51 protein-coding genes (1 of these 51 cut by a window edge) are annotated in these 57,671 nt (G+C 36.6%); 16 read left to right on the top strand and 35 right to left on the bottom strand.

The window, feature by feature from the left end; genetic code table 11:
• From IW15_RS01545 to IW15_RS01520, 6 genes are all read right to left on the bottom strand, one after another.
• On the bottom strand, positions 1 to 900 hold the 5' portion of the coding sequence (locus tag IW15_RS01545) for a DUF6080 domain-containing protein (protein WP_228384294.1). Its footprint begins 378 nt before the window's first position; the window shows 900 of its 1,278 coding nt (coding positions 1-900); it begins with the start codon at positions 898 to 900; the stop codon falls past the left edge of the window.
• Between the two features lie 73 nt (positions 901 to 973).
• The gene (locus IW15_RS01540) at positions 974 to 2,305 is read right to left on the bottom strand and encodes a T9SS type A sorting domain-containing protein (RefSeq protein WP_034708754.1); all 1,332 of its coding nucleotides are present in this window, start codon (positions 2,303 to 2,305) and stop codon (positions 974 to 976) included.
• Between the two features lie 87 nt (positions 2,306 to 2,392).
• Entirely contained in the window at positions 2,393 to 3,934 is a 1,542-nt protein-coding gene (locus IW15_RS01535; protein WP_034708753.1) for a protein adenylyltransferase SelO, read from the bottom strand.
• Between the two features lie 75 nt (positions 3,935 to 4,009).
• Positions 4,010 to 6,388, bottom strand: a complete 2,379-nt coding sequence (locus tag IW15_RS01530; RefSeq protein ID WP_034708751.1) for a transglycosylase domain-containing protein — start codon at positions 6,386 to 6,388, stop codon at positions 4,010 to 4,012.
• 6 nt (positions 6,389 to 6,394) lie between these two features.
• The gene (locus tag IW15_RS01525; protein WP_034709799.1) at positions 6,395 to 6,859 is read right to left on the bottom strand and encodes a gliding motility lipoprotein GldH; all 465 of its coding nucleotides are present in this window, start codon (positions 6,857 to 6,859) and stop codon (positions 6,395 to 6,397) included.
• Positions 6,852 to 8,237 carry a PSP1 domain-containing protein gene (locus IW15_RS01520; RefSeq protein WP_034708750.1) on the bottom strand — a complete coding sequence of 462 codons (1,386 nt, stop codon included), beginning with the start codon at positions 8,235 to 8,237 and terminating at the stop codon, positions 6,852 to 6,854. Before IW15_RS01520 ends, IW15_RS01525 begins: the two co-directional genes overlap by 8 nt.
• Positions 8,238 to 8,514: 277 nt before the next feature.
• Here IW15_RS01520 and IW15_RS01515 point away from each other — a divergent pair, with 277 nt between their 5' ends.
• The 5 genes from IW15_RS01515 to IW15_RS01495 all read left to right on the top strand — a co-directional run bounded on the left by IW15_RS01515 (position 8,515) and on the right by IW15_RS01495 (position 14,483).
• Positions 8,515 to 9,753: an OmpP1/FadL family transporter gene (locus tag IW15_RS01515; protein ID WP_034708749.1), complete on the top strand. Its 1,239-nt coding sequence runs from the start codon at positions 8,515 to 8,517 to the stop codon at positions 9,751 to 9,753.
• Between the two features lie 10 nt (positions 9,754 to 9,763).
• A complete protein-coding gene (locus tag IW15_RS01510) occupies positions 9,764 to 11,323 on the top strand; it encodes an SGNH/GDSL hydrolase family protein (protein WP_034708748.1) in 1,560 nt (519 codons plus the stop codon).
• A gap of 84 nt (positions 11,324 to 11,407) precedes the next feature.
• On the top strand, positions 11,408 to 12,346 hold the full coding sequence (locus IW15_RS01505) for a ribose-phosphate pyrophosphokinase (RefSeq protein ID WP_034708746.1): 939 nt from the start codon (positions 11,408 to 11,410) through the stop codon (positions 12,344 to 12,346).
• Positions 12,347 to 12,401: 55 nt separating this feature from the next.
• A complete protein-coding gene (locus IW15_RS01500) occupies positions 12,402 to 13,043 on the top strand; it encodes a 50S ribosomal protein L25/general stress protein Ctc (RefSeq protein WP_034708744.1) in 642 nt (213 codons plus the stop codon).
• A 219-nt stretch (positions 13,044 to 13,262) separates the two neighbouring features.
• The gene (locus tag IW15_RS01495; protein WP_034708741.1) at positions 13,263 to 14,483 is read left to right on the top strand and encodes an aminotransferase class V-fold PLP-dependent enzyme; all 1,221 of its coding nucleotides are present in this window, start codon (positions 13,263 to 13,265) and stop codon (positions 14,481 to 14,483) included.
• A gap of 36 nt (positions 14,484 to 14,519) precedes the next feature.
• On the opposite strand, the gene IW15_RS01490 is transcribed toward IW15_RS01495, so the two are convergent.
• Positions 14,520 to 14,645, bottom strand: a complete 126-nt coding sequence (locus tag IW15_RS01490; protein ID WP_034708739.1) for a hypothetical protein — start codon at positions 14,643 to 14,645, stop codon at positions 14,520 to 14,522.
• Positions 14,646 to 14,866: 221 nt separating this feature from the next.
• Here IW15_RS01490 and IW15_RS01485 point away from each other — a divergent pair, with 221 nt between their 5' ends.
• A complete protein-coding gene (locus IW15_RS01485; RefSeq protein ID WP_034708737.1) occupies positions 14,867 to 15,499 on the top strand; it encodes a nitroreductase family protein in 633 nt (210 codons plus the stop codon).
• 63 nt (positions 15,500 to 15,562) lie between these two features.
• Here the strand turns inward: IW15_RS01485 and hemE are convergent, their stop codons facing one another.
• The 6 genes from hemE to hemA form a co-directional block, all read right to left on the bottom strand.
• A complete protein-coding gene (hemE, locus tag IW15_RS01480; protein ID WP_034708735.1) occupies positions 15,563 to 16,594 on the bottom strand; it encodes a uroporphyrinogen decarboxylase in 1,032 nt (343 codons plus the stop codon).
• A gap of 66 nt (positions 16,595 to 16,660) precedes the next feature.
• Positions 16,661 to 17,332 (bottom strand): uroporphyrinogen-III synthase, encoded by a 672-nt coding sequence (locus IW15_RS01475; RefSeq protein WP_034708732.1) that lies wholly within the window; start codon positions 17,330 to 17,332, stop codon positions 16,661 to 16,663.
• Positions 17,332 to 17,988, bottom strand: a complete 657-nt coding sequence (locus IW15_RS01470; protein ID WP_034708730.1) for a peptidoglycan recognition protein family protein — start codon at positions 17,986 to 17,988, stop codon at positions 17,332 to 17,334. The genes IW15_RS01475 and IW15_RS01470 overlap by 1 nt, the downstream gene beginning before the upstream one ends.
• 9 nt (positions 17,989 to 17,997) lie before the next feature.
• Positions 17,998 to 18,579: a DUF1287 domain-containing protein gene (locus tag IW15_RS01465; protein ID WP_034708728.1), complete on the bottom strand. Its 582-nt coding sequence runs from the start codon at positions 18,577 to 18,579 to the stop codon at positions 17,998 to 18,000.
• A gap of 46 nt (positions 18,580 to 18,625) precedes the next feature.
• Entirely contained in the window at positions 18,626 to 19,534 is a 909-nt protein-coding gene (hemC, locus tag IW15_RS01460; protein ID WP_034708726.1) for a hydroxymethylbilane synthase, read from the bottom strand.
• Complete coding sequence (gene hemA / locus IW15_RS01455) at positions 19,521 to 20,795, bottom strand: glutamyl-tRNA reductase (RefSeq protein ID WP_034708723.1); 1,275 nt, start codon at positions 20,793 to 20,795, stop codon at positions 19,521 to 19,523. The genes hemC and hemA overlap by 14 nt, the downstream gene beginning before the upstream one ends.
• Positions 20,796 to 21,036: 241 nt before the next feature.
• Between hemA and IW15_RS01450 the strand changes: the two genes are divergently transcribed.
• The 6 genes from IW15_RS01450 to IW15_RS01425 all read left to right on the top strand — a co-directional run bounded on the left by IW15_RS01450 (position 21,037) and on the right by IW15_RS01425 (position 27,403).
• Positions 21,037 to 22,062 (top strand): rod shape-determining protein, encoded by a 1,026-nt coding sequence (locus IW15_RS01450; RefSeq protein WP_034708722.1) that lies wholly within the window; start codon positions 21,037 to 21,039, stop codon positions 22,060 to 22,062.
• 28 nt (positions 22,063 to 22,090) lie between these two features.
• On the top strand, positions 22,091 to 22,945 hold the full coding sequence (gene mreC / locus IW15_RS01445; protein ID WP_034708720.1) for a rod shape-determining protein MreC: 855 nt from the start codon (positions 22,091 to 22,093) through the stop codon (positions 22,943 to 22,945).
• Positions 22,938 to 23,444: a hypothetical protein gene (locus IW15_RS01440; RefSeq protein WP_034708717.1), complete on the top strand. Its 507-nt coding sequence runs from the start codon at positions 22,938 to 22,940 to the stop codon at positions 23,442 to 23,444. Before mreC ends, IW15_RS01440 begins: the two co-directional genes overlap by 8 nt.
• A gap of 7 nt (positions 23,445 to 23,451) precedes the next feature.
• Positions 23,452 to 25,479, top strand: a complete 2,028-nt coding sequence (locus tag IW15_RS01435; RefSeq protein ID WP_034708714.1) for a peptidoglycan D,D-transpeptidase FtsI family protein — start codon at positions 23,452 to 23,454, stop codon at positions 25,477 to 25,479.
• On the top strand, positions 25,476 to 26,705 hold the full coding sequence (rodA, locus tag IW15_RS01430) for a rod shape-determining protein RodA (protein ID WP_034708712.1): 1,230 nt from the start codon (positions 25,476 to 25,478) through the stop codon (positions 26,703 to 26,705). The genes IW15_RS01435 and rodA overlap by 4 nt, the downstream gene beginning before the upstream one ends.
• A 113-nt stretch (positions 26,706 to 26,818) precedes the next feature.
• Complete coding sequence (locus IW15_RS01425) at positions 26,819 to 27,403, top strand: pentapeptide repeat-containing protein (protein WP_228384293.1); 585 nt, start codon at positions 26,819 to 26,821, stop codon at positions 27,401 to 27,403.
• A 78-nt stretch (positions 27,404 to 27,481) separates the two neighbouring features.
• Here the strand turns inward: IW15_RS01425 and IW15_RS01420 are convergent, their stop codons facing one another.
• Positions 27,482 to 28,192, bottom strand: coding sequence for a C40 family peptidase (locus IW15_RS01420; protein ID WP_034709797.1), 711 nt, complete (start codon positions 28,190 to 28,192; stop codon positions 27,482 to 27,484).
• Between the two features lie 340 nt (positions 28,193 to 28,532).
• On the bottom strand, positions 28,533 to 30,728 hold the full coding sequence (locus IW15_RS01415; protein ID WP_034708710.1) for a glutamine synthetase III family protein: 2,196 nt from the start codon (positions 30,726 to 30,728) through the stop codon (positions 28,533 to 28,535).
• A 214-nt stretch (positions 30,729 to 30,942) separates the two neighbouring features.
• Between IW15_RS01415 and IW15_RS01410 the strand changes: the two genes are divergently transcribed.
• Positions 30,943 to 32,631, top strand: coding sequence for a DUF6909 family protein (locus tag IW15_RS01410; protein ID WP_034708708.1), 1,689 nt, complete (start codon positions 30,943 to 30,945; stop codon positions 32,629 to 32,631).
• 70 nt (positions 32,632 to 32,701) lie between these two features.
• On the opposite strand, the gene IW15_RS01405 is transcribed toward IW15_RS01410, so the two are convergent.
• Positions 32,702 to 34,081, bottom strand: coding sequence for an aspartate kinase (locus IW15_RS01405; protein WP_034708706.1), 1,380 nt, complete (start codon positions 34,079 to 34,081; stop codon positions 32,702 to 32,704).
• Between the two features lie 126 nt (positions 34,082 to 34,207).
• Between IW15_RS01405 and IW15_RS01400 the strand changes: the two genes are divergently transcribed.
• Positions 34,208 to 36,052 (top strand): M1 family metallopeptidase, encoded by a 1,845-nt coding sequence (locus tag IW15_RS01400; RefSeq protein ID WP_034708704.1) that lies wholly within the window; start codon positions 34,208 to 34,210, stop codon positions 36,050 to 36,052.
• Positions 36,053 to 36,109: 57 nt separating this feature from the next.
• Here IW15_RS01400 and IW15_RS01395 read toward each other — a convergent pair whose 3' ends face one another.
• From IW15_RS01395 to IW15_RS01385, 3 genes are all read right to left on the bottom strand, one after another.
• Positions 36,110 to 36,748, bottom strand: a complete 639-nt coding sequence (locus IW15_RS01395) for a hypothetical protein (protein WP_034708701.1) — start codon at positions 36,746 to 36,748, stop codon at positions 36,110 to 36,112.
• A gap of 113 nt (positions 36,749 to 36,861) precedes the next feature.
• Entirely contained in the window at positions 36,862 to 37,329 is a 468-nt protein-coding gene (locus tag IW15_RS01390; RefSeq protein ID WP_034708699.1) for a hypothetical protein, read from the bottom strand.
• Position 37,330: 1 nt separating this feature from the next.
• Positions 37,331 to 38,878 (bottom strand): hypothetical protein, encoded by a 1,548-nt coding sequence (locus IW15_RS01385; RefSeq protein ID WP_034708696.1) that lies wholly within the window; start codon positions 38,876 to 38,878, stop codon positions 37,331 to 37,333.
• 262 nt (positions 38,879 to 39,140) lie between these two features.
• Between IW15_RS01385 and IW15_RS01380 the strand changes: the two genes are divergently transcribed.
• Positions 39,141 to 39,899, top strand: coding sequence for a type III pantothenate kinase (locus IW15_RS01380; RefSeq protein ID WP_034708693.1), 759 nt, complete (start codon positions 39,141 to 39,143; stop codon positions 39,897 to 39,899).
• Positions 39,900 to 40,433, top strand: a complete 534-nt coding sequence (locus IW15_RS01375; RefSeq protein ID WP_034708690.1) for a GNAT family N-acetyltransferase — start codon at positions 39,900 to 39,902, stop codon at positions 40,431 to 40,433.
• Between the two features lie 38 nt (positions 40,434 to 40,471).
• On the opposite strand, the gene IW15_RS01370 is transcribed toward IW15_RS01375, so the two are convergent.
• The 16 genes from IW15_RS01370 to IW15_RS01295 form a co-directional block, all read right to left on the bottom strand.
• Positions 40,472 to 40,663, bottom strand: a complete 192-nt coding sequence (locus IW15_RS01370) for a hypothetical protein (RefSeq protein ID WP_034708688.1) — start codon at positions 40,661 to 40,663, stop codon at positions 40,472 to 40,474.
• Positions 40,664 to 40,851: 188 nt separating this feature from the next.
• Positions 40,852 to 41,283 (bottom strand): nucleoside deaminase, encoded by a 432-nt coding sequence (locus tag IW15_RS01365; protein ID WP_034708686.1) that lies wholly within the window; start codon positions 41,281 to 41,283, stop codon positions 40,852 to 40,854.
• A gap of 4 nt (positions 41,284 to 41,287) precedes the next feature.
• Positions 41,288 to 41,911, bottom strand: a complete 624-nt coding sequence (locus IW15_RS01360) for an energy transducer TonB (RefSeq protein ID WP_228384292.1) — start codon at positions 41,909 to 41,911, stop codon at positions 41,288 to 41,290.
• Positions 41,912 to 41,965: 54 nt separating this feature from the next.
• Entirely contained in the window at positions 41,966 to 42,886 is a 921-nt protein-coding gene (locus IW15_RS01355) for a helix-turn-helix transcriptional regulator (protein ID WP_034708684.1), read from the bottom strand.
• A gap of 214 nt (positions 42,887 to 43,100) precedes the next feature.
• Positions 43,101 to 43,634 carry a hypothetical protein gene (locus IW15_RS01350; protein ID WP_034708682.1) on the bottom strand — a complete coding sequence of 178 codons (534 nt, stop codon included), beginning with the start codon at positions 43,632 to 43,634 and terminating at the stop codon, positions 43,101 to 43,103.
• 273 nt (positions 43,635 to 43,907) lie between these two features.
• Complete coding sequence (locus IW15_RS22975) at positions 43,908 to 44,204, bottom strand: hypothetical protein (RefSeq protein WP_034708680.1); 297 nt, start codon at positions 44,202 to 44,204, stop codon at positions 43,908 to 43,910.
• Positions 44,201 to 44,416, bottom strand: coding sequence for a hypothetical protein (locus IW15_RS22970; protein ID WP_034708678.1), 216 nt, complete (start codon positions 44,414 to 44,416; stop codon positions 44,201 to 44,203). The genes IW15_RS22975 and IW15_RS22970 overlap by 4 nt, the downstream gene beginning before the upstream one ends.
• A 94-nt stretch (positions 44,417 to 44,510) precedes the next feature.
• Positions 44,511 to 45,056, bottom strand: coding sequence for a hypothetical protein (locus tag IW15_RS01335; RefSeq protein WP_034708676.1), 546 nt, complete (start codon positions 45,054 to 45,056; stop codon positions 44,511 to 44,513).
• Positions 45,057 to 45,064: 8 nt separating this feature from the next.
• The gene (locus tag IW15_RS01330) at positions 45,065 to 47,806 is read right to left on the bottom strand and encodes a hypothetical protein (RefSeq protein WP_034708674.1); all 2,742 of its coding nucleotides are present in this window, start codon (positions 47,804 to 47,806) and stop codon (positions 45,065 to 45,067) included.
• 64 nt (positions 47,807 to 47,870) lie between these two features.
• Positions 47,871 to 51,635, bottom strand: a complete 3,765-nt coding sequence (locus IW15_RS22965; protein ID WP_131368451.1) for a hypothetical protein — start codon at positions 51,633 to 51,635, stop codon at positions 47,871 to 47,873.
• A 22-nt stretch (positions 51,636 to 51,657) separates the two neighbouring features.
• A complete protein-coding gene (locus tag IW15_RS22930) occupies positions 51,658 to 54,015 on the bottom strand; it encodes a hypothetical protein (RefSeq protein ID WP_034708671.1) in 2,358 nt (785 codons plus the stop codon).
• A gap of 22 nt (positions 54,016 to 54,037) precedes the next feature.
• Complete coding sequence (locus tag IW15_RS01315; protein ID WP_034708668.1) at positions 54,038 to 54,670, bottom strand: leucine-rich repeat domain-containing protein; 633 nt, start codon at positions 54,668 to 54,670, stop codon at positions 54,038 to 54,040.
• 6 nt (positions 54,671 to 54,676) lie between these two features.
• Positions 54,677 to 55,306: a leucine-rich repeat domain-containing protein gene (locus IW15_RS01310; protein ID WP_034708666.1), complete on the bottom strand. Its 630-nt coding sequence runs from the start codon at positions 55,304 to 55,306 to the stop codon at positions 54,677 to 54,679.
• 230 nt (positions 55,307 to 55,536) lie between these two features.
• Complete coding sequence (locus tag IW15_RS22665; RefSeq protein ID WP_165585148.1) at positions 55,537 to 55,695, bottom strand: hypothetical protein; 159 nt, start codon at positions 55,693 to 55,695, stop codon at positions 55,537 to 55,539.
• A gap of 333 nt (positions 55,696 to 56,028) precedes the next feature.
• A complete protein-coding gene (locus tag IW15_RS01300) occupies positions 56,029 to 57,066 on the bottom strand; it encodes a patatin-like phospholipase family protein (RefSeq protein WP_034708662.1) in 1,038 nt (345 codons plus the stop codon).
• A gap of 88 nt (positions 57,067 to 57,154) precedes the next feature.
• Positions 57,155 to 57,655: a M15 family metallopeptidase gene (locus IW15_RS01295; protein WP_034708660.1), complete on the bottom strand. Its 501-nt coding sequence runs from the start codon at positions 57,653 to 57,655 to the stop codon at positions 57,155 to 57,157.
• Positions 57,656 to 57,671: the final 16 nt, after the last annotated feature.

Here is a 57,671-nt window from a genome sequence, read left to right as displayed (position 1 = left end):
AGCAAAACCTTTCATGTTATTCTTGTCACTGATGATAAAACTTGGAAATAAAATGTTTCCTCCAAAAAAGAAAGAACAGATCATATCCCAGATAGGGGTAGACTTTACATTTGAGAATTTCTCATATTGCTGGTTGGTCTTTGAAAATATAGTTTGATATTTAAAATCAATTCTGTTGAGATATAATAAAATGTAAGCTATACATGCGATACTTACTCTAAGCGCTGCACTTCCCAACTTTTTCCAATTCTTAAAAAGTTTTTTTTCAAATAATACAGGTATAAATACTTTCACGATATTCGTTACCGTTAGGCCGCCAATAGTAATCCCGGCCAGTACTAATGCTGAAGCAGGAATTTTCTCCTCTTTCCGGATTTTTATAGCAGCATAGTGATTGTATAAGGTAAGTAAAAATAGAGTATATGTAAAATTTTCAGGAGTAAAAGAAAGGATGATGTTTGTAGAAAAAATACCAAAAAATAAGATGATCAGTAAGGTAATTATTAGAGGTAACTGAATTATATTTTTCAGATATTTAAATACCTGTACCAAGCTTAAACTTATCGCGATATTACTAAACCAAGCTAAGGTAAGTCTGAATGTGGCATCCATTTTCCCATTTGAAATAAATAGTGCAATGGCTCTTATCCAGTTGAAAAAATAATAGGAAAGGGGATGGCGTTCAAAGCTCCCACCAGTCATCACAATCGCTTTATTATCGAAGCTGAAATAGGCATCCCACGGAATCCTGCTGTCGAATATAATTCTATAGTGAAGGGCAATATAAGAGCCTAAAATCCCATAACAAACTATGAAAAATAAGAAAACAGCCCATTCAATATAATTGCAGGGAAAGAGGAGTCTTAAAAAGTGAACGAATTTTATTTTAATAGTAGACACGTGTCAAATTTTTGCAAAAGTAAAATAAAAAAACCACCAAATTTGGTGGTTTTACAATATTATATGAATGTTATTATTGTTTAATTACTTTTTCTGTAGTGGAAGTACCGTCAGTAAATTCAATTTGAATCAGGTAAGTTCCTTTTGGAAGAGAAGAAATGTCTGGTTTACCTGCGTCTGTTTTCATAACAGCTTTTCCTGAAAAATCTAAAACAGCAGTCGTTTTTACTTTTTTATCAGTTTTAATATTGATTTCTCCTTGGGTTGGATTAGGATAGATCGATGAATGTTTTATGGCGCCTGCAACTTCAGAAGTAGCAAGTACTTGAGTAGATTTGAACATTCCACCAACGGTAGCTGATGTATTAAGACCTCCTGAATAACATGTACTTGCATTAAAGCATTTTACATCGAAATGTAGTACTCCTGTATCCAAAGCGGTCCATGTAGTTCCATTATTGGTGCTTTTCCAAGATCCTCCTGCTGAACTTGTTGCCACTAAAATTGTGGTTCCGGGAACATAGGTGACATGATCAATGTTATTGGCTGCTGTAATTCCGGTAAAGGTTAGTGAGGTCCAGTTTGCTCCTCCGTCCGTTGTTCTGTGAAGAGTAAGGGTCAAAGGTGCGCCTAATGAGGAAAAAGTTTTTCTGAAAATCATTCCTGTATTAGCATCACTCCAAGCCATGTTTCCATTGATGGTAGCGCTTCCAAAATCACTGATGATAGAATTGGTTGCAAGTGCAGTCCAGTTTAGACCTTTGTCTGTTGATTTGTAAATTCTTCCTTTTCCGGTATAGAAAAACATGTTATTACCTACAGCATAATAACCACCATTGTACCCATATTCAGCTGCAAGAGGATTGGGAATGTTGCCAGCAGGAACTCTGGTCCAGGTGGTGCCACCGTTAGAAGTTGTATACACCTCAAATTCTCCACTTTCAGGGTCCCCTCCAGCAACTCCATTATTGGCGTCAAAAAAATGAACATAATTAGTCCATGATTGTCCAGCGGTAGTTAACAAAAGCTGATTGGTCCATGTTGCACCACCATCAGAGGTTTTCCATACACCTCCAAGTCCGTCAATATCATCAAATGCTCCTACCCAGGCTGTCGTAGCACTCACGCCGGAAATATTGGTTATTCTTAAGTCAGGATTACCAACGTTAATGGTGCCGGGGGTCCATGTTGTACCGCCATTTGAAGTTTTTGTAAATTCTTGAATGTTATTTGCTGTATCATTTCCGTCAACTGCAAAAGCCCAAACAGTATTGGCGTCATATACTTCCATTCCATTGATTCCCCTTGAGGCAGTAGCGAAACCTGTATTTTGAGTGCTCCAGAATTGAGAAAAAGCAGTAGAACTTATTAATAATGCAGTAATAGAAAGTAAAATTCTTTTCATGGTAATTTTTTTTCTTAAAAATAGTCAAAAAATATAAAAATCATGAAAAATATTCACTATTAACTTGAAATTATTAATTATTTCTCATTATGAACTGCATGAAAGCATAGAGCAGCCCGTGGTGTCATCGTATGTTCGAGGCCTTTTTACAGAAAATTCAGGATAGAATTCTTCATAAGGATTTTCTAATGCTTTTGTCAGTTTATCGAACATTTCAGTTTTTCCAAGAGTAATTTCTTCGATACATTCATAAAGAAGATAGTTTCTCAGGGTAAATTTTGGATTTGCAGATCTTATTAATGCTAATGAGTCTTCTTTTGATATGGTATTTAGATGAAGTCTGGCTGTATATTTTTTGACGAAGTCCTCTAATTTTCTCATTTTTTCTTCATCTAAAATGGAGTAGGAGGTATTTTCAAAAAGAGATTTTAGGTTGCTTTCTGCTTCTAATTTTTCTAGCTGATTAAAAAATAGAGTATAATCGAAATGAAGTTCCTGCATTAAGGCTTGCCAGTTAGTGAAGAAATCTTCATCATTGTCCTGTAGATTATTAAATCCAAACTTTTTGCAGAGCATGGTGTCATGAGCATTCCAGAAATAAGTACCATACTGGTTTAATGTGTCCTCTAAAAATTTCTCATCCTTAATTAATGGGTGGAGCGCATTGGCGAGTTGCCAGAGGTTCCACTGGGCAATCTGTCCCTGATTTCCGAATGCGTATCTTCTTCCGGGGAGATCGGTTGTGTTTGGAGTAAAATTCAGTTCATATTCATCCATCATTGAGTAAGGTCCATAATCTATTGTTAAACCGAGAATAGACATATTATCGGTATTCATCACTCCGTGTACGAATCCTATTCTGAACCATTCCACCATCAGATCAGCTGTTCGTGTACAGATATTTTTAAAAAAATCCTTATACTTCTCAATTCCTTCTGAAATAATCTCAGGAAAATAGTTTTCAATGGTAAAATCGGCAAGTTTTTGGAGGGTTTCGTATTCTCTTTGCGCAGATAATAATTCAAAATGACCGAACCGAAGGAAGCTTTCCGCAGTCCTTACCACCACGGCTCCCTTTTCTTCCTGAGGATTTCCATTGTACATGATGTCGCGGACAATATTTTCACCGGTAAATGCCAGGCTTAATGCTCTTGTAGTCGGAACTCCCAGATGAAACATAGCTTCGCTCATTAGGTATTCGCGAACGGATGATCTTAATACAGCTCTTCCGTCAGCATGCCGGGAATAAGGTGTTGCTCCGGCACCCTTCCATTGGATTTCATTTCTTTTTCCTGAATGATTGATGATCTCTCCTGCTACAATAGCTCTTCCGTCTCCCAGCTGTCCGGCCCAGTTCCCAAACTGATGTCCTGCGTAGGCTGTTGCATAGGTCTGGATGTTTTCAGGAAGATGATTGCCCACGAGGAAGTCAAGGTCTTTTTCCTCAAATTTTCCCAATCCTATTTCTTCCGAAAGAGGTTTGTTAAAAGCAATTAGTTGCTGACCTATAAAACCCACCGGGCTAATGGTGGCGAATAATACTTTCGGAGTGTTTCTCTGCATGGTATTACCTGAAAAATCTCCTGGAAATATCTTGATAAAAGGCTGTCTGATCTTTTCAATATTCATTCTTCAAAGGTATTAATTATAAAAGAAAAGACCTTCCAAATTAATGAAAGGTCTTGTATATATCTAAAAGAGAATTTATTTATTGAAATCTACCTCATCTGCTGAATGAAGGTTTTCATTGATATTTTCTTCTTTCTTTTCAGTACTTTTTTTAGGGTTAGGTTCTGAAGGTCTTGGATTTTTAATCTCATCAATCGTCTGAAGGCCTCCATCATCTCCATATCCGCCACTTAAGCCTTTAAGGCCTGAACATCCGTCTTTCCAGTCTGAAGGTTTGGTGAATTTGTCATCAGGGCTAATTCCTAATGTTTTATCAGCCCAGACTTTCTTCATGAAGATTGCCCAGATTGGTAATGCCATTTTCGCACCCTGTCCCTCACCAGTTCCAAAGAAGTGGGTTGCTCTGTCTTCCCAGCCTACCCATGCTCCTGTAGCTAGTTTAGGTGTAATTCCCATAAACCAACCGTCAGAGTTGTTCTGTGTGGTACCAGTTTTTGCAGCAATCTCTACCGCTTTTGAAATACCTCTTCTTCCCAATTCTCCTGAAGCGGTTCCGTATTGTGCTACACCTTTCATTAATTCAATCATGGTGTATGCATACAGCGGGTTCATTACTTCTTTCGGTTCTACATTTACTTCTTTGATTACTCTACCGTTGGCATCTTCAATTCTCCATACCATTTCCGGTTTGTTGTAGTTTCCGTAATTGGCAAAAGTACTGTAAGCCCCAAGCATTTCATAAATGGTAATATCTGATGAACCTAGTGCAATGGTATTGTTTCTAGGAATTTCTTCTGTAACCCCTAGGTCTCTTGCTGTTTGAATTACAGCATCCACACCGGTCATTTCAATAAGTCTTGCTGCAATCGGGTTTTGAGAATGAGCTAAACCATCTTTTAGGGTAAGCATTCCTCCTCTTCCCGGAACATGCCATCCGTTATGATCATAGGTTGCGTTAGATACCGCTGAACAAGGTGTCATTCCTAATTTCATAATTGCTGTAGCATATACGAAAGGTTTGAATGTTGATCCTACCTGTCTTTTACCTTGTTTAATATGGTCATATTGGAAATGCTGCCAGTCTATACCACCTACCCAGGCTTTGATTTCCCCACTTCCGGGAACCATTGACATTAAGCCTGCCTGTGCGATTTGCTTATGGTATCTGATAGAATCCCATGGAGACATTTCTACTTCTTCCTCTCCGGCCCAAGTAAACCTTGATGTTTTAATAGGCTTTTTAAATTCCATCATAATGGAATCTTCCGGCATGCCATCTGCTTTCAACAGTTTGTAACGCCCGGTTCTTTTCATAGCCTGAAGCATCACACTGCTGATCTGTTTATCATTCAGATAATAGAAAGGTCTGTTTTTTCTGCCTCTTTGTTCGGCATCAAATCTTTTTTGAAGGTCTGTTAAGTGCTCTTTAATTGATTCTTCTGCATACTTCTGCATTTTAGAATCAAGCGTAACATATATTTTCAGACCATCTTTATAAAGATTAAGTTTCTTGCCAGTTTCTTTTTCGTAACCATCAAGATATTTATCGATCTCTTTTCTTAAATAAAACTTATAATATGCGGAATATCCGTCAGTTATATTTTTTATAGGATGGAAATCAACAGTGATAGGGGTATTGATAGCCTTTTCATATGTAGCCTGATCAATATATCCTGTTTTCTGCATCTGGTCTAAAACAACATTTCGTCTTTCCTTTGCTTTATCAGGGTTTCTGTACGGATTGTTCTTTCTAGGGTTCTCAAGCATTGCTACAAATGTAGCCGCTTCCGGTAAAGTAAGTTCCGATGTTTTTTTATTGAAATATATTTTAGAAGCCATTTCAATTCCGTTTGCATTGAAAAGGAAATCAAATTTATTGAAATAAAGTGTGATGATTTCTTCTTTGGTATATCTTTTCTCTAAACTTACTGCAACTACCCATTCTTTCAGTTTCTGAAATGCTCTTTCCACTTTATTTTGTGATGCATTTCCTGTGAAAAGAAGCTTAGCCAGCTGCTGGGTAATGGTAGAACCTCCACCTCGTCCACCTCCGTAGGCAACAGCTCTGGCTACAGACTGCAGGTCAATTCCTGAATGCTCTTTAAAACGCTCATCTTCTTTAGCCTGTAATGCATAAATAAGGTAAGGAGGAAGATCTTTATAAAAAATAGGCTGTGTTTTTTCCTTTTCAAATTTGCCCAAAATGTTACCGTCTGAAGAAATAATCTCAGAAGCAACAAAAATGTCTGGGTTTTCAAGTTCTTTTACATCAGGCATTTCTCCTACAAAGCCTTGAGAGACTGCAAAGAAAATCCCTGAAATCCCTAAAACTACCGCAATGAGTCCAATCCAGATAAATCTAACCCATTTTTTCCATGAGGTATCTTTTTTCTTTTTGGGAGGAAGGGGGAACGTTTTTCCTTTGCTTCCTGCATTTTGTTTGTTTTCTTCCATTTATGGTTACGGTTTAGCCGTTTCTATTTTTACTCCGATATCCTCAATCCCTGGAAGGTTGTCATTTCTCATCGCTTGAATCAAGCCGATTTGATATTTACCTTTTTCCGGGAATTTATATTTCAGCCTGTATTGAAAAAGAGCTTCTTTCGTGTCACCAAAACCTGTACCAAGCCATTCTCCGTTTGGCTTTGCTAGTACATAATTCAAGGTGTCTGTTTCTTTTTTCTTGTTTTGGAGATTGGTGAAATTCACAATGAATCTTATATTGCTGTAAGGGTAATTATTGTTATTTCTTACAACAAATATAATATTTTTAGGATTCTGCGGATCTGAAATTTCAAGATTAAATTTCTGTTCACTTTTCTTATTCCATTTGTTATCAACAGAATTCATGATGATATCTTCTCCTTTCGAAGAATTACAGCTAAAGAAAAGGATAAGGGTAAGAAATCCTAAAATTTTATGCATTATTATCTTTTTTTGGAGGGTATTTCTTTTTGAATTTTTTCTTGGCCGGATTTTGAGGCTTTTTTTCAGCATCAGAACCTGTTTCTGCCTTTTCCAATTGAGGTTTCGGCTGCTGCTGTGGTCTTGGCTGCTTTGGCTGGTTATTGGAATTAGCATTTCCATTACCATTTGCCTTTTCAGGTCTTTCAGGACGCTCAGATTTTTCAGGTCTTTCGATTCTGTTTCTCTTTTGCCCCTGGCCTTGACCCTGCCCATTATTCGGTCTGTTTTGATTTCTGTTTCCTCTGTTTTTCTTTTCAAAACGGTCTACATTATTCTCCTGAATAAGGTCAATGCTTTGGAACGGGGTATCAGGCTGCTTCAAGTCTTCCAGCGGAAGAGATTTTTCACCTCTTTTGTTTTTTGCGATTAGCTTTTTAACCAGTTCAATGTCAAAATCATACCATGCAACAGAGTTGTCGATATACGCGAACCACATTTTTCTTTTGAAAACGTCTATTTTGATACAGAATGCTCTTCCTTTTTCGGTGTCTAACGTTGTAGAAGAAGAAGGAAAATTACTTAATGTATCAAGATAACTGTCTAGTTCATAATTAAGGCAGCATTTAAGCTTTCCACATTGTCCGGCCAGCTTTTGAGGATTGATACTCAACTGCTGATATCTTGCAACATTGGTGTTTACCGATCTGAAATCGGTAAGCCAGGTAGAACAGCACAGTTCTCTTCCGCAAGATCCTATTCCGCCTACTTTGGCAGCTTCCTGTCTGAAACCGATCTGTTTCATGTCGATTTTAGTTCTGAAAGCCCCTGCATAATCTTTGATCAGCTGTCTGAAGTCGATACGGTTGTCTGCCGTGTAATAAAAAGTGACTTTTGAGGCATCACCTTGATATTCAACATCAGTAACCTTCATTTCAAGGCCGATTCTCTGGGCAATTTTTCTTGCCTCTATCTTTACACTGTCTTCTTTTTTTCTTGCTTCCTGCCAAACTTCAAGATCTTTTTGATTGGCCTGTCTGTATATTTTTAGAATAGATTCTTCAGGAAATTTTTTCTTTTTCATCTGAATCTTTACTAATTCTCCGGTGAGGCTTACTACGCCTACATCGTGTCCCGGGCTAGATTCTACTGTTACTATACTACCTATATGTAAAGGGATATTATTTACATTTTTATAAAATGACTTTCTATCATTTTTGAATCTAACTTCCACTAAATCACACCTATTCTGGGCGGGATTATTAATGTCAGAAAGCCAGTCAAAAACACTTAATTTATAACTATTACCACAGGTATTTACACTTTCACAGCCATTCGCGGTTTTCTTGGGTCCGCAAGAATGTGCAGAATCGCCGGATGTTTTGCATCCACAACTCATAATTTATTATTTATAATCTTGCAAATTTATGTAATTTTATCTTTATGCAATTCTAAAATACTCAAATATTCAATAACATCAATGTTTAACATTAAACAATAAATCTGTTAAGCATCTTATTGGTTATTAAACGTCTAAAAACTAACTGTTTATAATGAAACATTCTTAAAGTACTATTTTAAACATAATTTTCTTTTAGCATATTGTTTAAAATATTAAGATTTATTAACAGGTGTATTCAAAATAATTTTATATTTGGATTATATAATAACAGTCTATGAAAAAAATATTAGTATCAACTGCTTTATTGGCGGGTGTTCTATCTTACGCAGGTGGCTTCAGGGTTTCTCTGCAGGGGGTAAAACAATTGGCAATGGCGCATACTAGTGCTCATGCCGAAGATGCAAGTGTGGCATTCTTTAACCCAGCGGGTATGTCATTCATTCCTTCTAAACTGAGTGTCGTAGCAGGAGGATTCGGCGCAAGTAACAAAGTTACTTTTCAGAACTTGAATACTTTACAGAGTACATCAACGGATAACCCTATTGGAACGCCTCTTTATGCAGCAATTGCATACAGGCCGATAGAGAACTTATCAGTTGGTTTCAGTTTTTCAACACCTTTTGGAAGTACCATTGAATATCCAAGCAATTGGGAGGGAAAAGAAATGGTTCAGAAACTGGAATTAAAAAGTTTCTATTTTCAGCCGATGGTTTCGGTAAAGCTGGCACCATGGATATCATTTGGTGCAAGTTATATCTACGCCAGAGGACAGGTAAATTGGGATAAAGCAGTTACTCAGTTTGGAGGAGAGCTTAACCTTAAAGATAATAAGGCCACTGGTAGCGGTTATGGTTTTGGTTTCTATTTCAGACCGGATCCAAAGCTTGATGTAAGCGTTGCTTACCGTTCACCTGTAGATATGAAGGCTAAAAATGGGGTCGCAACATTCAGTTTCCCATCACAGTCTATTTACACATTATTAGGATTAAATGCATCAACAGGTCAAGACAAATTTACAGCAACACTTCCGTTAGTAGAAGAATATACGGTTGGATTAACATATAAAGTGACTCCGAAATGGTTGGTTTCTGCGGATTTCAATTATCATGGCTGGGAAAGATACAGCAAGCTGACGCTGGATTTTGCAACAGCTCCTGTTGGAAACCAGGCAGATCCTACTATTCTTGTTGCTCCTAAAAACTTTAGAAACTCAAAAACATTCAGATTAGGAACACAATATGCGTTCAGTGATATGATTTTTGGACGTTTGGGAGCTTACTATGATGAAGCACCTTATTCTAATAAAAATTTTATTGCTGAAACACCTTCATTTAATACATATGTAGTAACAGGAGGAGTAGGGTTCAAGTTTAAACAATTCGGGGTTGATATTGCAGGCGGTTACGCGATGCCTCAATCCAGAGATGTAGAGAATGATTACCTTGGTTTTTATGGACAGGCTAAGGCCACTGCGTTCTATTTCGGTCTAGGTTTATCCTATAATCCCTTTTAATTGAAAGACTATGAAAAAAATTATAATATCAACATTTGCCGTCTCCGCACTTCTTTTAACAACAGGTTGTAACAACGACTTTGATACTGATGTGAAAGATATCGCAGTAACGAAAGGAGACGCAGATTTCTCTAAATATATTGCTTTAGGAAACTCACTGACTTCAGGGTATAGAGATGGAGCGCTTTATAGCAGCGGACAAAATGAATCTTACCCAAGCATGATTGCTATGCAAATGAGTCTGGCAGGAGGTGGAGCTTTTAAGCAGCCTTTAATGCCTAATGATGTGGGAGGATTTAACAATCTTCCTGGGTTTTCCGGAAAACTTACACTTCAATTGGTTAACGGATCCGTATCTCCGGTTCCAAGTGCTCCTGCGGCTGCATTAGATAATGTATCTGCTGGTGCCCCTTATCAGAATATGGGAGTACCGGGTGCGAAATCATATCACTTGGTAGCACCAGGATATGGGAGTCAGGCTGGTCTTTTGACGGGAACTGCTAATCCTTACTTTGTGAGGTTTGCTTCTTCTGCTACCACCAGTGTTTTAGCGGATGCTATGGCTCAGAAACCAACCTTCTTCTCTCTTTGGATTGGAAATAATGATGTTTTATTATATGCTACCAATGGAGGAACCAACTCTCAGACGGTAGGAGGAGTTACCACCTATACTACGGCTACGGTTCAGACAGGAAACACAAATCCTGCAACATATAAATCAAATGATATTTCAGATCCGAATGTAGTGGCAGGTTCTATTAAAGGAGTTCTGGATGGTCTTAAAAGTGTAGGAACAACAAAAGGAGTTATTGCAAATATCCCTTATGTTACTTCAGTTCCTTATTTTACGACAGTTCCTTACAATCCTTTGACGCCTACGACTTTGGGAGCTAATTTAGCAACTCTTAATGCGAGTTTATATGGTCCTTTAAAACAGGCGCTTACCGCTTTTGGTGCAGGAGATAGAATTAATCTGCTTTCTTCTACGACTTCAAACCCTGTTTTAATTAAAGATGTATCTCTTACGGATTTATCAGCTCAGCTTACTGCAGCGTTAACTCCATCTCTGGGATTACCGACAGCAACAGCTTTTGGGCAGATCTTTGGACAGGCAAGACAGTCTACTAAGGAAGATTATATTCTTCTTACTTCAAGTTCTGTGATTGGAACTACTGCACCTGGTGCACCAGCACCGGTAAATGTGTACGGGGTTTCTTATCCGTTACAAAACCAACATGTTTTAACAAAAACAGAAGCGGCTTATGTAAAAACAGCAATAGATGCTTATAACGGTTCTATAAGATCACTTGCTGATACTTATGGATTGGCCTTTGTAGATGCCAATGCTAAAATGGTTGACTTAAATGGTCAGTCAGGTATTTCATTTGACGGGGTAAAATACACCGCTAAATTTGTTACAGGAGGAGCATTCTCTCTGGATGGAGTACACCTTACAGGTAGAGGATATGCTATCGTTGCCAATGAATTTATTAAATCTATTAATGGTAAATATAAATCTACGCTACCACAGGTAAATCCTAATGGTTATTCGGGAGTAAAGTTCCCTTAATATGACAGATAAATAAAAAGTTAAAAACCACAAGAGCGTTTCTTGTGGTTTTTTTTTAAATTTGCAAATCTTTAAAAAGTAAAAATGGCCGAACAGTTAAGTTATCTATTTTCAACAAGGACTAGTAAGGACTTGGCAGAAAAAATTGCCCAGCATTATGGGCAGGAACTAGGGAAAATCAACTTTCAGGAGTTTAGCGACGGGGAATTTGAACCTGTTTTAGACGAATCTGTAAGAGGAGGTAGAGTGTTCCTAATTGGATCTACGTTCCCACCAGCAGACAATCTTTTAGAACTTCTTCTTATGATTGATGCTGCAAAAAGAGCTTCTGCGAAAAGCATTACTGTTGTACTTCCGTATTTTGGACTTGCAAGACAAGACAGAAAAGACAAACCAAGAGCGCCAATCGGCGCAAAATTGGTCGCAAACCTTTTAACTGCTGCTGGAGCAACAAGAATCATGACCATGGATCTGCACGCAGACCAAATCCAGGGATTCTTTGAAATTCCGGTAGATCATTTGTATGCATCCAGTATTTTCGTAGACTATATTAGAGCGCTGAACTTAGACAGTCTTACGATTGCTTCACCGGACATGGGAGGAGCAAAAAGAGCAAAAAACTACGCAGGTCACCTTGGTGCTGATGTGGTAATTGCTTACAAAGAAAGAAAGAAAGCTAATGTGGTGGAAGAGATGTTCCTTATCGGGGATGTAGAAGGAAAAAACGTAATCCTTATTGATGATATGATCGATACTGCAGGAACGCTTTGTAAAGCTGCGGATATCCTTATGGACAAGGGAGCGAAATCAGTAAGAGCGATGGCGACTCATGGTGTACTTTCTGGTAAAGCTTATGATAATATTGAAAACTCGAAATTGCTGGAAGTAATTGTAACTGACTCAATTCCTGTGAAAAATAATTTGTCAACTAAAATAAAAGTGCTATCTTGCGCCCCATTATTTGCGGACGTTATGAAGATGGTTCATGAGCATCAATCAATTAGCAGTAAGTTTGTTATTTAATTGATTATCAGAGTCTGGCGATTACTTATTAAAACAATTTTTTAAATTTTTATAAATGAAATCTATTACAATTCAAGGTGCAAAAAGAGAAAGCGTGGGCAAAAAGTCGACAAAAGCTTTACGTGATGCTGAATTAGTCCCTTGTGTTGTTTATGGAGGTACAGAACCATTAAACTTCTCTGCTGCAGAGAAAGCTTTTAAAGGTTTGGTATATACTCCTGAAGCACACACGGTATCTATTGAAATTGACGGTCAGACAATCGCGGCTGTTCTTCAAGATATTCAGTTTCACCCAATTACGGACAAAATTCTTCATGCTGACTTCTATCAGTTATCTGCTGATAAGCCAGTTGTTATGGAGGTTCCTGTAAGACTTACGGGTCGTTCTAAAGGTGTTGTAGCTGGTGGTGTTTTACGTCAGTCTTTCAGAAAGTTAAAAGTAAGAGCAATCCCTGCTAATTTACCTGATGAGATCGTTGTAGATGTTACTCCGCTTAAAATCGGTAACAAACTTTATGTTGGAGGCATCAAAGCTGAAGGCTTTTCATTCGTACACCCGGACAATGCAGTTGTTGTAGCTGTTAAGATGTCTAGAAATGCAATGAAAGGAGGAGCAGTAGCAGATGACGATGATGATGAAGAAGAAACAGTTGAAGCTGAAGGAGCTGCTCCTGCAGAAGAAACAGCAGCTGAATAAGAATTGCTTACTCAACAATACTATTAAACCTGTCAATTTTTTGGCAGGTTTTTTTATGGGTAAAAAAATAAATTCCAAAATCTAAAACCTTCAATCTCTTGTATTGAATATTTCTATCAACTGATCAGTATCCGTATTCAAGCAAATTCATCCTTTCGAAAAAAAGACGTAAATTTGAAGTGTTCTAAATAAGAGCTTTTTAATTTAAAAATTTAATAAATGTTTGACATCCAACAAATAAGAAGTCAGTTTTCTATATTAGACCAGCAGGTGAACGGGAAACCATTGGTTTACCTGGATAATGCAGCAACCTCTCAAAAACCGAATTCGGTTTTACAAGTTTGGAATCAATATTATACAGAGATCAATGCCAACGTACACCGTGGTATTCATACGCTTAGCCAGTTGGCAACCGAAGAAATGGAGCTTTCAAGAAGGAAGGTTCAACGGTTCATTAATGCAAAGCATGACTTTGAAGTTATTTTTACAAAAGGAACCACAGAAGGATTGAACCTCATCGCTTATATTTTGACCCAGAAGCTTAAAAAAGATGATGAAATTATCATCTCTTACCTGGAGCACCATTCCAATATTGTTCCGTGGCAGATGCTTTGTGACAGAACAGGAGCCAAGCTTAGAGTGATTCCAATTGATGAAAACGGAATCCTTCAACTGGATTTCCTGGATCAGTTTTTAAGCGAAAAAACAAAAATAGTTTCTGTAAATCAGGTTTCCAATGCTTTAGGTATTGTAAACCCTATTGAAGAAATTATTGCCAAAACAAGAAAAAATTCTGATGCCTATATCGTCATTGACGGTGCACAGTCTGCTCCGCATTTTACGATTGATGTGCAAAAGCTGGATTGCGATTTCTTTGTGTTTTCCGGACATAAAATGTACGCTCCGATGGGAACGGGCATTTTATATGGAAAACAGGAGATCTTAGAGGCTTTACCTCCGTTTCATGGGGGAGGAGAAATGATTGCTACCTGTTCATTTGATGGAACAACCTATGCTGGATTACCTTTTAAATATGAAGCCGGAACACCTAATGTAGGCGGAAATATTGCTCTGGGAGCAGCTATAGATTTTATTGGAAAAGTAGGTCAGGATGCTATTCAAAAACATGAAAACGCATTATTGGAATATGCTCAAAGACAGCTTCTGGAAATTGAAAACATCAAGATCTATGGCGAGAAAGCGAACAGGACAGGGGTAGTATCTTTTAATCTGGAGGGAACGGGTATTTCCTCGGATGTTGGAATGATCCTCGATAAAATGGGGATTGCTGTAAGAACAGGCCATCATTGTACACAGCCGATTATGGATTTCTTTAATATTGCAGGTACGGTACGGGCAAGTTTTGCGGTTTATAATACTTTTGAAGAAATTGACAAGCTTGTAGAAGGAGTGAAGAAAGCTCAGCAAATGTTGGGATAAGAATACAGAAAGCAGTTTATTAACTGCTTTCTTAAGTTAATCCTGAGGAATGCAGTAGCATCTTCCTTCAATAATCACTTGAACATATCCAATAGCGCATTCAAGACAGATTTCTCCGCCGGCTACGATGTTCTTCATTTTTTCTTTGTCTAATTTTTTCATATTCAAGGATTTAAAATGTTAATGGTAACATAAAGATAATTAAAATATCACCGGATAATTAATAGATCCTCCAAATTTTTGGGGATTTATTGATTTTAATGACGAAATAGGAGTAGAATATCTGTAAATAATAGACTTTACCAATCTGTGAGATAGGAAATTTTATATTCGATCATCCTGGTTCTTGGAGTAATTTTGCCTGGTCTAAATTTAATTAATTTATGGAATTAATAGAAAAATTGAACTGGAGATTTGCAACGAAAGCAATGAACGGTCAAAAAGTACCACAGGAAAAAGTGGACAAAATATTGGAAGCCGCAAGACTGGCGCCTACATCCAGCGGACTTCAGCCTTTTGAGATCATTGTGATCACCAATCAGGACGTAAAAGAGCAAATTAAGCCTCATGCATGGAATCAGCCGCAAATTGCAGACTGTTCCCATCTTTTGGTTTTTGCTGCCTGGGATAATTATACGGAAGACAGAATCAACAGTATGTTTGATCTTACCAATGAAATCAGAGGTTTTAAAAATGAAGGCTGGGAGAATTACAGACAAATGTTATTAGCTACCTACCCTCAGAGATCTGCTGAAGAGAATTTCATCCATGCGGCAAAACAGGCATACATTTCTTTTAGTGCGGCAATTATTGCAGCTGCGTTTGAAGGAGTAGATTCGACACCAATGGAAGGTTTTTCCCCTGAAGAAGTAGATAAAATTTTAAATTTAAAAGAAAAAGGCTTGAAAAGTGTATTGCTTTTACCGTTAGGGTACAGGAATTCTGAATCCGATTGGCTAGTGAACCTCACTAAAGTAAGAAAGTCTAAAGAAAATTTCATTACAGAAATTAACTAATATATTAAAGACAAATCCCGTTCAGAGATGAACGGGATTTTATATGGTACAACTTAGTTGAGATTAAATAGTCGGTTTCCAATCCACAACAGCTCTAATAAAAGCTTCTGCATTTTCTACCGGGATATTAGGTAAAATTCCATGACCAAGATTGGCAATGTATCTGTCTTTTCCAAAACGGTTGATCATTTCGGTTACCATCTTCTTGATCGTTTCCGGAGTTGAATGAAGCCTTGCAGGGTCAAAATTTCCCTGAAGCGTCATCGTATGATTCGTTAATGTTCTTGCAAGTTCCGGAGTAATAGTCCAGTCCACTCCTAAAGCGGAAACTTTAGACATCGTCATATCTTCCAGCGCAAACCAGCATCCTTTTCCAAATACCACCACATGAGTAAGCGGGCTTAATGCTTCCACAATCTGATTGATGTATTGCCAAGAGAATTCCTGATAATCCTGAGGAGATAACATTCCTCCCCATGAGTCAAAAACCTGAACTGCAGATACCCCTTTCTCTACCTTTCTCTTCAGATAGGCAATCGTAGTATCTGTAATTTTTTGAAGTAACAAATGAGCGGCTTCCGGCTGTTGGAAACAGAATGATTTGGCAATATCAAAAGCTTTACTTCCCTTTCCTTCTATACAGTAGCAGAGAATTGTCCATGGAGATCCGGCAAAACCAATTAAAGGAATTTCGTTATCCAATTTAATTAATGTAAGCTCAATAGCATCAAAAACGTATCCTAAAGTATCATTCACATCAGGAACGACAACATTCTGAACCTGTTCCATTGTTCTGATCGGGTTATCCAGCCATGGGCCCACATTTTCCTTCATTTTAAAATCAATTCCCATTGCCTGCGGAACTACTAAAATATCAGAAAACAGGATCGCGGCATCCAAAGGAAATCTGCGGATGGGCTGTACAGTAATTTCAGATGCCAATTCAGGAGTCTGACATCTTGTAAAGAAGTCATATTTATCCCGAAGTGCAATGAATTCCGGCAGGTATCTTCCAGCCTGTCTCATCATCCATACCGGTGGCCTTTCTACCGTTTCTCCGCGGAGTGCTTTTAAATATAAGTCGTTTTTAATCATAATTTATTTAAACTAATACGGCCGTTCCCGGCACTCATTATTTTTAACAGCCAGCTTTGCAGCTGCTCAAAGTTCTTTTCTTATCAGCCCAAAAATAGAAGTCAGTGTATTTTCTTCCGATGTGAAAATATTTCCTGTGGTGTACTTCCTCAGTTCATTTGAGGTCGTTTCTCCAATGGAAAAAATCTTCATTCCTTCTAAAGAGTTGAGTTTTGCAAAACTACGAACTCCGCTTGGACTAAAAAAAACTGCAGCATGATATTTTTCAGGTAGTGAAGGTTGAATTTCTTCAGTCTTGTAAATGGTGATTTTTTTGTACCGGATATTCTGCAAAGGAAGGTCCTTATCCAATACATCGAGGGCCAGATTGCCGCAGAAGTGTAAAAACTGCTCGTGCTGGCAGTTTCCTATAATAAACCGTGACAATGTTTCGGCATTTTTCAGTACCTTAAATGTTCCGAAACCGTATTTTCTCAGTTCACGTTTTGTTTTCTCCCCGACACAGTAGATTTTATTATAATTTTTTGCAGTAAAATCTTCGTTGGGCTTAAACTGATTTTTAAAAAATGCGCTTACGCCATTGACACTGGTAAAAATAAGGGAATGGCTTTTCAAATCAAAAGCATCTATTTGTATAGGTTCTGTTCTAATTACCTCAATACAGTCAGCCGAAATATCCGATCCTAATTCTTTGGATAATAAATGGGCGTCTATGGTTTTGGTAAATAGAATTTTCATTATGGCTTTTCTTTTAAATGTAAATCGGCAACTAACAGTCTTACTTTTCTCATAAAATCTTTTCCCGGATCATCTTTAACGGTAAAATAGTTCGGGTCAGTCTCTTTCCAAAGTTTAGATCCTCTAAATATACTATATTCTGAATGTCCAATAAGATATTCAATATTGTATTTTTTGGTTAAATATCTAATTAATTGAGCATTTGATGCAGATTGCTTTTCAGTAAGCGGCTGATTTTTACTTCCTATATTTTCAATGCCAATCGCACAGTAATTGAGTCCGATGGTGTGTCTTGCAAATTGATTGGGCTCCATCAGCTGGTAGATGGTGCCGTCCCGGTCTACAATAAATTGGGATGAAACATTTAAAACACTTTGTTTTTTTAGAATATTTCTGGCAGATTCCAGATGGGTTTTATTGAAATATTTATAATTCGTTTCAACCGTTCCGCCGGCAGTGTAATGCAGCACGATCATTTTAGGCGAAATAACAGCTGAATTCTGTATAATATTATAATGATCCTTAAGGTACTCTATACTTAAGCGTACCCTTTCAGGAGAATAATCAATAGGCTTACTGATTATTTTAAATTCGTTGGTCTGAGCTTTTATACAGCATGTCATCAATACCAATAAAGCATACATAAAGTGTTTCATAAAAATAGCTTATTTGGGGTATTGATAATGCCCTGTAACCGTATATTTAAAGAGAACATCTTCCAGCACTTGTCCGGCTCCTATATTGTGTACGATTAAAAATCTCTTTCCGTCTGCTGATTTTTTATTGACAACAATTCCAATATGAGTTAAGTTTCCAGGTAAAATCCAGGTGACAATATCTCCCGGAACATATAATACAGGATTAGCTTCTATGGACTTTTTTTTTCCAAATGTAGAAAAAAAGACGGCGAGATTGGGAACCCTCCGATGGTCAATATTAGTGTCCGGCTTTTTTAAGCCCCATGTTTTAGGATATTTTGAGAAATTTTTCTCCATATCCTCATGGACTTCTTTTTGCAGATCAATGCCTACTTTTCTATACGCTCTGATAATAACATCTGTACAGACTCCTTTATTTGCAGGAACATCTCCATTAGGATAGGGAAGTATAAAATACACAGGATCATACACAATTGTTTTGTCTATAATCCCCAGAGCAGCATCCGATACCCGAAATGCAAATGTATTCTGTGCATTTGCAGTAAACACACAGAATCCGAATACTAATAAAAACAGGGACTTTTTCATTATTTTGTACTTGAATGTAATAAGGTACAAATATGCCTAAAAGTTCTTACAATGAACCTTTAATTTCAGCCATCAGCTCTTTTCCTCCGTTTTCAAGAACGACCCTGGCGAACTTTTCACCAAAGTTCTCAGTTTCGTTGTACTCAAAGTTTTCGTCGGTAGAAATACAGTTTTTACCATCCAAAGAGCAAAGGGCTGCTTTAAAACGGATCTGGTTTTCGATGATCTCTGCAAAAGCTCCGATAGGGGCGGTACATCCGCCTTCCAGTGTGCTCAGGAAGTTTCTTTCGATCTCTACACAGATTTGTGTCTGTTTATGATTGATGGTGCGTAAAATTTCATTGATTTCCTTTTTGTCAGAATGGCCTGCAACCGCAACAACGCCCTGGGAAGGAGCTGGAATCATAAAAGGCATCATCTCATATTCAGTATCCATCTTCATTCTTTTGATTCCCGCCAACGATAAAATAGTGGCATCAAAATCCTGATCTTCCAGTTTCTGAAGGCGTGTCTGGATATTTCCTCGGATGTCTGAAAAAACAGCTTCCGGATAATATTTTAACCAGAAAGCGCGTCTTCTTAAACTGCTTGTTGCAAGTTTCAGTTCATGGAATTCTTTAGTTTTGGCTGCTCCTTTACGGAGCAGGACATCCTGTGGATGATCTCTTTCCAGATAAGCGATCAGCTCAATATTTTCTGGGAGCTTGGTAGGAACATCTTTCAGAGAATGTACTGCAATATCAATTTCATCATTCAGTAGGGCAGTATCAAGGTCTCTTGTGAAGACACCTGTAATTCCTAAAGAATAAAGGGGTTGATTGAGATTTTTATCGCCTGAAGAAACGATAGGAACGATCTCTGTAATATAATTGCTGTTTTGAAGGTGCCTGGCAACCTCTCTTGCCTGCCAAAGTGCAAGTGCGGAATTTCTTGTTCCGATTCTAATGCTTTTCATTGAATTCGTTGTTTGGTTGTTCAACTAATATTTCGTGCATTAATTTACTAATTTCTTCGGCTTTCAAAGGATTATCGATGATATATTTTGCAAAACGGCTGGTGATTTTCTGAATCATTTTTTCAGAAAGCTCCATGTCGTTGATATTGATGTACTTGTTTTTTCGGTAGAAGTTATGCATTTCGTTGCGCTCCATATTTTTTAAAGAAGCTTTGAAATGATGGATATTGGGAGCCAGCTTTCTCTTTTTCTCCCATTCAAGAAAATCTTTCGTCATTTCCTTGATGATCTTTTCTGCCTTTGGGATTTCCTTTTCTCTCTGCTGAATAGTTTGCTGGATCTGTTTAGACAGTTCATCCACATCAATGAGAGTTACATTTTCATTGTCAGTAACATCTTTTTCTACGTTGTGCGGAATAGAAAGGTCGATCACCAGGGTTTCTTTGCCATTCGGAAAATGACTTATATTGATAATAGGCTGTTTTGCACCCGTTGCTACAATAAGAATATCTGTTTTTTTCAGCTCCTCATCAAAATCAGAATAGTCAACATGAGGAATATTATATTTCTGAGAAATCTTCTCTGCTTTTTCCTGGGTTCTGTTGGCGATTTTTATTTTAGGCTGGTACACATGTTTTACCAGATTTTCAACGGTATTCTGTCCGATTTCTCCAACCCCCAAAAGAAGAATGTTTTTCTCGGTTATTCTTTTCTGATTATTTAAAATATAATGAACCGCTGCATAAGATACGGATGCAGCACCATTGGAAATTCCTGTTTCATTTTTAATTCTTTTCGAAATCTGTATTGCAGAATTAATAGCTCTCTCCAGATATGGATTGGAATTTTTCCTTTCTTTTTTAAAACGGCTGTATGCTTTTTTGATCTGCCCGATAATTTCAAAATCTCCGATGATCTGGCTTTCAAGGCCGGCGGCTACTCTGAATAAATGGGTAAGGGCTTCCTCTTTGGTAAGGATATTGGCAAACTGTAGAAAATCAGTGATGTTTACCCCGATTGTTTTGCAGTATTCTTCGGCTACCAGAAGATAATTGGGCGAAGTCGTATAGATCTCCGTCCTGTTGCAGGTAGAAACCACAAAAGCATCCCCTAGATTCTCGTCATGAATTTGGGTGACAAAATTTTTAATATTTTCATCAAAAAACGCAAATTTCCCTCGTGTTTCTCCATCTGCTTTTTCATAGCTTATAGAAAGTACGGCAAAATTTGACGTTTGATGTATGGGGGAATACTGTAACATAAGCGGGGCAAATTTACGTTTTTTTTAATTAAACATTTTCAGATAATGTATATGATAATTATCGTGAAAAACTATAAGAATGGTCTTGAAAACTGGTTTAAGTGGAGTCTGTAAATAATTAAACCAAAACTTAGTAAATATTTTTGAATTTTAATAAAATTTTAACCAAATTATATGCTAATGAAATTTCTTTAGTGGGGTTTAATTTATATCTTTGTAAACTTAAAATCAGAAGAAAAATATGAGTTTATTCGATATGTTTACGCAAGAAATTGCGATAGACCTGGGAACAGCCAATACCCTAATCATCCATAATAATAAAATTGTTATAGATCAGCCGTCAATTGTAGCAATTGAACGTTCTACGGGAAGACCTATTGCTGTTGGTGAACAGGCAAAACATATGCAGGGTAAAACTCACGAAGATATCAAGACCATCCGTCCTTTGAAAGATGGGGTGATTGCAGATTTTCACGCTTCTGAGCACATGATCAAAGAATTTATCAAGAAAATTCCTGGAATAAAAGGAAGATTCATTCAGCCGGCTTTGAGAATCGTGATCTGTATCCCTTCCGGAATTACGGAAGTGGAAAAAAGAGCGGTAAGAGATTCGGCTCAGAAGGTAAACGCAAAAGAAGTAAGGCTGATTTATGAGCCAATGGCTGCTGCAATAGGAGTTGGGATCGATGTACAGAAACCGGAAGGTAATATGATCATCGACATAGGAGGAGGAACTACAGAAATTGCTGTGGTAGCTTTAGGAGGTATTGTATGTGACAAATCTGTGAAAATTGCAGGTGATGTATTTACAAACGATATCGCTTATTTCCTTAGAACGCACCATAACCTTTACATTGGTGAAAGAACTGCTGAAAGAATCAAAATTGAAGTGGGTTCCGCTGTTGAAGACCTGGATGTTGATATTGAAGATATCCCGGTACAAGGTAGAGACCTTATCACAGGGAAGCCAAAAGAAATTATGGTTGGATATAAAGAGATTGCCCGTGCATTAGACAAATCAATTATTAGAATTGAAGATGCCGTAATGGAAACTCTTTCTCTGACTCCTCCGGAATTGGCCGCTGATATCTACAAGACAGGAATCTATCTTGCAGGTGGTGGCGCGCTACTGAGAGGTTTGGCAGACAGACTGCATAAGAAAACAGGACTTCCTGTTTTTGTAGCAGAAGATCCGTTAAGAGCTGTAGTTCGCGGAACAGGAATCGCACTTAAGAATATGGATAAATTCAATTTCTTAATCAAATAATTTTAACTTTTTACGACTTTATATCTGAATGGGATTCTTGCTGAGATTATTTTCGAAGAACGCTCTTTTTGTCTTCTTTATTTTCTTGCAAATTATTGCTCTGGTTTTGATATTCTCCAAAAACGCCATGCAGAAGTCATGGGTAGCCGGTCAGTCAGCTGCATTGAATTCCTGGATTTCAGGATATATTGATGAAGGGGTTTCTTATCTGAAGCTGAAACAGACCAATGAAGATCTGGTTGCTCAGAATAAAGCTTTGATGCTGGAACTTTATGGAAAAGAAGGGGCTAAAAATCCGGTATTCAGAAAAGTTCATGATACGTTGGGAGGCGGACAGATCTATACATTTGTGGACGGTGAAATTGTTTTTAACAGTATCAACCGAAGAAATAACTACTTTACGATCAATCGTGGAAAAAGAGACGGTGTTTTACCTCAAATGGGTGTAATGGCTCCTAAAGGTATTGCCGGGATCGTTATCAATTCTACAGACAGCTATGCCTTAGTTCAGTCTGTTTTAAGCGTTAATAAAATCAGAATTAATGCCGCTCTGAAAAAATCAGGCTACTTTGGAACATTAACCTGGAATGGTGATAATTCCAGAGTGATGCATTTAGCTGATATTCCAAAATATGTTGCCTTAAAAATTGGTGACAGTGTAGTTACAGACGGCAAATCAGCCATTTTTCCGAAAGGGGTAATGATTGGTACAGTCGCAGGATACTCCGTTGATAATAAAACAGGGTTCTGGGATATTTCTGTTGAACTAAGTGAGAAGATGGGAGCCTTAAGCAAGGTATATGTGGTGAAAAACCTTAAAAAAGCCGAAGTACAGAAAATTCAGGATACTTTACAGGCTGTAATAAAAAAAGAAAATGATTAGCAGGACTTTATTTACCGATATATTGATTATGATTTTCCTGGTTGCATTACAAATTTTTGTATTGAACAGGATTACCATTTTCGGGAAATATACTCCGGTACTCTATCCTGTATTTGTCATGTTCTATCCTTTCTTTAGAAATAAATATCAATTTTTAGCTTTAAGTTTTTTAATCGGGCTGTCGGTGGATGCATTTCTCTTTTCATGGGGAATCAACGCATTTGCGACGACACTGATTGCTTATTTCAGAACCTTGATTTTCAGGACATCTACGGATACCTCTACGGATTTCTTCTCTTTCCAGTCCCTTCAATGGGCGCAGTTTTTACTGTTTTTGTTTTCGAGCATCTTTCTGCACCAGCTTTTAGTACAGTATATCGAGTTCTTTAAGTTCAGCAGATTTTTTGAAATATTACTTAATGTATTGGTAACAAGTATAATTTCCTTTATATTTATCGTTATTTATGCATTAATATTTAAAATCAAACAAAAAGTTTGAAAACACTTTGAACACACGTTATTTAAAAATCTTTTCCGTTCTAGTTGTCATCGCCCTCATTTTTGTAGCGAGGCTTTCTTATTTACAGCTGTTTACAGACCGGTACGCCTTGAATGCGGCTAATACTTCAATTAAAATTGAATACGTCATTCCACAACGAGGGGTTATTTTTGACCGAAATGGAAAGATCATGGTGGGAAATCAGCCTGCATATGAAGTTTCATTTACTCAGGCTCTGATGAAACCTGATTTTGATACACTGGCTTTCTGTAGCTTAATGAGACTTACCAAAACGGACTTCATCAACAGGATCAACATCATCAAAAAAGAAAAGTACTATTCTAAGCTTACTCCGATGACTTTCCTTAAAGATCTCAGCAGGGAAGATATTGCCAGGGTTCAGGAAATTATATTTAAATATCCGGCATTCAGTATTGTACAGAGACCTCAGCGCCAATACGAAGTCTCTACTTCCGGAAATCTTCTGGGATATACGAGTGAAGTAAATGATGGAGAAATAAAAAGAGATTCTACCTACTATCTTCCCGGAGACTTTATCGGTAAAAAAGGAGTTGAAAAGTCCTATGAAAAAGAGCTGCGTGGGGTAAAGGGAATGAAATATATTCAAAAGGATATCAGACTCCGAAACATTGGCTCATATAAAAATGGAGCATTGGATAAGGACGTAGTTACCGGTAAAGATATTACGTTAACGATTGATTATGATCTTCAGAGAATGGCTGAGGAAATGCTTGTTAATAAGCACGGGGCTATTGTAGCCATTGATCCTAATAATGGAGATATTCTGACACTTGCTTCAGGACCGGATATTGATCCAAATGTATTTACGGGACCTAATAAATCAAAGAACTTATACGCTTTATCGAAAGATACGCTATACGATAATCAGCCAGCTTTTGACAGATCTGTTCAGGCAGCATATCCTCCGGGCTCAACGTTTAAATTATTAACGGCTTTATCTGCCATGCAGATGGGAGTTATGACTGAAAACACCGTCTTTCCATGTGGTGGTGGATTTAATTATAGAGGCTTAAGAATTAAGGGGCATGGAGGAGCTGTGCCTTTAATTCCATCCATACAGGTTTCGAGTAACTGCTATTTTTCATATGCCTATCTGGCGATTCTTAATAAATATCCAGATAATCCTTCCAAAGGGGTGGACGAATGGAAAGCCATCATGAACAGTTTTGGAGTTGGAGAGTTTCTGAATAATGATCTTGCATCAGGAGTAAAAGGAAGAATTCCAAGTGGAGAATTCTATGAAAAAAGAATGAAGAAGATCAATGGAGGAAAAGAAAAGAAAAACTGGGATCCTTTAGCTACTGGTGCCGTCTTCAATGGAATGGGACAAGGAGATATCATGATTACCCCATTGCAGCTTGCTAATTATGTTGCTGCAATTGCCAACAAAGGCTGGTATTACACTCCTCATATTGTAAAATCTATTGACGGAAAACCTAACCCCGATCCTAGATTTAAAAAGAAACATCAAACATTGGTGGATTCCAAGCATTTTGAACCCGTACTTAAAGGTATGGAGGCTGTAATATTGAATGGAACAGCAAGGAGTCTTAAATCAAATGACTTTACCCAGCTTGCGAAAACAGGTACTGCTCAGGTTCCACAGGGAAAAGATAATTCAATTTTTGTTTTAATTGCACCAGCTGATAAGCCAAAGATTGTGGTGGTTGCTGTGATGGAGCATGCAGGATTCGGAGCAACATGGGCAGGTCCGGCTTGTACCGTGATTGCAGAGAAATATATTACGGGTGATTTGAAGAGAGAAAACCTTTACAAAAAAATGACCTCCGCCAGCTTTATGCCTGAATACAAAAGACAGTGGGTTGCAGATTTAAAGCGTAAAGGATTGTATGTGGATCCCAAACCGGATTCCATCAAGCGTAAGAAAATACAGGACAGTTTGAACTTTATCAAACTTCAGAAAGCAAAGCTTCAGACAAAAATAGACGAGGAAACTAAAAATACTAAAGGCACTAAAACCAGTAAGCAATGAAATGGACAGAAGGAATAGATAAATTAGGTCTTGGCTTATATTTCCTGCTTTGCATTTTTGCCATTGCAAACATTTATAGTGTTGACCAGAAATTAGGAGAAAAGCAGCTTGTGTTTTTCTGTATTTCCCTGGTGGTGGGACTTGTGATTTTTGTTGGAAGAAGCAAGTTTTTCGAAAACATGTCTGGTATTATTTATATTGGCGGAGTCTTATTACTTATCGGGCTTTTTCCTTTTGGTAAGGAGATCCTGGGACAGAAAAACTGGTATAAGTTCGGAAGCTTTACGATGCAGCCGGTAGAATTTGCAAAAATCGGGACAGCGCTGATGGTTGCCAACTATGTTTCCGGGCCGGATTTTAATCTTAAAAACAGAAAATCTTTATTAACCATATTAGCCATTATCGGAATTCCGGGTGTTGTCGTACTGGCGATTCCCGATGTAGGATCACTATTGGTATTTCTTGCATTCTTTATTGCGCTGTATAGAGAAGGGCTGAACGGCTTTTTATTTGGGATAGGATTTGTTTTTGCGGCTGTATTTTTAGTTTCGCTTGCAGTTCCTCCTTTATATGTTGTTATTGTGATTGTTGTGATCGCAGGTGTTTTAATAGCCTTGAATTATCATAGAATGTCCTGGGATGTTATTTCTATTGCCAGTATTTCCGGATCAATTCTGTTGTTGTGCGGCTTAGCTTTTGGTTCTCCCTATATTTTGGAGAAACTTCCAAAACACCAGAGAGAGAGGATTGAGGTACTTTTTAAAGGAGAAAAAGCATTTAGAGATACATCAGGATACAACTTATTATATTCAAAAACTGCTATTGGTTCCGGTGGTCTTTTAGGCAAAGGATATCGTGAAGGATCTGTTACCCAGGGGAAATTTGTTCCGGAACAGGAAACCGACTATATTTTTTGTACGGTAGGGGAAGAATGGGGCTTCTTAGGAAGCGCGATCCTTGTTTTTTGTTATATGGTTTATATCGGCCGGATCTATTATCTCGCAGAAAAGCAGAAATCTACCTTTAACCGGGTATTTGGGTATTGTTTTGCCTCGATCCTGCTCATGCACTTTACGATCAATTTAGGGATGGTTATGGGCCTTTTTCCTACTGTTGGTATTCCGCTGCCTTATTTCAGTTATGGAGGAAGCTCACTGCTTGCCTTTTCTATGATGACTTTTATTTTCTTTAAGCTGAATTATTCTGATAAGAACAGTCTGGTTTAAAACTGGAAAACCTTGTCATATGCAGTTTAATGCAATAATGTCTCGTCAGTAAGCTGGGAAATATTCTTTATTAAATTCATTTAATTTCATTCAAAAATTAAAATCATAAAAATATGATGAAGGAAGCTTATGTTTCAGATCAAAATTTTGAAAATACAGATGGTGTTCAATTTCCATTAGACCGGGGAGAGTATGAAAACTGCACTTTCAGAAACTGCAGTTTTGAGTATGCAGATCTGTCCGGATTTAAGTTTACAGACTGTGATTTTACAGGCTGCAATCTGAGTATGGCAAAATTAGTCAATACTGCTTTCCGGGATGTGATTTTTAAAGAATGTAAAATGTTTGGGCTTCAGTTCAGCGACTGTAATGAGTTTGGCCTTTCCTTTAAATTTGAAAGTTGTTTACTCAATAATTCCATATTTTATAAAACCGTAATTAAAAAGACTCTGTTTAAAAACACGAAGCTCACGGAAGTAGATTTTGAGCAATGTGATCTTTCCGGTTCAGTATTCAGCAGCTGTGATTTTACAGGCGCTGTATTCCAAAATACCAATCTTGAGAAAGCCGATCTCAGAACTTCTTTCCATTATTCCATAGATCCCAATATTAACAGGCTTAAGAAGGCTAAATTTTCACTTTCTGAAGTACATGGTCTTCTGGATAAGCTGGATATTCAGATCGAGAGAAACAGCTAGTTTTAGACAGGATTCAGGACAAAAATAAAAAAGCCATCAAAATTTGATGGCTTCATTATTTAAATCAATTATTTAAAATTAAAAACTTGTCGCTGCTGATGGAGTTGAAGAAGCAAGATTGTTATAAGTGTCTCCGTTTTCGTTAATCACTCTTTTTGCAAATCTGAACTTCGGCCCCCAATAAGAATCGTTAAGTGAAGAAATCATTACTCCTTTCGAAGTAGCGGCGTGAATAAATTTAATCTCGCCATCTTCAGTTACGCTTTCTACGATACCAACGTGAGAAATTCTTCTTCCGTGAGAAAAGAAAATCAAATCTCCTTTCTGAAGGTTTTCTTTCTCGATCTTTTCTCCTTCCTGAGATTGAGAAGCAGCTACTCTAGGTAAGCTAAGACCTGCTGCAGCTCCGAATACAGAAAGAACGAAAGCTGAACAATCAATACCGTTTCTTGTCATTCCCCCGTATCGGTAAGGAGTTCCCAGGTATGTTTCAGCTTCTGTTAAGATATTATCGATGGTTTTATTATGTTTGATCGCTTTGGCAATCTCAGTATTCTTAATGGATTTTTTTGCGTTAGCAATAGATGCTGCCTTTTCTTCAAGAAAAGAATCAATAAGTCTTTGCTTATCCAATTCCATTCTCTTAGTATCAAGAGAGGCTAGTTTGGCATCTGTTTTGTATTCTTTAGCATAAGTTGCTGGTTGTGATGCTACATAGTTCGTAGCGCAAGATTGCATTGAGACAGTAGAGACTAAAGCAACTAAATAAAACAAAACTCTTTTCTTCATATATATTTGATTATCCGTGTTAAAAAGGAACATTTATTTTTCAAAAGCAATACAAAAGTAGAGATTCCAAATAAAAGAGCCCTGATATGATTATTGTCAGGTTCTTATTTTAACACACTTTAACATATAAAGCATGTATGTTAAGGAAAAACAAACCGCAATGTCCCTTTTTTCGTAGGGTTGCGGTTTTTTTTATTAAGATCCTTTAACAAAATAAATTGCTTTTCCTTTATTAATCGATATCTAAGATTTACAACTCCACTTTTCCTGATTGTTAATAAAGCAAAAAAAAACTCCCCGGAAGGCCGGGAAGTTTAACTAATATGGAACTTTACAGATGTTATCTTGTGAATAACATTTCTCTATATTTCGTCATTGGCCAAAGCTCATCATCTACCATCATCTCAAGATCATCAGAAGCTTCTCTGATGGCGTCGAATAATGGTATTACTTTTTCACAGTAGGTTTCTGCCTGCTTTTGGCTGTCGGACGTTGCTTTTGCAGCTTCTCTTGCTTTCATAAGATCCTCAACCCCTAATTTGATTTTAGAGATGTTTCCGGAAATCTGAGTAATTAAACTCATTTGTTCTTTTGCTAAAGTCTTGAATTCTTTTTCTCCGAAGATTTCTTTAAGACCTTTTACGTTTTCAATTAGTCTGTTTTGGTAATTTAAAGCAGAAGGAATAATGTGGTTTCTTGCGATATCACTTAAAACTCTTGCTTCAATATCAATAACGGTAGAGTATTTTTCAAGTTTAATTTCGTTTCTCGCCTCAACTTCTCTGTGAGTGAAAATTCCCATTTCCTCATACAGATCTACAAACTTCTTATCCATTTCCTGCTTAAGCGCTTCCGGAGTGGTTTTTAAGTTGTTCAATCCTCTTTTCTTAGCTTCCTTTGCCCAGTCATCAGAATATCCGTCACCCTCAAACATAATGCTTTTAGACTGCTTGATGTATTCTCTTAAAACGTTGAAAATCGCTTCGTCTTTCTTTAAACCAGTTTCAATTAAAGCATCCACTTCTTTTTTGAAATCGTTTAATTGTTTTGCTGCGATGGTGTTCATTACCGTCATAGACTCTGCACAGTTTGCAGAAGAACCAACAGCTCTAATCTCAAATTTATTTCCGGTAAATGCAAATGGAGATGTTCTGTTTCTGTCAGTATTATCTAAAAGAATTTCAGGGATTTTTCCAACCACATTTAACTTAAGATCTGTTTTTTCGTCCGGAGAAAGTTTTCCTTCTGTAACTTTTTCCAGTTCTTCCAATACTCTGAACAACTGGCTTCCGATAAATACAGAGATAATTGCCGGTGGAGCTTCATTAGCACCTAATCTGTGGTCATTGCTTGCAGATGCGATGCTTGCTCTTAAAAGATCGGCGTATTCATGAACTGCTTTGATGGCATTCACGAAGAACGTTAAGAACTGTAAGTTTTTCTTAGGATTTTTTCCCGGGCTTAATAAGTTTTCTCCCGTGTCAGTTGCTAGAGACCAGTTATTGTGCTTTCCGCTTCCGTTCACTCCTGCGAATGGCTTTTCATGGAATAGAATATGGAAATGGTGTTTGTGGGCAACTCTCGCCATGATGTCCATTAATAAAGAATTATGGTCAACGGCAACGTTTACTTCTTCAAACATTGGGGCAAGCTCAAACTGATTTGGAGCTACCTCGTTATGTCTTGTTGTTACAGGGATTCCCAGTTTCATACATTCGATTTCCAGCTCTTTCATGAAGTTCATTACTCGTGTAGGAATAGAACCGAAATAGTGGTCATCCAATTGCTGTCCTTTTGCAGGAGAATGTCCTAATAAGGTTTTGCCTGTTAAAACAAGATCCGGACGGGATTGGTATAATGCTGAATCTACTAAGAAATATTCTTGCTCCCAACCTAAAGTAGGAGTTACTTTGGTTACGTTTTTGTCAAAATACTGCATTACATTGGTTGCAGCTTCATCTACTGCATTCAAAGCTCTTAAAAGAGGGGCTTTATAATCTAACGTTTCTCCTGTATAAGAAATGAAGATCGAAGGAATACAAAGGGTAGTTCCCATGATGAACGCTGGAGAAGTAGGATCCCAAGCGGTGTATCCTCTTGCTTCGAAAGTGTTTCTGATCCCTCCGTTCGGAAAAGAAGAGGCATCCGGTTCTTGCTGGATCAGCATTCCGCCACTGAATCTTTCGATAGCTCTGCCTCCTTCAATAGGAGTGAAAAAAGAGTCGTGTTTTTCTGCTGTGCTTCCTGTCAACGGCTGGAACCAGTGTGTATAGTGAGTTACTCCTTTGCTCATTGCCCAATCTTTCATAGCAACGGCTACCTGATCTGCAATTAATCGCTGGATTTTTGTTCCTTTCTTGATCGCATCCATGATTGATTGGAATGCTTCTTTTGTTAAATATTCTCTCATTGTGTTTTCAGAGAATACATTTTCACAAAATAGTTCAGATAATTTAGCAGGAATTTCTACTGAATTATCCTTTCTAAAGTCCTTGAATGGTAATGTTTCTAATGCTTTGAATCTTAAAGTTGACATATTAAGGTTGTATTTTGTGGGGCAAATTTACAAAAAAAATGAATTCAAAACATTTTAACCCTAAAAAATATAGGGGTGGTTGAAGAAAAAATATTTTTTAAACGTGTATTTAACTTTTTTCAGGCTTATAAAATTAATATTCTTAAACAGCTTGTTAAAAGATGCTTAAAATAAAATTGACCAAAGAGTTGTATATTTGTGTGAAATTTATTTTATGACAAATTCTAGAGCAAGAGAGACCACAGAGGCAATTGAAAGACTGTACATTTCTATGAGACATTTGTTTTATAGAGGATTTTTCAAGCCTGGGGGTGTTTCTGGAGAAAGTATCAGAAGCTTGTTGAAAACGATCAATCCTGAAATTTATGGGACCATGAATATTCCAAATAAGTTGGAGCTTGATGGTTTGATGTATGTTTTAGACAGACTTCCGGAAGGGATTGAAGAATGTGCATTTATTCATCTTACTTCAGATGAAGGTTTCGATAAAGGAAGTTTCGAACCTATTGTTCCTAAAAAGAGAAGAAGAAACTGCTATAGAATAGACGAACACCAGATGAATATTGAGGTTCTTTTGGGTCGTTCGGAAATTTATGATATTCTTACCCATTTAACCTTTTTATTTATAGAAGCTGATAAAGTACGTAACCTGGCTTTCCTTCAGGATGAAAACTGGAAACCGACACGTGCGTGGAAAATTATTGAAGATGTAGTAAAAGGAGAAAAGAAGTTCAGCAGAAAAGAAAAAGAAGTAGCGTTAATCCATCTTTCTTCTTTAATGGGAAGAACGTTTGAGGAAACCCTGAATGCCTACAATACTTTTGGGGATGATGAAAATCCGGACCGTTTATTCAAAATCATTTATAATCTTGGAAAAGTAAGTTTAGAAGATGCTAAACAGACCAGAGAAAGAGAGATTCATTTCAGTGCTATATTAAAGGAAAGGGTAGGGCACCACTATTTTGGTGAAAAATGGGCGAATAAAGTAAAAGAGGTTTTATTTGAAAATGATCTTCATATGCGTCCTCTTCATATTATTTCTGCGAATATGCACTCTGTGAAAAATATGCTGTACGCCAATGATGCTCTTAAGAAAAAAGAGCATAAAGAGGTGGACTATAAAATGTACGGAGATATTTCTGACAAGAAAGAGCTTCGTGACAAAGTTTCTAAGTATGCTTTGGATGAAGGCTTACTCTATATCAATGATAAAAGCGGAAGTAATATTGATGTACAGATCATTGACCTCAGCAAAACAGAACTGAAAAACACGCCATTCGGACATATGAAATATGCTGGTGACGATGTTATTTTAGTATTTGATTATGCTTTCGGAGAGCAGGCTTATGAAGTAATGGATGAATTACTGAGACCTTTTGAACAGAAAGGAGAAGTCTATATGATGAAAGTAAAGTCTGTTTCTATCATGGGGAAAGCGGGAATTTTAGAAGGTGGGAAAGGAGATATTATGATCCCTACTTCTCATATCTTTGAAGGAACTGCAGATAACTATCCTTTTGAAAATGCCTTGAAACTTGAGGATTTTAAAGATGATGAATTGAAAGCATTTGAAGGAACCATGATCACTGTTTTAGGAACATCGCTTCAGAACAGAGATATCTTATCTTACTTCATGCATACTTCATGGAAAGCGATCGGTCTTGAAATGGAAGGAGCGCATTATCAGAAAGCGATTCAGGTGGCTTCTAAAATCAGACACCACATTGCACCGGATCTGTTTGTATGTTATGCTTATTATGCTTCGGATAATCCACTGGAAACCGGAAGTACATTATCATCAGGAGGTCTTGGACTTACAGGTGTAAAACCTACCTATCTGATTACCCAGAAGATTCTTGAAAAGATTTTAGACAGCGGGAAAAAACAAAGCCCGAAAAAATAATCTTCAACACAATACAAAAAGCCCCGGATGGATACCATTCGGGGCTTTTTGTATGAAATTTTATTTGATATTAATTACATAATGCCTGGTTTAAAGCTATGATAGATTTCTCGTAATGTTCTCTTTTTACGACAAACTGCATATTGACCTGCATGATAGATTGTGCATAGCATTCAATGTTGATGTCATTTTCATATAATGCTTTCGCTGCCCGATATAGGAATCCTGGAGTTGCAATATTAGTTCCCATTGCACAGACTAACGCAACCGGAACTCCTGTTACCTGATAAAAATTATGTTTAAGTTCTTCCAAAAGCTTTTCGGCGGTCTTACTTTCCCAAATTACCATGGTTATTGAGTTAGCATTGGTAGACTTCAATACGTAACTTATATTATACTTTTGAAAATAGTCCATAATTCGGGCATCATAACCCACTTCGCTTACCATGAGCGGATCGTGAATTTCTATGGCCAGCATTTTTTTAGATCCGGAAACAATCTCAACACGGGCATCCGGAGATACATAGTTTTTTGAGATTAAGGTGCCAATATGATCCGGTTCGAAGGTGTTTTTAATACGGATATTAATTCCCGAAAGCTCCAGCGGTTTTGCTGCCTTTGGGTGAATGGCTTCCATTCCTATATCAGCTAACTGATCTGCAATAATATAATTGGTAAGTCCCACCGGAACACAGTTTTCTATACCCACGATATTGGGATCTGCACTGGACAGGTGATATTCTTTATGTATAACGGCTTCATCAGCCTTTATATCTACGGCAACCTTACTGAACGTAACTTCAGAATAACCACGGTCGAAAACCCTCATAATTCCTTCCGTTCCTTTGGTGTAGCCTGTTGCAACGCAAATGATATTTTCAAAATCGATCCCGCTGAATTCTTTAGAAATTCTCTCATCAATCGTAAGGGCTTCATTGTCATCAAATCCACATAAGTCAACAAACTTTGCATGAATTCCGTTATTATTGATAATGTTGGTGGAATTCCACGCAGAATGGGCTTCACCGATAGATGCCAGAATTTCTCTTGCCGCAAGATGGATATCATGAGCATTTACATATCCTGATGCCAATACCTTACTGAGGCTGCTAAGCATTGTTTTGGCCTGCTCCACTCTGTTTCTTATAAATTCATTAGCTTCAGAAAGCTGAAGACCAATAGTTTCCAGTCCCTGATTAATTACAATAAGTTTTTGACATACTTCATCAAGATTAGCTTTATAATCTTCACCGTTCAAAAACTTTTGATATACACCGGGCTCACCTGTTTTTTTATGTTCTAATAGCCAGTTTGTTACATTATTATAGGCGGAGACTACAAAAACTCTATTGTAAAATTCTCCCTCTTTTCTTTTTCCAATAACGATATTGTAAAGAACATCCTGAAACTGAGACATGGAAGTCCCTCCTATTTTTTCTACTGTCAACATTGTAAAACTTTTTTCAATCTACGAAAATAAGAAATTTAAGATGATTGGAGATACCAATCTGTAAGTCGCCTGTTTTAAATCTTTTTTAAAAAATGCTTATCTTTCAAATTCAAATTCTATGTAAAGATGAGTAAAGGGTTTTTAGGATTATTTCTTTTATTATTTTCAATCGTTTCGGCACAGCAAAACGCCTATTATCAGCAGTCTGCAAAATACAGAATGGATATTGACGTGAATGCTGAAAAATTTACCTACGAGGGTAAGCAGACCTTTGAATATACCAATAACTCTCCGGATGAGCTGAATGTGGTGTATTTTCATCTCTATTGGAATGCTTTTAAACCGAATTCGATGATGGATCAGCGGGTAGCTGGCCAAGGTAAAAACGGAGATTCAAGATTACAGAAGAATGGAATTTCCAGGCTAGCCTCCATTCCTAAAGATCAGGAGGGTGCGCAAAATATCCACTGGATCAAACAAAATGGAAAAGATCTGAAAGTGGAAGTTCAGGAAACTATTATGAAAGTCTACCTGGCAGAACCTATCAAATCCCATTCATCCACAACTTTCACTATGGAATGGGATGCTGTGATTCCGCAGCAGATTAGAAGAAGTGGTAGAAATAACAATGAGGGCGTTGATATGACGATGACGCAGTGGTATCCTAAAATTGCAGAATACGACTATGACGGTTGGGCCACTTTTGATTATATCGGAAGAGAGTTTCATGCCCCCTTCTCTGATTTTGATGTTACCATTAAGATCAATAAAGAGTATGTCATAGGAGCAGGAGGAATCCTTGAAAACCCTGCAGAAGTAAAGGGCTATGATCCTGCTGCAAAAATAAAAACGGATAAGGACAAAAAAGTATCCTGGAAGTGGACGGCAAAAAATATTTTAGATTTTGCATGGAGCGCAGACAGAGATTATACGATCAAAAGTTTTGATGTTCAGGGTGGGCCTAAAGTATACCTGGTGTATCAGAAAAACGATAAGACGAAGGCATGGGAAGAAGCTCAGCCTTATGTTACCAAATATTTCCAGATCATGAATGCTCATTTTGGAAAATATGTGTATCCAACATATGCCTTTATTCAGGGCGGAGATGGCGGAATGGAATACGGAATGTGTACCATGATCTTGGGAGAAGCCAAAAATATTGAAGGACTGATGGGATTAATGGCTCATGAAGGTGCGCACTCATGGTATCAGCAGATGCTTGCTACAAACGAATCGATGCGTCCGTGGATGGATGAAGGTTTTACGAGTTACGCCGAAGGGTACACCATGTATCAGTTATTTCCTCCGGCAGATCAGATTCCCAATCCTTTTGCGAAAACACTGGAGGCGTACAGGAATTTTATCAAAAAAGGAATTGAAGAGCCTGCAGTCTGGTTGGGAGACCACCATGACAATGGTAGTGCTTACACCTATGCTTCTTATGTGAAAGGAGAATTGTATTTGGTTCAGCTGGGCTACATTATGGGTGAGCAGAACTTAGCAGAAACATTGAAACAGTATTATGATCAATGGAACCTGAAACATCCATCAGACAGAGATTTTCTGCATATCGCCCAAAAAGTTTCCGGAATGGATCTGAAGTGGTTCCAGAACTATTGGATCAATACTACGAAAACTATTGATTATGGGATTAAAGATGTGAAATACGAGGCAAAGTCTACGACCATTATTTTAGTGAATAAAGGACAGGTTCCGATGCCGATCGATTTCAGTGTGATGACTACGGATAAAAAAGTAGTCACTTATCAGATTCCATTGAATATGACACACACATGGAAAGATAAAGATATCTACGGTGATTTTACTACATTGAAATATTGGCCATGGACGCAAAAAGAATATACATTGACGATTCCTTATACAAAATCCCAACTGGCCGTGTTGGGAATAGATTTCAGCCAACGATTGGCAGATGTGAATATGGAAGATAATTTTGTAGATGTAAAATAGGAGTATTCCAGTGCATAAAAAGAATTCCTTCAGAAATTTTCTGAAGGAATTCTTTTTTTATTTAAAGTGAGAAGATAGCCTCTTTTTTGTAAGTTCTTTACTGAACTCAAAAACTTTGTCGAGTCCAGACTCGCCATAATAGCAGATGTAATTTCCTTCTTTATCTAAGACTACAAAACTAGAGCAGGGATAATGGTAGTTAAAAAATAATTTTTCTAGTGTTTGCTCCTTATCAGGCTGCCAGTTAATTTCATCAGGGTGATAATATTGGAGCTGACCGTAACTTTTATATACCCAGAAATGCTCATAACTGTTGATCTTTTTCAATTTTTTTAGATAAGGCCGAACATGAAAGCCCCTTCGTGAATTTTCTTCTCTATGGTTACAGGGATCTTCACCCGGATAGTACATGATAATGATAAGGTTTTTATCAAAGCTATTGGTTTCTGATAATGATTTTTTTAATTGCTTGAAAACAGGCTCTGAAAGTTTTCCATAGTTTTTTCTTTTAACAAGAACATTGGTAATCAAGGAATCGCTTTCAAAAGCTAAGTGTAAATTTCTGGTGTTATCCAGCTGGTTTTCGAAATATTCTTTACTTATTTTGGTCATTGCTTCATTGTAGTAGATGGTTTTTTTCTGAGAAAAGCAGAACATTGCAAAAAACAAAAATGGAATAATACTAATTTTTTTCATAGGTGTAGAATAATCTAAGACTGTTACCAATTTATAAAAAAATAAAAAGAAATAAGGTCTGTTTTGTCTGTTGTATTCATTTTAGAAAATTGCAAGCTTTGTCTAATGCAGACTTACTTCAAGCTGTCTTTTGGTATAGGGAAGAGTTTCCAGTTCATATAATCAGGATATTTTCTTTTTAAAATTTCATAGTAAATGTAGTAAGGTTTGCTTTCCTCTAACTTTGTTTGAACAATATTTTTTGAAAGTAACTTCCCTTCATTATCAAAAGTGCAAGAAAATATCCTACCCGTTTTAAAACTTAAAATTCCTATACTTTTGCCTTTTTTATTATATTCAATATGTAGACACATAAAGTTTTCATCATTCTTCTTTAATAGACTTTTAACATCAAGGAAAACATATTCTTTGGAATTTTTAATATCACGATTATTTTTATCTCTATAAAAAATTATTTTTTTTGGAAGTTCATTTTTGTATATTTTTATTGTCGAATCAACTAAATGTTCAGGTTTAATATCATTCTTTTTACAAGAAAATAAAAAACATAAAAATATAGTTATGCATATAAAAGTTTTCATATCATTTGTTTTTAAATTGTAGAATATATTGACCAGCAGTTCTTCTATTTATTAGCATTTGATAAACTGAATTTTCAAATAATTCACCGCTTTCGTCTCCATCTGGATTAAATCCCGTTAAATAATTTCCATAGTGCACAAATTCATGCAGAACGGTTACTGCAAGCAAAAAGTTCGTCGCTTCTATAGTACTTTGTAAAGTTGCTTGCTGTAATCCTAAAGCCAGATCTTCCTTTACATATAATGTTTCAGGGGTCGCAGAGTTAAATAAACCAAAAAGAGGAACACCCTTGTCTTTAAGTCCTGGAATTAATTCAATTTGAGGGCCTTGGCCAAAGGTTAGTTTGTCTAAAACTTGATTTTGAGACATTCCTGAAATTTCTGTAAGCTTATTCAAAAGTAAAGGATTGCTTTGAACATAACTTTTTAATCCTTTTACCATTTGAGTAAATTTAGGATATTTTATTTGATCTAATCTTCTCATTTTAAAATTTGGAGAAGATAAAGTTTCATAGTTGAGAATTGTTGCTGGATTTTCTAGAATAATCTGTTGTAAGAATCCATCAGGAGTATTTTTTAAAAATAAATCTTCGAACTGTACCCAAGAAGCATTAGGATTACCTTTAAAGAAATCTACCGCCCATAGCACAAAATTGGCAGCCTGTACATTAGGATTGTTCTTAAGATACATTCCCAAACGATTGGAAATCGGGATCATGGTAGTATTAGCATCCAGAAAATTGCGCTGCTCATCGGTAAGATAAGGAGCATCCGGAATATTCAAAAGGAAAAATTCTATTCTTGCAGAGCCTAACAGAAGTCCGGGACCTCCGCCTCCGCCTGCTATTTCCCCACCTGCCAAGCCTGATGCTCCGCCCTGTCCTTGTGTACATTTCAACTGGAAGTCAATCGTATAATAGGGCATATCATCTCCTGTGGCCAGGCAGCCTGCTTCTCCCGGAAGATGGTGTTCTGCTAAGTTGCATCGTACCGCAATGACAATGGGAACATACGAACAGTCTACCTTGGAGGTTGTTCCGGGGGGGGGAGAATAGGTTTGTACCGGACTGCCATTGTTCATTTCTATTGAACCCAGACTTTTTCCATTGATGTCCTCATAATATATGGTTCCTGTAAAATCTTCTACCCGGAGATTTTTATCCGTAAATGTTGAAACATATTTTGCAATAAAAGAAGATTCATTTTGCTGTTGATCTATAGCGTGCACCAAAATAGAAAATCCTGATTCCTCTACATCATACAACATATTGTAAGAGGTTCTTTTTAACGTTTTTATCTGTAGTACTTTAGCGTTATCATTGTTTTCACTGCCATTTTTTGAAGCTACAGATTGAGGTAGATGAAGTTTCCCTTGGTTTTCAATAATAAATTGTTTAAACTCCGGGAAATCTTTTACGGTAGCTGTAGTTTTCTGGGTGGTGTGGGAATAAGATGTCTGCTGTTCATTATTTTCGAGTATTTCACTTCTGCAGCTATACAGAAGGAATACCAATGCTATAAGCATGAGGTAGTTAATTTTTTTCATCATGTATTGAATTAAATGTTTTTGCAATACTAAAATATTTTTTTTGATGGACAATGTACTTTTTCGTAAAAATTGTTACTTTTACGTTAGATATTATTATCGTTGCAAAACGAGTACAAATACGGCAGCCTTATTTAATTGTAAGATAATACAGACTGTCACAATAAAATTTTAAACGGTATTCTGAATTCAGATAAGCTGATATGCAATGTATAAAGCAGATCCGAAATCTAAACAGAACATCGAACAACTGAAAAGCAGGTAAATGAATTCTATCGTAATCAATGTAGGGAACAGCAATATCAGATTCGGACTTTTTGATGATGACAATTGCGATATATCATGGGTAATCAATACAAAGCCATATAGAACGGCGGACGAACTTTATGTTCAGATACTGATGCTTTACCAGACCTATAAAGTCGAACCGACAGAGATCACCCGAGTGATTATAGGCTCGGTCGTACCTCAGCTTACCAAAGTGATGAGTTCCGCAATAAAAAAAATTCATGGGATTCAACCTGTTATTGTAGACCGTAATACACCCTCGGAAGTGCAGGCAAAGTCTAAGCAAATGGGGACGGATATTTATGCCAACCTTGTGGCGGCCCATAATATGTATCCGGACAGGAAAAAAATCATCCTTGATTTTGGAACAGCACTTACTGCAAGCTGTGTAGCGGAAACCGGAGAAACGCTGGGCGTAATTATTGCTCCGGGAATCATTACTTCTTTAAATTCATTAATCAGCCATACCGCCCAGCTTCCTGAAATCGAGCTTAAAAAACCGAAAACGGTGCTGGGATTAGATACCGTTACCTGCATGCAGAGTGGAATGGTATATGGGTTTTTAGGAATGGTAGAGGGCTTTATTGACCGTATTAATGATGAGGTTAATGATGATTGTTTTGTGATCGCAACTGGAGGGGTTTCCCATGTGTATAAACCTTTGACGGATAAAATTCATATTGCCGACAGGCTTCATACACTGAAAGGACTTTACTTTTTAGGAAAAGATCTGTAAATGAAAGATTTCCCGGTTTTACTGACAGATAGATTGATTCTTTCCCAACTGAATGAATCTGATATCCCTTTTATTGTTGGATACCTTCAGCAAAAGGTGTTTTCTGAACTTACGTCCAATATTCCGTATCCTTATACCGAAAAAGATGCTGAATTCTGGCTGGAAATGTCACGGGAAGCTTTTATCCGTAAAACAGGATATACCTTTGCCATCCGCGATCATGGACATAGATTTATGGGTGCCATTGGAATTCATGACCGGGGAGATGATAAAGCCGAACTGGGATATTGGCTGGCTGTTCCCTTCTGGAATAAAGGATATGCTACAGAAGCTGCGAAAGTAATCATAGATTTCGGATTTGAAACGCTGAAGCTGAATAAGATATACGCTACACACTTTCTCAATAACCCGGCTTCTGGTAGAATCATGCAAAAAATAGGAATGGAAAAAGAAGCTTTACTGAAGCAGCATATCAAAAAAGAGGACGAGTATCTTGATGTCGTAATGTATTCTCTCTTTAGCAATAAAGAATAACATACAAAAAAACAGCCTTCTCAGGCTGTTTAATTTTTTTATAGTCCACCATTACATGATACACAGTCATTTCCAGGAATTGGATATACCCAGCCTCCACAGCAGTCCGGAACGGGTTGTAATCTGCATCCTATTACTTTTTTACCTGTATCAGGATCGGTGTACAGACATTGGCCAGGCATTAAGCCTCCATTAATTTTTGCAGTTTCTTTTCTTGATAATTTTCTCATATTGTTTTAATTTGGTTGTATCCAAAAATAGAAAATTATTTCATTACTTGTATGTTTTAAAGTAAAATTTGTAATTATTTTTAAATAAAATATTGTTTTGGTGTATATTTAATATTGTTTCTTGAAAAAAGGTGGATTTTTAACTTTTGGTTCATCTTTCATATGGTAATAGAAGATGTGAAATGAATTTACCTTTTGCTTTTAAAGAATTCTTTAACAATCGTAGAGCATTCGTGTTCCATGATTCCAGTTACCATTTCTGTTTTAGGATGCAGGGAAAGGTGTTTATTGATAAAACCTCTCTGCTCATCCCTTGCGCCAATCACAACTTTCGAAATTTGCGACCAGGACAAGGCTCCTGAACACATTACACAAGGTTCGAGCGTAACATACAATGTGCAGTTTTTCAAATATTTTCCACCCAGAAAATTGGCTGCTGAAGTGATAGCCTGCATTTCTGCATGGGCTGTTACATCATTGAGCGTTTCAGTAAGGTTGTGGGCTCTTGCAATCACTCTGTCATTGGAAACGATAACACATCCAATCGGAACCTCATCTTTTTCTAAGGCTATTTCAGCTTCCTGTAAAGCCATTTTCATGTAATATTCGTCTGTAAACATGTAATTATTCGAAGGTCAGGGTTAATGGAAATTTGAAATTGAATCGTACTGGATCACCATTGATGACAGCAGGAGAGAACTTCTCCGAAATGGAGTATAATGCAATTTCAGCTTGTCTGTTGAAAGTGAAATTATCACCCTGTGCATGGACGTTACTGATGGAACCGTCTTTTTCCACAACAAAAGCTACATTTGTCTTTATGGATTTGGTTTCAGTATAAACGCCGTCTGCATAAAAAAGGTTGATGACTTCCTGCCTCAAAATATCGATTCCACCGGGATAATCTGCAGGTTTTTGAATGATGGTCGACTTATCGGCAAATTTATCGGCGGCATATCCTGTACGGGTAATTTTTTGAAGATCTTCCAGGTTTCTTACTTTAAGCAGTGCTCCGATTAAGGCCACATTCTCAATACTATCCATTTTTTTCATGAAAAAAAGGAAATCATTTTTTATGGTAGCTTTTTTGAAGGTATTGGGTTCGGCATCAAACTTTTTCTTAAATTCAGTATTCAGCATACCGCGATGCTGGTTGTAATAGTTTTTTACCTGCTTGAATTCTTCCTTCTGCTGTGACAGACAGAAACAAGAAAATAAGCAGCAGATACTGATGAAAAAAGCCTTCAATATGGATATGTTTATGTAAATATAATCAAAAAATATGGAACTTTCTCTCTTATATTAGTTTTGAAAATAGCGGTTCAGCGACTCCTGAAGATGGGTGCGTATATCATCAACTAAACATTTAGGTTCCAATACCGTTACCTCTTTTCCAAACGAAAGAATCTCCTGCATAAAATCATAAGTGGGATGAAGGAAAAACTCAAAATAGATCTCTTCAGGCGTTTCCTTGGTCTCTTTTTGAGATTGATGGAGCGGGAAACTTCTGATGTATTCTCCCTGATGTCTGCTGCATTTCATGACAATATTCTGCGGCTTCTGCTCGGCCAGATTCATGACGCCAAACGCATTCTTGAAATGTTCCCTGAAATTGTAATTATACTTTTCGCGGAATTTGTTGTCGCTTACATCCAGATAATTGACTCTGTCTAAACCGAATGATTTTAAGATTTTATCCTTCGTATCTATGGCGATAAGGTACCATCTGTCTTTGGATTCCTTCAGTGCCAGAGGATGAACTTTTCGGGAGGTCATCAGCTTGTTTTTATAGTTGTAGTGTTCAAAAGAAACCACCCTTTTATTACGAATGGCAAAGAACAGGTCATAAAAGTTCTCAATCCCGGTAGGTTTTCTGCTTTCGAAAAAAATGAAATCGGAAAAATTGGGATGGGTATTCATGGCGTTGCTCACCTGAAAAGATTCCAACAATTTCTGGTTGTACTCATCTACTTCCATAATCGGGCGACTCTCGATATAATAACGGTTATCTCCTTTCTTTTTATTGTGAATGGAAAGGTTAAAAAGATCTGATATTTCCCGGATATCCCTTTGCAGTGTACGAATCGAGTAGCTTTTGATATCGGCATCCTGAAATTCGAAAGAGTTTAAAAGATAGTCCTCCAGTTGAGAATACGTCGCCGGAGAACTTTCTAATCTTTTAATAATTAAGGCATATCTTGTCAGGTAAAAATCTTTTTTCATGATCTAATTTTGTAAGACAAATATAGATTCTTAATGCGACAAAACGTGTCGTGTTTTATTTTTTATTAGGTTTTAAAAGAATAAAATTTCAATAGTAATGTAATAACGTTAATTTATGGCTTCCATAATTTTATGATAGAGAATGCAATTGTCTTATCTGAAATTAATTCGGTTTCTTTCACTTTAAAAACCGCCAATAAGGCGGTTTTTACTTTTAAAATTCTAATTCTTCGTAATTTAGAAGTGAGCTAATATATAGTTGCTCTCCACTATCATATAAAGATTTCATTCTGATATATCGAAGATTAAACTCGTACGGTATTCTCTCTAAGGGATATTTCATTTTTAGCACATAGTAATCACCTAAAATTTCATGAATCTCATCAAAGCGGTGTTTATTATCCACATAGTCTTCAAGGGTAAATAAATTTCTATACACTACTTTTCTATATTCATCTAGTCTATCATAATAATCTTCAGGTACCTTATGTTCTTTTTCCAAAAGTGTTATTAAGGTATTTTCATACGCCTCAATAATATTACCATAAGAACCCGCTTTTAAAAAGAATTCTTTTTTACCTAAGTCTTCTCCGAAAATGGATTTGTAAATTTCTGTTTCTAAATAAACCTGATCTTTTAATTTGGGATTTAAGAATATTATCTTACGATTACCTTCTGTACATTTTATTCCTTCGGTCTTATAATTTTTAGTTGAAACTAAAATGATGTTTTTTTTTTCTTCTTCCATTATTTTATTTTTTAAATATGAATACAATATTAGTTACTTTTTCTATGTCTCCTAGTTGCTGTATTTCATCTAATTGTTCAGTAGCATTATAAAGTTCTGGTTTTCCATATCCCTTACTTTTTGCCCATTTTCCTGTAAAGGTTTTTAGGGCGGCAACTTCCAGGTTTTCTTTGGTTATTGATAAACCAAAGATTTCATATTTTAACTTGTGTAAGTTTACAGATTCTTCATACTTTTAAAACAAAAACCGCCCTTTTGGAGCGGCTTTATAATTTAAAATCCTAAATCTTCAAACGGCATTTCGGTACTAATATATAAAGGTTCACCACTATCAAATAGTTTTTTTATGGAAAGATAGTGTCTATTGAATTCGTACGGTATTCTTTCAGGAGGAAATCTCATAGGTAACACATAATATTCGCCTAAAATATCGTGTACCTCATCATAAAAATGATTATCGGTATATTCCTTATGGGTAAACAGATTTCGGTGTACTTTTTCTTTATATTCCTCCAGTCTATTGTAATATTCTTTAGGTGCTTCATGTTCTTTTTCTAGAAGTGTTCTCAAGGTATTTTCATACTCTTCAATAATATTTCCATAAGAACCAGCCTCCAAAAAAACTCTTTTTTACCTAAGCTTTCTCCAAAGAAAGATTGATCTTTAATTGGACGGTTTAAAAATAATATTCTTTGTTGTTGTGGTGCAGTCGCCACTTTCATTCCATCAGTTTTATAGTCTTTTGTTGATACTAATACAATATAATTTATTTCCTTTTCCATATCTTTATTTTTAAAAAATAAAGATAACTTCTTGTATCTTGTCTATATTATCTAGCTCTATTTACAAAAAACCGTCTTTATTAGACTGTTTGATTTAAGGATATTTCTTCTGGTCTTCTATAGTAGCTACTGAAATATACAAAGGGTATCCCTCTTCGTAATTTTTTTTTAAAGTATTATAGAACATTTGTAAATAATTCAAATTACTATCACCAGAGTTTTTTCTAAGATTATAATGATATAGCTCTCCTAAAAATTCTCTTACATCTTCATGAAAAATTGCAGGATCGGTGTCAAAATTTTTACTTTTATATGTCTTTAGATATTCCATAGGGTTTTGTGTATGTTCTTTTGGTACTTTTTTCTTCATTTTTAGTACTTCCCTTATCTTCTTTTCTATTGCTTGTACTATGAATTCCCAAGTATTAGGTTCATAATAAAAATCATGCTTCCCAAAATCTTCTCCCAACAATTCTTCAAAAACTTCTTTTTTAAAATCAAATTCATTCCATTCAGGATTGTTTTGATAGTCCCTTAAGCGACAATAATATCCTTTAGGAGCAATTTTAGAATTGTAAAAACCATTTTTTTTATAGTCTTGGATTGATAATAATAAAAAATCCATTTCTTCTTGTGCCATGATGTTAATTATTTATAATATATTACCTTAAGTTCTTCTAATTTATTAATATCTCCTGATAGTTCATCAAATTTAATCATAGGAGTTTTTAACTCAATTTTGTCAAAGCCTTTTTCTTTTGCCCATTTGTAAGGTGTAATCTGTTTTACAGCTTCTATAATATTTTCTTTTGTAATCTGTTTTCCTTGCATGGCTTGTTTAAACTTGGTTAAATTTACGGATTCTCCTCCATATGCAACATAGGCTGAACTTTTTTGATACAGGCCATAAATTCCTTCAAATTCTTTTCCTAAATCTTTTTGCAGTGATACAAAACCGTCATCATACATGGTTTTTCCTAAACTAATATCTGTCATTTCTGCTTTGTTTGCCTGCAATGTGGCGTTTAATGATGGTGGTATAAAAAAGTCTCCGGAATATAAATTCTTCCCATTATCTTTCATTATGTAAACTTTACATAAAAATTTATCATCATCTATCTTATCATGAGCCGTCCATTGTTTTTTACCATACTGAAAATCGTGTAATTCATAATTATACTCAAGATTACTTTTCTTCTTAATAAGCGTCCCAACAAACGTGTCCATATCTCCTACTTTTGTTTGAGAATGTAAAAGTCTATTTGTTTGAGAAGTTCTTTCCGCAAAAAAGAAGTTTTCCATAGCGGTTTGTCCTTCATTTTTGTAGATAGCTACTGCATTATCCATAAATACTTTGGCTTCGGCTTTACTTCCCCTAAAAATTTCTGCCCCTTTAAAAAATACACAAATGCTTCTTTGAGATTCAAATACCTTTTCTACAGCAAATATAATTCTTTTGGCAGCAGAAGATAAACCATATAAAGCTATCACTGCCGGTGGAAAAATTATTGAAGGAAAAACCTGAGGAATGGAAAGTGGTTTATATGTTTTTTGTATTCCTTTGATGATCTTTACGCCATCTATAGTAGCTTCATAAGGCTCAAACCTAATTTGCTTTGCTTTAATGGCTGTATTTAGCTCTTCTGTTAATCCTTTTACATTGATAAAATCGGTAGCTAAACGCGCCCACATAGCATAATGTATATATTTGGTAACTACCGGATGATCTTTTCCAAATTCCGGAATCAAGGTAGCTCCAAAGCCTGCATCTATTGCTACTCCAGTAGCCGAATAAGCTACTCCAATAGTACTTCCTGCTTCTACTGCAGCCATTATTTCTCCTACACCAATAAGGCAGAATGCCATTTGAACAATAACCTGTGCAGCAAGTATATTTGTTTTCCATGTTTCTTCGTTATACAGAAAATAAACAAAGCAGGCAGGAACAGCATATATTTCACCTGCTTTTAGTTTATATATCTCGATATCTTCCACAGGTGTAAGACTTATAATATCTAAGGGGTTACAGGAAATAGGTTTCTGTAAATCATCAGCATTCATATTAGAAAGAAGGGGGGCTGCAATGGTCCCTTTACCGATTTTCACAAAGAGATTCAAATCTGTGGTAAATTTGAGTTTGTTATGTACAGTATCAAATTCCTCTATATTATGATTTCCAAAAGTCCTATTGTCAAATAAGATCTGCCTTCCGAATTCCAATGCTTCTGCATATTTTTTATCCATTTCTCCTTTTTTGACATACGTCATATAGACACTACTAATAATAGAACATACTTCGGAAAATGCTTTAAATCTCAGGTTATTCAGCAAGTGAAAAAGTTTTCCCTCTTGTTCCAGACATATGATAATGTCGAAGAGATCCTGTTTATTGGAACAGGTTTTAAATAGAGCGGCTACAATATCTCCATCATTGAAGCCTGTTGAAATATTAAATCTTGGAAAAAATTCTTCCTCTACACAATATAGTTCGATGTATTTTTTTCTCTGATCAGGATCTAAACTGAAAAAAGGAGTATCAATAAACCATTTAAACATACTTCCTCCCGCAGTAAGGTTCTCTTCAACATAAGAATTCATATCTGCAATACTTGTAATTCTCCCATCTTTCAGCTCGCCCATATTTTTTTTGTAATTCTTAAGCTGATTAATGAGTTGTTTCAAGTCTTTTAAAGAGAAATCTTTGTTGTTATTGATATGAATCCAAAAATAGTTGTAGGGATCTGCTTTAGAAATGATCCATTCATTATAGGCGTGTTTTTCTTCTGCCCTCATTTTGGCAATTGTTCTGTTTACTTCCTGTAAAGCCTTTATTATACCTTGTTCTTTTAAGTTTACCTTGTTTTTCAAAACTTGGCTTGGTACGGCAAATTTTGATTCTTGCTTGCTATTTTGTTCACTGGTAATAAATTTATAATCTGATATAGCATCTTCAATGGCAGTTGAAATTTCATCGTGAGTAAATATGAATGCTTCTTGCCTGTCTTTAATGATATTACTGATAATATATTCTTTAAAGGTTACTTTATCATTAAAGCCGTCATATTTGAAAACTTGCTGAGAACTTAATAATTTATCATACTCTTTAGACCTTCCAGTAATGGTAATATATAGTTCATTTTTACTTCCAAGTAAATAGAATATTAATAAATCAGCATCGCTATGCTCCTTCAAAAATTTAGGGTCATTATATTCATCAACCAATTTGTTTATATCTCCATAAGGTAAAAACTTGTGAAAGTAGGTAGCCCCTTCTCCATCTAAATTGCTGTATTTATTTTCAGGAGAGATTCCTAGGCCACTTATTTTTGTGATTTTAGGCATTTTTAATGAAGGTAAATCATTAGTCCCTAATGCATTTATTGGTTTCATTTTTATAAGTGTTAATTGTTAAAAAAGAAATGGTGGCTTTATTGCCACCATTTCATTAATGTATTTAATCCAAGGTGCTTGTTTCCTTTTCTCCGTGTTGCAATTGTGCATCTTCATCTAATCTGAAACTTGTCTTAGTTTCTAATTCAGAAGGATTCTCACAATTTTTCGGATCAGTTTCCGGGAAAATCGGTAATGGCTGTTCCACTGGAAGTCCGGTAGATTTATCCTGAAGAATGGTAAGTGTAGTAGGCACTCTGGTAATCCAATATTTACCCTGAGCTTCTCCCGTAGGCTGTCTCATTTCGTCCACAATACTCATATACATTGGGTCTCCGATTACCGGAACTTCACCACCGTTCCAGATGATACCCGTTTCCAGGAAGAACTGCACGGCATTTTCAAAGCCTGGTTTTACGGTAACGATAATTCTTGCCATTCCGGCTTGTAGGAAACTTCTGAATAATGGATCTAAGCTTTCACTCAGATAAAATTCCTGCCAGCTCTTACGATTTGCCCAATAATACGGATAGAAGGTGTAATCCATAATCTCCCATTCAAATGCCTGCTCCATAAACTTGGCAAGTGCGGTGTATTTATCAAGATTTTCATTCAGATACACCTGGAAGTTATCCATTGTTGTTTTGTCATCAGCTCCGTTTGTTGTTTCCAATCCTAATGTAGTAAGGTAATCCTGTAGCAAGTATGCAATACAGTTGTGCTTTAAAACATCATGTTCCATGTAACGGTAGAAATTACCTTGCCTTTCTTTAAGTTGTTCTTCTTTTTCTTTCTGTTCTGCATCTAATCTTGCCTGATCCTCCTGGAATTTCACATAAGCGGCTTCATAAGCCTTGATAATAGCATTGAAGTTTTCCGTTTTCCATCTTTGGATGAAGGCGTCTGAAAGTTTGCAGTGTAAGTTTAAGTTGATGGAAACTGAATTTAAATAATTTCCATTATAAGGTACCTTCACAGAATTTTCAAGTGAAAACCCAGAAGCTCCGATTGGTCCGTCAGGATCACTGTTGTAATAAATTGTACTGCTGTTAGTAGGGTGATATACCCAAATTTTGGCATTGTGCCATCCTTTGGAACGCTCATAATGTACACCTCCATCAAATGAATAACAAGCATAGTTTGCTGGAACACCATAATCAAAAACACCTTCTCCTCCTCCAGATCTTGTATCTGAAACGGTTTTGTTAATTTCAGGCAGTTCAGTTAGATCCACACCATAAATTTGTGCCCAATGTTGGATCTGTTCTATAGTTGCGGACTTCGGATCCGGCATTGTCCATGCTCTTTCCGGTGCTGTTCTTGGATCTACTGGAGCAGTAAGTACCTGTGCTTTGGCTACTGTAAGAGCCAGACGGTGTAATCTTGAAGGTTCAGGAACCATAAATTCAAACATGGTACGTTTACCATAATTGTAGATCTGATTTTTCATTTTTTTATCAACCCATCTATAAACTCCTGTAATGTGCTGTGGTGGTTGATTGGTTGTAAGAGCTTTTCCTCTGTTATCAAATTCGTGGACATTGGTTTCTGTGTATTCTTTGATAATCTTCTGTACTCTTTCTTCAGAAATTTTAGTGAGAACTCTTTCCATGGCTCTTTCCGTGATCTCCTGAGATTTCATCATTGCCTGTCTTGTACTGTCATGCTGAGCAGTATTGTTGGCATATTCTGCCCCAACTTCAAAAACGGTTTTGCCTGCTCCATAGCTATATCTTGTATGTGCTGTAATACTTTGGTCTTTTTCCAGTTCTTTAGCAATTTCCGTCTGCATATCTGTTCTGGAGGTTTTGGAAGTATCGGAAATTTTCTCGGTTTCTTCTGATTTAGATGTGGTATCCGTAATTTCAGAATAATCTCTTGAAACAGAAGACTTGTGTCTCAGTTCGCTTGCCATTACATTCTCAATATTGGAAACTTCCCCTGGAACATAAGCGTGAACACTTTGTACGACTTTAAGATAATCTGCAACACCCAGCCTTTTGATTCCGAAATTTTTACGTTTCTGAATTGTTACAGGTTCTGGTTCACCCGGATTTCCTGGGTTTTCTACTGCACGTTTCAGGGTAAGCATTCCCGTAAGGTTTAAGTCCTCTTTCGGGTATTGTTCACCGATATCTCCATATGCCTGGCTTCCGTTATCAAAAATAATTTCTATTCTGAAACTTAAAGTATATCGAAACTTATCCACTAAGCACGTAGGTAAGGTAATTTTATTATCTACGACATAAATATTACTGTAGTTTTCTTCAAAAGTTCCGGCAACGTCTGTGGTGGCAATGATTTTGGCATTGGCAACACTCCATGAAGCATCTTCGACCTCAAAAGAGAAATTAACAAATCCTCCACTTCCTGATAACCTGAAAGAACTGTGTGCAAAGAAACTATATGCCATTGGTGTTCTGTATGTATTCTGAATAACGGGGATAGAAGCACCTCCAACATTTACATATTGTTGTTGTAAAAGAGGCATGTTTTGCAATGCTATTTGTGATGATGAAGAAATATGGCCCTGGATGGCTGTTAAAGCATCAGAATACGTTTGAACTTCGTCATCAAGCATAATAGTCTCATTTCCAATCTTTAGTGTATTGCCTGAGAGAAGCTGAATTCTTTCTGTAGTAGGAACTTTAGACACTTTTTCTGCATCAAATTCAGAGAAAAGCTCTACAAAAAGATCGAAAGATTCCGGAGAAAGCTTTGCTTGTAAATCTTCTAAATCAATTTCATTTTTGTATGAAAATTCAAAGGATGGAACTTCATATTCCTTTAAGCTGTCGTAAAGACGTATTTTCTCTTCTTCCGTGGTTTCCGGAGTTATTTTACTTTCGATTTCGGCCAGTTTTCTTTCATAAATGTCCAGGCGTTCTCTATTTTCACCCATATATTTTGAGTATTCCTCCTGATATGCCTGGTAACGGGATTTGTGGTATTTTTTCTGAAGTTTTTCCAGTTCGGTATTTAATTTCTCCAAAGCTTCTTTTCTGTGGATTGCTTTGTCTGCAGTTAAGGAAGCTCTTGCTTCAGCTTCTAATCTCTGAATAGTTTTTGTACTCAGAACCGGTGTGGATAAATCTTCAGACGTTCTGGAAGAGGGTGAAAATGATGTTTCCGTATCTTCTGAAAATAAAGATGTTGGTAATATTACTTTTCCATCCATCGCTTTTTCTAATGGTTTTTCACCATTCACCTTAATGATTTCCTGATCTGTAAGATCCTGATTGTTCGCAAAACCAAGCTGAATTGCCATCAGAATGTGGCTGATCGCTTCTTTAATATAGAAGTCTCCCTGAATAACGATCACATAGATGAAATTATTCCAAAGAAGAGAGAATGTTTGAACTCCTTGAGCGGTAAGCTCTTTATTGGCATTGATAAGGGTTTTGTAATAATCTGTAACGTAAGTCCAGTCATTACTATCTAACGTTTCTTTTTTAGAAAGTTTTCGCCCGATAATAAGAAGATCTCTAAATACTCCTTCTTCAATTTTCTTTTCTGATTCAAAGCCCAGATTACTGAATCCACTGGCTGCTCTTTTCATTTCTCCAAATTTGGAAGCTTTGGCGGGTCTTCCGGCAACTGCGGTATCGAAAATACCGGTTGCGCCCTTTGGTCTGTGGATAAAGCCTAAATTTTTATCTTTAGTTTCCGTTAATTGTGGATTTCTTAAACTCACAAACCTGAAAAGTGTCTGTGCAGCATTACTTGCTGTACTCATAGTATTTGTTTCTTTATAGTTAATAATGCCTTCTCCGACTAAGGATCCTCCTACAGTAAATGCGGTCTTTGTTGGTGTATTGTTTGTTGCCATTTTAATATTTTGTTTTAATGATTTATTTTTTTGTGTATTCAAGGGTCAGGGTAAATGAATCAATGACAGAATAATCATAATCAGGTTCTCCTAACAGCTCAATTGTCGCCTTTTTTCTTTCTACAGTGATGTAAACTTTTGTTCGCCATTGGTTACCTGCAAATGCCGTATCCAGAACATACCATTCTGTAAACATCTCGTTGGAAATAATGGTTTCAATATCTGGGAATTCAATTTTGAAATCAATCTCACCAGTTCTTGGAATTTGGTCTAAATACAAGGTTTTTTTGTAGACGGGTTTGCCATTGATCCAGGTTCCACCAGTTAATTCTTCTTTTGTAGTGTAAGAATGCTGTTTGTCTGCATACTTCTTCTGGATAAATGATTGATCAGCATAATTTTCTCCGTAATAGCTTGATCCGACTAATCCAGGACCATCGTATTCAGCTCCTATATCTATATAATTAGCAGAATTTGATATAGATATATGCTTTCCTGGACTTCCTAAATTTTGCTTACCTAAATAGATTTCATTTTGGCTAACAACTAACCATGATTTATCCGTTGCAGAAACTGAAGAACCTGATGAAACATCAAAAGTTCCATTATTGATTGCAACCCAAGTGTTTCCACTTTTTAATAGGGCAGGAGTTGCAGTTGAGAATTCAATATCACCTGTAATAGGTTGGCCTGTAGCGGTTCCTGTTCGTGGTATATAACCCGAAACATCAACCATTCCGGAGAGTTTATCCCAGCCAGGAATGCCGGTATTATTCAGGTTGTCAACCCATACATAGTTTTCACCTGTATCAAGTAAATTCCATACATCACCTACTGTTTGGGCTGTTGTAGGTAAGGCTCCAAAATTTACCACCGAACCCATTACATGATACGTCCTGCTCAATAGTGAATTAATTTGAGTCTGGTTATAGTAATTGTTTAATATCCAACCCTGTTGAATATAATCGTTATTACTTGTAGGGGTATATAATTTTGCAGCTGTTATTCCTGCTGTGGGAGTTATAGTGATATCATTAGCATTTGAAGCAGGTGATCCGATTTGTAAAAACCCGGCATTCATCCTAACCCAACGATCTAGAAAATCTCCTGTGATTAAAGCTCTGTTTAATTGACCTTGTTGGAAACTTCCAAAACTTCCCTCAGCAGTATTTGAATATCCTGATAATGTTTGGTTACCGTGGATGATTAATTTATTACTGATTGCTCCGTCATTCATTCCTGCTCCTGTACCCATCAAAACATTATTATTCCCTGTAACCCCCGAACCGGCTGAAACACCAATCATAATATTTTTATCACCCAAATTTGATTGATTATTGGCTTTCCAACCTATCAATGTATTAAGGTTTCCAGTTGTATTATAATAACCGGCACCCATTCCAACAAATGTATTTTTGTATCCGGTTGTAGTTCTGTTTCCGGCTTCATCACCAAGCATGGTATTTGAGTTACCTGTCGTGCAGCTATTCCCTGAACCCCAGCCGAAATAAGCATTATATTGGCCTGTGGTTAGTTTTTGTCCTGCATTTACTCCGACAGCAGTATTTAATGTACCTGTCGTGGTTGCTTCCAATACATAGGACCCAATACCAACATTTGACTGACCTGTGGTTAATGCTGATAAAGTATTATATCCGATAGCAACCGTATAATAAGATAAATCATTATTACTATGGTTTCCAAAATAATGTGAGTAAGAGTTTTTGTTAAAGTTCAACTCGCCAACTCTGCCTTGATCAGCATTAAAAACAATAGGTTTCACAGAAGAATTACCTCTGTCTATAACCGATTGTAATGTGTCATTTCCTGAAAAAGTTGGCTTGTCACTCAGATCATTATAGCTGCCTGAAATACCAACTTTATGTATTTTTATTTTTTCGACACCTTCCTGAGCCAAAGAAACACTTCCATCTGGATTTGTAGCTGGAATAATACTAAATTCAGAAAGATTGATAGAAAATGAAGATCCATCATTCTGGATAATGGTAATGATATTTTGAGAGGCATCATATTCTGCATGTTCAATGCTGATATCATTGGTTATCAAACTGCTTAAATTCACCGATTTACTTTGTTGAATACCATTCTCTCCGACATAAAATATCGTTAAAATATTTCCATTCAATTCAGGATTCTGAATCGACGTTTGTGTTTCTATTTTTTCTTTCCAAAGCTGTGCATTTTGCGGGTTTATATTGGAGGCATTTGCATCTGCTTTTTTTGAAAAGTCATAATCTAATGTATCTGACGTGATTTTTTCATCCTTGTGCCAGTATGAATCCTGCCATTCCCAGAATTCTTCCTGTACCGGAATATCCCCGTTTTCGAAATATTTTTTTAGTTCTTGTTTTGTTTTCATTTTTCTTTTGTGTCTTTAATTGTTATAAATCTACATAGCGCATTATTACTGCTGTTTCCGGAATGCCGGCATTACTTAAGTCTAATCCGTTAAGGGCAGACACCGTTTTAAGAGATGGAATGTTGAATGCGTTTTGTCCTACGGATTTTACTGAACTGGGAATATACAGGTCAGTCAAATTCTTATTGTTCATAAATTGAAAAGCACTGTCTCCAATTATTTCTACTCCTTTTTCTAATATTAGTTCTGATACATCTGAAACAGTACTGTTGAATGCATGTGCTTCAATAACTTTGCATGATCCCGGAATTTTTAAAGGTCCTCTCAAGTACTGTGCACCAAAAGCATTAGTTCTAATTGTCTCCAGAGATTGAGGAAATTGAATTTTTGTAATACGATTTTGTAAAGTTAAGTTAAACCTAAAGCCTCCGATAGTCTTAATGCCTTCCGGAAAAACTATAATAGAATCATTACCCGTAATTTCTGTGCTGTCAGTTGGAGAATAGGTAAATTCTAGATAAGTGATTAAATTCAGGGCATTATTACCTAGCTTTTCACTCTTATGCCAGTACGAGTCCAGCAATGCCCAAAAATCTTCTTGTGTAGGTTTGTCTCCGTTTTCGAATTGGAGCTTTAATTCTTCTTTTGTTTTCATAATATTTTATCTATAAGTGATTATAGCTGTTGTTGGAATTCCAGTATTACTTAGATCCATACCAGCTGGAGCTGAAACTGTTTTAAGCGAAGGGATGGCAAATGCATTCTGGCCAACCGTCTGAACCGAACTAGGGATATATATATTTTTCACTTTGGCTCTTGGGCAATTAAATGCATAATCTCCGATCTTTATCAATCCTTCATTCAGGATAATCTCCCCAAGTGAATCTGCGTTATAGACCGCATCTGCCTGGGTATTAAAAGCACCATTGTCAATAATTTTTAAAGTTGAAGGAGTTTTGACCTTTTTTACATTTTGAGCTTCAAATGCGTACATTCCAATTTCCTCTAACCCTTCATTAAAGTTTACTTCAATAATTTGATAATTCATTCCTGAATACTGAAAAGCTGCCTGAGTAATTTTTCTAACATTGTTAGAAATAGATACAGAAATAGAGTGCCCTAGGAGCGTTTCATCAACAATGTTGGGTATAATTTTTTCCACTGAATCAATAGCACTTTCGGAAATTTTTTCATCCTTATGCCAGTACGCGTCCAGCCAAGCCCAAAAATCTTCTTGTTTTGGGATATCCCCGGTTTCGAAATATTGTTTTAATTCTTCTTTTGTTTTCATAAATTGTATGATTTTTTAAATTTAGATGTGAAGGATCTTTTCAGTAAAATCCTTTCATTTTTTTATATCTTTTTAAACACAGTTCTGGCTGTCCAGCATTGTGTGAATGGTGAATTCAAAGGTTTTGTGAATGACTATAGAATAATGTCGAGTGTGTTGATTGGTGCTTCAAAGGTAATTCCGGACAGCGACAGAACTTGAGGTGTTTAAAAAAGTTTGTGTATTATTTTTTATTCAAAAGTATCATCTTCAAAATCTTCTTTGAAGAAGTTCTCAATATCGTTAAGATAGTTTTCGTAATCTATCTCTGTGTTTTCGATATCGCTCCATTCGATAGTATAGAGCTCTTGATCGAGGGGTAAGCCTGGGCTGTAATCGGTATTTTCCATAAATAGTGTTTTTGTGTTTTGGTTGAAATTTGAGCATATTTCTGGTTGTCCAGCATTAATTGATGTTGAATTCAAAGGCTATTAAAAGTTTTTATGGATTATTATTTTGTGTCTTTGTTTATATTTCAAAGGTAGAAGAGGAAGGCGACAAAACTTGACGTGTTATTTTAAAGTTTTTAATTTTATATTCTGTTCCTTTTTAGTATTTCAAGGATAAATTTAGGAGGTGCCAAAACGTGACGTGTGAAATAGTCTTCCTAACTTTCTTACAAATGAATAATAAGATTGTCATAAGCTTTTAAGCTAATATTGATAAATTATAAGGATAAATGCTTATATTTTGTTTTTAATGAGCTTTTGAACAATCTGGTTCAAGGTTTCCCTGTTATCATCAATATAGCTTAAACCTGCTTGTATCAGATTTTCTATATTGGATCTTCGTACATCATCCATCGCCGGGGATGCATTTTTTAAAGAGGGATTAATACGGTAGTAATTTTTCTGATTTCTCTGGCCCAATGTCTGGAACATCTGACAGAGCTGATAATCCACCGTTTCTGCATTGGCAGACATTAAAATATCAATAATAGGATTTACCCAGCCTATTTTTCCTGCTTTTTCCAGTTTTTTGAAAGAATAGGAGCGTGATTCAATTCCTGTTCCGATCGAAATAATGATCATATCATTAACGGAAGGATGATTGGCTTTCTGATGATTCTTCAGCACTTCAGCAAAAGGAATTTTTCTTGCTTCAGCATATGCGCAAAGCGCCGGATTATTGGCAAACATTCCACCATCTATCAGACTGAAAATTTGGCCATACATTGATTTGATTTGTACCGGAGTGAAGTAAGTGGGCGCTGCTGAGGTTGCCCGGCAGATGTCTTTCAAATAAAAATTATCGGTACTTAGATTGGCTTTCCATGAATTGAATAACTTTGCTCTTCGGTTTTCAATATCATAACTGGTGATGAGACATGGTTTTATAAGTTCCTTTAATTCAAGGTGCCCGAAAAAGTCATTCAGATTTTTTTCAAGTTCTTCCTGAGAGATCTTTTCATTAAGAAGACCAAATGGATTGATCATTTTCTCCCAAAAAGAAACCTGAAATATGTCGCCACCTTTTTCAGCATATAATTCTAATCCTTTTTGGATTGAATATTTAGCTTTTCGGTGTTCATCAGGACATAGAATGATAGAAGCGATCAGTCCGCCTGTACTGCTTCCTGCTACCAGATCAAAATAATCTCCTAGCTTAGCACTCGGCTTATCATAATACTGCAGCTGTTCTTCTATATAGCGTAAAATTATACAGGTAATAATACCTCTTATTCCGCCGCCGTCCAAAGAAAGAATGGTTGTTTTTTTCATTGTTCCTACTGTTTTTCTGGTAAAGTAAAGGTAGTCTGAGGCGGCGACAGAACGTGTCGTGTTTTAATTAATTTCAAATAAAAGAGAACTAAAACACAACATAATTTTGCTTGTCCCTGGGCATTTTGGAAAGCATTCTCCAGCTGGTTTTTAAGACTCCTTTTTTAGTAGGAATACTCTTTTTTTCGAAGTGGGGAAGGTCTTTAAAGGTCTTCCAGTTTCCGCCCCAGTCCCAGCCATGTTTAGCAAAGATTTTCACACATTCATACCAGTCGGCAACTCTATCATTATCCCAGTCTTTTACCGTGTCCCAGCTGGCTGTTTTTCCGTCGATCATTAAGCAGATATCAACCGCGAGACCGTAATTATGAATGCTTTGTCCAGCTTTGGCATTGGTCACTTTTTTTCCTGAAGTAATTCTTCCTATGGCATAGAGTTTTTCTTGCTCCTCAAAGGTTCTTAACCCTTGGGTAATTCTTATTTTGGCCCTTCCGGTAAGAGACTCGTCGCATTCTTTAATGATTTGTTTTACTTCTTCCCGTACAGCAGGGTGAAGTTTTTCAATCCTTTCTAAACTTACTTTGTCCATAATGGTATGTTTTATT

Source organism: Chryseobacterium soli, from assembly GCF_000737705.1.
In the GTDB taxonomy this organism is placed as follows: Bacteria; Bacteroidota; Bacteroidia; order Flavobacteriales; family Weeksellaceae; genus Chryseobacterium; species Chryseobacterium soli.
The sequence above is the reverse complement of the archived record's forward strand: the minus strand, read 5'-3'. Positions and strand labels throughout refer to the sequence as shown.

Bases quoted from the DNA above. Each gene is read 5' to 3' on its own strand.
- IW15_RS01540 (WP_034708754.1), bottom strand. From the start codon at position 2,305: ATGAAAAGAATTTTACTTTCTATTACTGCATTATTAATAAGTTCTACT.
- IW15_RS01535 (WP_034708753.1), bottom strand. From the start codon at position 3,934: ATGAATATTGAAAAGATCAGACAGCCTTTTATCAAGATATTTCCAGGA.
- IW15_RS01530 (WP_034708751.1), bottom strand. From the start codon at position 6,388: ATGGAAGAAAACAAACAAAATGCAGGAAGCAAAGGAAAAACGTTCCCC.
- IW15_RS01525 (WP_034709799.1), bottom strand. From the start codon at position 6,859: ATGCATAAAATTTTAGGATTTCTTACCCTTATCCTTTTCTTTAGCTGT.
- IW15_RS01520 (WP_034708750.1), bottom strand. From the start codon at position 8,237: ATGAGTTGTGGATGCAAAACATCCGGCGATTCTGCACATTCTTGCGGA.
- IW15_RS01515 (WP_034708749.1), top strand. From the start codon at position 8,515: ATGAAAAAAATATTAGTATCAACTGCTTTATTGGCGGGTGTTCTATCT.
- IW15_RS01510 (WP_034708748.1), top strand. From the start codon at position 9,764: ATGAAAAAAATTATAATATCAACATTTGCCGTCTCCGCACTTCTTTTA.
- IW15_RS01505 (WP_034708746.1), top strand. From the start codon at position 11,408: ATGGCCGAACAGTTAAGTTATCTATTTTCAACAAGGACTAGTAAGGAC.
- IW15_RS01500 (WP_034708744.1), top strand. From the start codon at position 12,402: ATGAAATCTATTACAATTCAAGGTGCAAAAAGAGAAAGCGTGGGCAAA.
- IW15_RS01495 (WP_034708741.1), top strand. From the start codon at position 13,263: ATGTTTGACATCCAACAAATAAGAAGTCAGTTTTCTATATTAGACCAG.
- IW15_RS01490 (WP_034708739.1), bottom strand. From the start codon at position 14,645: ATGAAAAAATTAGACAAAGAAAAAATGAAGAACATCGTAGCCGGCGGA.
- IW15_RS01485 (WP_034708737.1), top strand. From the start codon at position 14,867: ATGGAATTAATAGAAAAATTGAACTGGAGATTTGCAACGAAAGCAATG.
- hemE (WP_034708735.1), bottom strand. From the start codon at position 16,594: ATGATTAAAAACGACTTATATTTAAAAGCACTCCGCGGAGAAACGGTA.
- IW15_RS01475 (WP_034708732.1), bottom strand. From the start codon at position 17,332: ATGAAAATTCTATTTACCAAAACCATAGACGCCCATTTATTATCCAAA.
- IW15_RS01470 (WP_034708730.1), bottom strand. From the start codon at position 17,988: ATGAAACACTTTATGTATGCTTTATTGGTATTGATGACATGCTGTATA.
- IW15_RS01465 (WP_034708728.1), bottom strand. From the start codon at position 18,579: ATGAAAAAGTCCCTGTTTTTATTAGTATTCGGATTCTGTGTGTTTACT.
- hemC (WP_034708726.1), bottom strand. From the start codon at position 19,534: ATGAAAAGCATTAGAATCGGAACAAGAAATTCCGCACTTGCACTTTGG.
- hemA (WP_034708723.1), bottom strand. From the start codon at position 20,795: ATGTTACAGTATTCCCCCATACATCAAACGTCAAATTTTGCCGTACTT.
- IW15_RS01450 (WP_034708722.1), top strand. From the start codon at position 21,037: ATGAGTTTATTCGATATGTTTACGCAAGAAATTGCGATAGACCTGGGA.
- mreC (WP_034708720.1), top strand. From the start codon at position 22,091: ATGGGATTCTTGCTGAGATTATTTTCGAAGAACGCTCTTTTTGTCTTC.
- IW15_RS01440 (WP_034708717.1), top strand. From the start codon at position 22,938: ATGATTAGCAGGACTTTATTTACCGATATATTGATTATGATTTTCCTG.
- rodA (WP_034708712.1), top strand. From the start codon at position 25,476: ATGAAATGGACAGAAGGAATAGATAAATTAGGTCTTGGCTTATATTTC.
- IW15_RS01425 (WP_228384293.1), top strand. From the start codon at position 26,819: ATGATGAAGGAAGCTTATGTTTCAGATCAAAATTTTGAAAATACAGAT.
- IW15_RS01420 (WP_034709797.1), bottom strand. From the start codon at position 28,192: ATGAAGAAAAGAGTTTTGTTTTATTTAGTTGCTTTAGTCTCTACTGTC.
- IW15_RS01415 (WP_034708710.1), bottom strand. From the start codon at position 30,728: ATGTCAACTTTAAGATTCAAAGCATTAGAAACATTACCATTCAAGGAC.
- IW15_RS01410 (WP_034708708.1), top strand. From the start codon at position 30,943: ATGACAAATTCTAGAGCAAGAGAGACCACAGAGGCAATTGAAAGACTG.
- IW15_RS01405 (WP_034708706.1), bottom strand. From the start codon at position 34,081: ATGTTGACAGTAGAAAAAATAGGAGGGACTTCCATGTCTCAGTTTCAG.
- IW15_RS01400 (WP_034708704.1), top strand. From the start codon at position 34,208: ATGAGTAAAGGGTTTTTAGGATTATTTCTTTTATTATTTTCAATCGTT.
- IW15_RS01395 (WP_034708701.1), bottom strand. From the start codon at position 36,748: ATGAAAAAAATTAGTATTATTCCATTTTTGTTTTTTGCAATGTTCTGC.
- IW15_RS01390 (WP_034708699.1), bottom strand. From the start codon at position 37,329: ATGAAAACTTTTATATGCATAACTATATTTTTATGTTTTTTATTTTCT.
- IW15_RS01385 (WP_034708696.1), bottom strand. From the start codon at position 38,878: ATGATGAAAAAAATTAACTACCTCATGCTTATAGCATTGGTATTCCTT.
- IW15_RS01380 (WP_034708693.1), top strand. From the start codon at position 39,141: ATGAATTCTATCGTAATCAATGTAGGGAACAGCAATATCAGATTCGGA.
- IW15_RS01375 (WP_034708690.1), top strand. From the start codon at position 39,900: ATGAAAGATTTCCCGGTTTTACTGACAGATAGATTGATTCTTTCCCAA.
- IW15_RS01370 (WP_034708688.1), bottom strand. From the start codon at position 40,663: ATGAGAAAATTATCAAGAAAAGAAACTGCAAAAATTAATGGAGGCTTA.
- IW15_RS01365 (WP_034708686.1), bottom strand. From the start codon at position 41,283: ATGTTTACAGACGAATATTACATGAAAATGGCTTTACAGGAAGCTGAA.
- IW15_RS01355 (WP_034708684.1), bottom strand. From the start codon at position 42,886: ATGAAAAAAGATTTTTACCTGACAAGATATGCCTTAATTATTAAAAGA.
- IW15_RS01350 (WP_034708682.1), bottom strand. From the start codon at position 43,634: ATGGAAGAAGAAAAAAAAAACATCATTTTAGTTTCAACTAAAAATTAT.
- IW15_RS22970 (WP_034708678.1), bottom strand. From the start codon at position 44,416: ATGGAAAAGGAAATAAATTATATTGTATTAGTATCAACAAAAGACTAT.
- IW15_RS01335 (WP_034708676.1), bottom strand. From the start codon at position 45,056: ATGGCACAAGAAGAAATGGATTTTTTATTATTATCAATCCAAGACTAT.
- IW15_RS01330 (WP_034708674.1), bottom strand. From the start codon at position 47,806: ATGAAACCAATAAATGCATTAGGGACTAATGATTTACCTTCATTAAAA.
- IW15_RS22965 (WP_131368451.1), bottom strand. From the start codon at position 51,635: ATGGCAACAAACAATACACCAACAAAGACCGCATTTACTGTAGGAGGA.
- IW15_RS22930 (WP_034708671.1), bottom strand. From the start codon at position 54,015: ATGAAAACAAAACAAGAACTAAAAAAATATTTCGAAAACGGGGATATT.
- IW15_RS01315 (WP_034708668.1), bottom strand. From the start codon at position 54,670: ATGAAAACAAAAGAAGAATTAAAGCTCCAATTCGAAAACGGAGACAAA.
- IW15_RS01310 (WP_034708666.1), bottom strand. From the start codon at position 55,306: ATGAAAACAAAAGAAGAATTAAAACAATATTTCGAAACCGGGGATATC.
- IW15_RS22665 (WP_165585148.1), bottom strand. From the start codon at position 55,695: ATGGAAAATACCGATTACAGCCCAGGCTTACCCCTCGATCAAGAGCTC.
- IW15_RS01300 (WP_034708662.1), bottom strand. From the start codon at position 57,066: ATGAAAAAAACAACCATTCTTTCTTTGGACGGCGGCGGAATAAGAGGT.
- IW15_RS01295 (WP_034708660.1), bottom strand. From the start codon at position 57,655: ATGGACAAAGTAAGTTTAGAAAGGATTGAAAAACTTCACCCTGCTGTA.